Here is a 49,777-nt window from a genome sequence, read left to right as displayed (position 1 = left end):
CTTCCTGGATGAACCTGGTCGAGGTCTGGTTCGGCATCATCGAACGCCAAGCCATCCACCGCGGCACCTTCCGCAACGTCCGCGAGCTGACCACCAAGATCCGCGAGTTCATCAACGGCTGGAACCCGAGAGCGAAGCCCTTCGTCTGGACCAAGACCGCAGAGCAGATCCTGGCCAAGGCCGACCGCCGAAGAACTTCAAATACGGCCCACTAGGTATCCCGCTACTCACCACTGTCGGAATCATCGTGCTGGTTCTCGGCGCGATATTGATGATCGCGGGCCGGGCCGGGCACGCCGTCGGCGGTCGCCGCCACTACTACTGAGGATCACCCGATGCGACGCCTGCTGCCGGCGTTGCTGCTCGTGTGGCTGATCATCGGTGTGATCGCCGCCGGTCAACGCGGCTACCTCACCGATCGTGAACAGAACTGTGCCAGCGCAGGAACCATCTTCGTGCCTGCGATTGCGGGGCCGTTGAACTACGTCGGCGCAAATTCGAAGGTGAACAGCTGCCATGTACCCCAACCCAGCTCGTAACAGGACCTTTGGGCATTCCAGAGCACCACCGAGGAGGATTGAGGATCGCCTTCGTCGCCTTGTTCGCCGGAATCGTCGGTGGCTCGAGGCATATCCGCACCAACCCGAGCTGGCGGGACCGGCTCGAGTAACTGCCGCTGAAAACCGCACCGGCAGTGCACTATTCGATTCGACGGAGACAGGAAATGAGACCATACGCGGACGGATACCAGTACGAAGACGAAGACGGCTACGTACGAGTCCGTGGCGGCAGACGATCGAGAACGACCAGCGTCTTCACGCTGCTGATGTTCGCTTGGCTACTCGTCGGCGCCGTCGCCGGCGGACAACGGCACTATTACCAAAACCTGCCGGACAGCTGCGCGAGCACCGGAACGATCGCGGTGACCATCGCCGCCGGTCCGCTGAACTACCTCGGCGTGAACCCGGCGATCGAAAACTGCAATGTCACTGTCCCGCAACCCAGTCCGTGAACCGCGATGCCATATAGCTGGAGCGGTGCGGGCAGATGTGCCCCGGCGCTACACGGCTTGCGAATCCACTTCACCGAGGCTCTGCGCATGGGCTGGATGACCAGATCTACCCAGGACCTGGTGGTCGGGCTCGGCCGCATCGGCTATATCGCACGCGGTGCGGTCCTCGCGGGGATCGGAATCGCCGCTCTCGCGGCGTCATACGCCTATGACGCCGCCAACGCCAAAGGCGTCGACGGAGTCCTACGTGATTTCGCCCAAACAGCCTTCGGCCCATGGCTTCTGATCCTGGTCGCGCTGGGGTTGATCGCCTTCGGCGTCTTCTCCTTCATCGAGGCCAAGGGCGTCGCACCTTCGGCGGCATCCCGGTGTAGCTCGCGCACCCCTCAGTCGACCACGACTACTTCGAGAACGGCCGCGAGCATCCGCTGGCGGCCCGGTGGGCCCGAATTTCGACCACGTGCGCTGGCCGACCGCACATCAGTCTTGTAGCCAACGGGGTCGGTCGATCGTCCAGGCTGGAACGCCCCAGGGAATTCCGCGACGAAACGGTCCCAATCCAATCGGTCGGCGAGCTCATCAAGGTAGAGCTTCGCGACGACTTGCACCGCCGCGCCGTGCCGGTATCGCTCCGGCTCTTCCCTCAGGTCGGCGTCGACCACGTGACCGAGGTCGACGACGAACAGATGAGTGCGCCCATCAGCCTCGATCTGCCCGACCTCGAGCTACTGGCATGGTGCGCGCTCGCCGTCGCGAGCAGCGTTTCCTACCACCGGCTTTCGCTACCCGAGTCCGGAACGGCCACGCTGCTGGCCGAATTGATCACCGCGACGATCGACGCTCCCATCGTCCTGCCGCCCCGCGCCGAGGCGGTCCCGGACCGTCCCGCCCGGCTCACGCCCCAATCCCGCCGCCAGGCCCTGCTGAACGAGGCGATGCGCCTGTTCGCCCGGGACGGATTCGCCGGCGTGAGTATGGAGGACATCGGTGCGGGCATCGGCATCGCGGGCCCCAGCGTCTACAACCACTTCGCCGTCAAATCGGACCTGTTGACCCTGCTCAACGACCTCCCGATCATCCCGGTGCATGCGCGCCCCGGCGTGAACGCCGCAGTCCTCACCATTGGAGCCGAACTGCTCGGCATTGCGGAGTCGTCCGGACTGTAGGGCTTCGGCATAACACGCGAGCCGATCGTTGCACGCATTAGCAACCGATGGGCTAACGTCCCGGCTATGCGAGTCTCGAGGGTATTGAACCGATCAAGCTGGCTCCGCTCAGCGCGTGGCAGGAGAATCCGGGAACCAGCAATCCTGCCGCAATGGCGTCGTCCGGCAGTGAACCGGTCAAAGCGGTGGCGGAGATGGACGGCCGCACCCTCTTCGACAAGGTGTCGGCCCTGCTGACCGCCAATCCGGCCACGCCCGCCGACGATCCGGCCATGGCGCGCTTCGCGACCATCGGCATCAAGCCCTGGTTCAGAACGCCAAGCCCGGCCCGGAAACCGGTGCGGGAAACTGGCTTCCGATTCCGGCGAGCGGTGACTTCAGCCTCACCCTGCGCATGTACGCGCCGCACCCCTCGGTGATCGATTTCAGCTGGCAGCCGCCCGCCGTCACCCCGGTCAACTGACCCCATCGCAGTGAGCAAGGAGTAGCAGCATGACCGAAATACACAGCACGTGGACGCTTTCGCGACGATCGATGTTCGGGCTCGGCGCGGCGGCCGTAGCGGCAGTCGGCCTGGCCGCCTGTAGCTCCTCGGACGACAAGTCCTCGGGGAGTAAGACTTCCGCGGCGAACGACGTGAAATCCGTTGCCACCGACGCCTATGTCTTCGGCTACCCGCTGGTCCTGATGGACGCGACCAAAACAGCGGGCGCGCCCGTGAACAGCTTCGATCACGGTGTACCGCCGAACCCGAACGACCGCGACGTGGTCCGCCTGAACCTGGACACACTGTATTCGCAAGCGTGGCTGGATCTTTCGGCCGAACCGATGGTGCTGCAGGTGCCCGCCATGGACGCCGGCCGCTACTGGCTCATGCAGATCATGGACGCGTGGAGTAATACCGCCCACGACCCGAGCAGTGTCAAACCACAGGTCAAGGACGGGGTCACCGCACCGCCGTACACCTATGTGCTGACCGGGCCGGGCTGGTCCGGCACCCTGCCGCCGAACACCACCGAATTGAAGATGACCACGCCGACGGTGTGGATCATCGGTCGCATCCAGATCAACGGCGCGGCCGATCTGCCGAATGTGCAAGCGCTGCAACAGCAATTGAAGCTGGTGCCATTGAGTCGCTGGGCCGCCGGAGACGAGGGCGGCACCGTCAGCCGCCAGCACACCACCGATGCCGGCGCTGTCCCACCGGTCAAGGCGGTCGCGGCCATGGACGGAAAGACGTTCTACAACAAGATGTGTGCGCTCATGGCCGTCAACCCGCCCGCCCCGGCGGACGCGGCCGTCATGAAGCGGTTCGCCACCATCGGCATCAAGCCCGCCGCCCAATGTCGACACCCTCTCGACCGATGATCTGAACGCGGCGGCCACCGCGGCGGCCGAACAGATTCCCGCCTTCAAGAATCCCAAGGCCGAGGATTACAACGGCTGGCAGTTCGCCACCGATGTCGGCACCTACGGCACCGACTACAATCAGCGCGCATACATCGCGATGACCGGTCTGGGCGCCAACCTGCCGCAGGATGCGTTGTACCCCACCGTCTTCGGTATGGCCGACGAGAACGGCACCCCGCGCCGGTTCACCATCACCTTCCCCGCCGGGCAGTTGCCGCCGGTGGACGCGTTCTGGTCGATCACCGCCTACGACGGTGACAGCTTCTTCGTTCCGAATCCGGCCAATATCTACGCGGTCGGTCACGGCATCCCGCCGGTGCCGGGCCCCGACGGATCGGTGGTCTTCGCCATCCAGAGTGCCGACCCGGGACCGGCTGTGCCGCAGGGTAATTGGCTGCCCATCCCGGCTTCGGGCAAGTTCTCCCTCACGCTGCGGTTGTACGCGCCCAAGCCGCCCGCCATCGACGGCACCTGGCAGCCGCCGGCTCTGACACCCGTGGGCTGAGGACAGGCGTAATGGTCGGAGATGTATTGCCGCTGGCGGTCGGTGTAGCGCTCTCACCGATCCCGATAGTGGTCGCGATCCTGATGCTGTTGTCGGCGCATGCGGGCGGCACCAGCATCGGCTTCGGAATCGGCTGGGTGGCAGGGATTTTCGCCGCCGTCGGCATTGTCACCCTGCTGTCCGGGTCGATCGGCGGCACCGATGATTCGGAGCCGTCGGCCGCCCGTACCTGGATAAAGATCGGTCTGGGAGTGGTGCTGCTGGTCCTGGCCTTCGGACAGTGGCGGAACCGAGCCGACCCCTCGGTTCCGAAGTGGATGCAGGCCATCGACCAGTTGACGGTCCCCAAGGCCGCCGGGCTGGGTTTCGCACTGGCCGCCGTCAATCCGAAGAACCTGCTGCTGTGCGTCTCCGCCGGAGTCCTGATCGGCGGCGCGGACACCTCCGTCGTCGCCGAGCTCACCGCCCTGATCGTCTTCACCCTGATCGCGGCGGCGTCCGTGCTGATCCCGGTGATCGGCTACGCGGTCGCCGCGGACCGTCTGCGCCCCGCCCTCGACAGCCTGAAGAACTGGCTGCAGGCCAACAACCACATGGTGATGGCCATTGTCCTGCTGGTCATGGGCGCGGCGGTGATCGGCAAGGGCATCAACGGGCTGTGAGCCCCCGATCGATCTGAAGTTTCGCGAATGGAGCCGAGCATGCCCAACCCCTCCCTGCCGGGCCGCCTGGCCCGCATCACCATGAATGGCGAGCTGCCCGGCAGGGCCGATCTGCCGCTCATCTTCGATGAACTCGACTATCAGATGGCGTGCCAGGCATACCTGTGGGCGCTGCCGCTGGTGTCGTACGCGCAGTGGCAGAACCAGCATCGAGAAGTGTTCGGGGCCAACGAGGTAGACCTCGTGCACTATGTGAGCTATCGGGATCGACTCGGGCTCATCACCGCCAATGCCAATACCCCGTACATCGTCGGATTCTTCGATCTCGGCGTGACCGGGCCGCTGGTCATCGAGGTGCCGGAGGGACATACCGCCGGTGGCTTCTCCGATTTCTGGCAGCGGGAATTCGGCATCCCCGGTGAGATGGGCCCGATCAGGGTAGGGGCGGTGCGCACTTGATCGTCCCGCCCGATCAGGAAGCGCCGGCCGGGGAGTACTTCGTGCATCAGGCCACCGGACTCGATGTCATGTTCGGCTTCCGCACCCTGGTTCCCGACCCGGAGAAAGCACAGCGCCTCGTCGATCAGGTGCGTATCCGGCCACTGCACGGTGACGCGCCGGCCAACCGGCTCATCTCACCGGACAATCGCCCGTGGACCGGGGATCAGCCACGCGGACTGGACTATTGGGCTCGACTGCACGAGATCTATCAGCGCGCGATCGTCGACGAGCGCGATCGTTTCTACCTGCCATGCTGCGACAGCTCGGTATCGAGCAGGGTAAGCCGTTCGCGCCCGATGCCCGCACGACGGCGATCCTGACCGATGCCGCGGCCGCGGGTGAGCTTATGGCACAGGCGAATACGTTCGCCAAGCGCTTCCCCGACGCTCGCTACTGGCCGGACCGGAACTGGGACTCGCTTTTCATGATGGACCATTCGGACCAGCGCGGCACCGGCTATGACGAGCTACTCGAGCGCGCGGCGTATTTCTATGAGGGAGTTGCGTTCTCGGAGGCGATGAAGAGCAAGACCCCCGGCGTCGGTCAGGCGTAATGCGGTTCTACGGCCCCCTCGAACCGTACTTCGACCGCAGTTGGAAGCTCGGCGATATCGTCTCCGCCTGAAAGCCCGTGCGACGGCACCCCGGATCCGCCGGACTTTCCTTGCTCCTCCGCGCGGCTGCGGGCCGTTTCTACACTCCCTCAGCCGGCGGTTTCGGCTCGGAGCCCGCAGCGAGGCCGGGGACACCCCAGCCGTAGGCGAGCTTGTGTACCTCGAGGACGAACAGTGATTCGGTCGACAGCACGCTTTCGTGTGCGCCGATGTGCTGCTCGACGACCTCGACGAAATGTGCGATATCGCGGCAGATGACCTCGGCCATCACGTCGAACCGGCCGCTGGTCATCACGACGTAGCTGGTCTCCGGCAGCGCGGCGAGGGCTTCGCAGACCTCACGCGCTCGGCCCGCGCGTACCCGCACGCCGATCATCGCGAGGCGATCGAAACCGATGGCCAGCGGGTTGGCGATCCCGACAATCTGGAGGATTCCCGCGTCCTCGAGGCGTTTGGTCCGGTAGCGGATCGACGACGCCGGGATGCCCAGCTCATCGGCGAGATTGGCGAAAGAGCGGCGACCGTCAAGCTGGAGCGCGGCGACGATACGCCGGTCCAGATCGTCCATTTCATCGGCGCTGTCCACGATGTGCGAGCGTACCGGTCCGCCAGTCGCTCGCAGTCGACGGTTATCGCCCCGCGGGTAGCACCCCGACGACGGTCCTCCGTGCGTGAGATAACGGATTATCTTGCAGATAGCCGCGTGATACGCAACACTCAGCGATAGTCTTTGTTGAAATAACAAAAGTAGAGCCGAAAAGTCGTCTAATCGTGAAAGTTGTGGCTATGCAGAGAACTGTCTTCGAGCGGTGTCCTCCGAACGAGTCGGTGGTGCGGCACGCACTCCACGGCACCGAGCCCGGCGTGGTCTGGTTCGACGGGCTCACCCCGTCCGAGCACCCGGAGCTGACCGGCCAGATCGCCGCCGATCTGGTGATCGTCGGCGGCGGGTACACCGGGCTCTGGACAGCGGTGCGCGCCAAGGAACGTGATCCCGAGGCCCGGGTCGTGCTGTTGGAGGGCAAGCGAATCGGCTGGGCCGCGTCCGGCCGCAACGGTGGTTTCTGCAAGGTCAGCCTGACTCATGGCCGGGACAACGGCCTGCGTCGCTGGCCTGACGAGCTGGACGCCATCGACACGCTGGCCGAACGCAACCTCGCCGACCTCGCCGACACGATCGACCGCTATGGCATCGAAGCCGATGTGGAACGCACCGGGGTCATCAAGGTGGCCGTCGAACCGCACGAGGTCGAGTGGCTGCGAGCGCGCGACCGCGACGATCGCCAGGTCTACCTCGACTCGCAGGCGATGCGCGCGGCGGTGAACTCGCCGACCTACTTGGCCGGCCACTGGGACAAGAACGATCTGATGGTGCATCCGGCGAAGCTGGCACTGGAGTTGGCGCGCGTCGCGGTCGAACTCGGTGTACAGGTATTCGAGGAATCGTCCGTTATCGGGCTCGAGGAGCAGGGCTCGCACATGATGGTGCGGACCGCCGCGGGCTCGGTCCGAGCCGGGCGAGTTGCGTTGGGCACCAACGTGTTCCCATCGCTGCTGAAGCGGAACCGGTTCATGACGGTGCCGGTCTACGACTACGTGCTGGCGACCGAACCGCTTACCGCCACCCAATTGCGCGAGATCGGGTGGCAGGGGCGTCAGGGCATCAGTGATCTTGCCAACCAGTTCCACTACTACCGGCTCACCGGCGACAACCGGATCGTATTCGGCGGCTACGACGCCATCTACCACTTCGGGCGGCGTATTCGCCCCGAGTACAACGAGCGACCGGAGTCATTCCACACCCTCGCGCGGCACTTCTTCACCACGTTCCCGGCTTTGGAGGGAGTCCGCTTCACGCACCGCTGGGCCGGGGTGATCGACACCTGTTCGCAATTCTGTGCCTTCTTCGGAACCGCACACCGCGGCAAGGTCGCCTACGCCACCGGATTCACCGGCCTCGGCGTCGCCTCCACCCGGTTCGCCGGCGATGTGATGCTCGATCTGCTCGAGGGTGCCGACACCGAGCGCACCAGCCTGCGGATGGTGCGCAAACGACCGCTGCCGTTCCCGCCCGAACCCTTCACTTCGATCGGCATCAATGCCACGCGCTGGTCGCTGGCGCGTGCCGACCGTAATCAAGGCCGCCGCAATCTCCTTCTCCGTACGCTCGACGCCGCCGGCCTCGGGTTCGAATCGTGATCAGCCCCAACCTGATCGACGGCACCACGGCGACTACGAGCAGCGCCTCCACGCCCGCCAGGGGACCGCGGCCCGCGTCCGGGCGGCGCTACTGAGCCGCGGTGTCGGCGCCGATCAAAACGAGATCGCCGCCGACGTCCGCGTGAGTGCGCACCCGGCGCCGCCGCGCTACGGCCACGCCGCCCGCCGACCATCGGGAGGGGCGACTCGCGGAAAAGGGCCTGCGGACAGCACCTTCCGCGGAGTACTCAGCCGGCGGCTTCGAGGATGACGGTTGTGACGGCGTCGGGATTGGAGACCATCACGGCGTGGCTGGCGCCGGCGACCGTGGTGGTCTTGGCACCCATACGCTCGGCGAGCCACTGTTCCAGTGGGGCGCCGATGATTTGGTCATTGCCCGCGACGACGAACCAGCTGGGGAACTCGCGCCAAGCCGGTGGACCGGAGACGAATTGGAAGCGGGCCGCGTCACTGGGGCCTTGTACGGCGGCCATGACGCGGGCCCGCACCGGGTCGACATCGTCGGCGAAGTAGCGCACGAAGTCATCCTGCGGCAGGGTGAGCCTGCCCTGCGCATCGACGAGGAAGTGCTTCGTGGACTCCAGCGGCGGGAACTGCGGGGCGTGCTCGACCACCGTCTCACCCTCGTCGGGCGCGAAAGCCGCCACGTACACAAGCGACTTCACATTGGGTGCGCCGTGCGCGGCATTGGTGATCACGCATCCGCCGAACGAGTGACCGACCACGACGGTCGGTCCTCTGAGCTGGTCCAGGGCCTGGCGGACCTTGGTGACATCGTCGGGAATGGAAGACAGTGGCTGCTGGATGGCGACGACGTAGTGTCCGGCGTCCTGCAGTTGGGGAATGACTCGCTCCCATGAGGAGCCGTCGGCGATCGCGCCGTGGACGAGCAGAATGTTGACCATGCGGGCCTCCGATGTCGGTATCTACCGTGGATATGCCAACTGCTGATCACGCATTGCGTTCGTGCCCGAATCGGGCGATGGCTACTCTACCGTCGCGATGGTGAATCCGGTCAGCCGATCGGCTGCAGGTCACCGGGTTTCCAGGTCTGGTCGAAGAATGCTTGACCCGGTCCGTAGAGGCGCACGATGACGAAGTAGCCCTTGCCCGGCAGGGTGCGCAGCCAGTTGGTGTCGTCGGCCTTGCCGGGCGTGTCCGGGCCGAAGTAGATGTCATGCGACCCGTCGGCCTCGGCGGTGGGCTTGTCCATGGTGTTGATCGACGGAAAGCGTTGCCCGTTGGCCTCCCGGGCATCCTCCTGCCCCCGGCCGACGCCCTCATAGTTGCGCCGATGACCTGCAACTCAGCCGCGAAATGGGCGGCGGGTGACTCGGACACGCTGCCGCTCGGGATCCTGGTTGAAGCTGCCGGGAGCCGGAAACCCGTAGTGGCAGTGCCTTATTCGAATGACGCTCAGCTGTCATTTCCCCGATCCAGGATGCCCTCGAGAACACGACCGGTCACTGCAGCCGCTGACTCGCCTGGTCGGTAGTCCACAGCAGCTGAATTGAGAACGTGCACAATCATTTCCACCTCATCGCGGCTAGGCGGCGGGTCGAGTGTTGCGCTGGCGAGGGCTGGCTCGGGCCAACTTCCTGGCGAAACTGACGCATTATTTTGCCGAGGTCAATGCGATCCACCGATTCCGTGAGGGCAACGAGCGTGCGCAGCGGGCATTCTTCCGCCAGTTGGGAGCAGAGGCCGGCTGGTTGATCGACTGGTCGGGTTTGGATCCCGAGGAAAACACCCGAGCCTCGATGGCGTCACTGCGTGGAGACAATAAGCCCCTGCGGGAACTGTTCGATCGGTTGGTGTCGCAACTGTAGTTGGACCGGACCGCTACTGATCGAGTCGAGACTGGGTTCCATGCCCACCGGGGTCCGGATGGAGCGGTGCAGCAGCCGGGCGTCGAATAGCAGTACCTTGCCCGCTGTCGTTGGGACCGTGGTGAATTCGCAATCTGTCAGGCGCGGATTGTGTCATATGTAGGTTTCCTTCGGGATATGGGTTGGCCGTCGGCCACCTCGGCCACAAGGTCGGTCCATCGGCCGGCCATCACCGCCAAGGAGAGTGCGGCGGCGACCTCCTGCGGGATGCCTGACGGCTTCCGGACCGGAATTTCGTTGTGTACGAGCTGATCTGCGCATCGTGGGCTGAATCGGGTGGGCGGGCAATGCTCTGGAGGGCCGGCACAACCACGATGATTTCCATGTCAATTCTTTCGGACACTCGGAAGGCTGAAGCCTTGCGGGGCGCGTTCAACATGGTGATTCGATTGATCGGGGTCGCGGTCGCGGGTATGGCCGCGATGCTCATTCTCGGCGGGTGCGATTACATAGGCGGGACCTCGGCGCATGCCGATGCTTCGAGTGGAGCCGTTATGGCCGATTCCATGGGTGTCGCGGCGAATGTGCGGTCGGTGCCCAACGGAGCGACGCTCAACGTGTTGTGCAAGGTGCCCAGCCAGAACGTTTACAAGGTCAGGTACGACTGGCACATCGGGTACATGGACACCTCCGATGTGGCTCTCGATCACGGCACCGCCGCCGATCTCGATGTGTGCGGCTGACGCCGCTGTCGTCTCGAATCCCGTTCTCATGTTTGCTCGTTGGTTACTGCGGGGTTCTGGAGCCGCCGGCAACCCGCCTGAAATGGGAAATCCCGGCTACGCCCTGCTGGGCGGTATGCCGGGATTTTGTTGTGCGCGAGGCGGTACTTGAACCTCTGGATCCGCCAGCTGGTGACGCATATTGGTATGTGGTGACGCATATTGGTATGTGAGGAGAATCTGAGGGTGACGGTTGGTCGAGTCAACTCCTTTCTCGGTTGAGGTGTCGTGCGATGGTTCGTGTTCGGCGAGGGGGTGTGGTTCGCCGGTGAGAAGGGCAAGTGCGGCAGCGACTTCCGAGAGTGATACGCGGACGTAGGTGAGGGTGGGGCCGTCGGATCGGGTGGGTTCGGTGTGGCCTGCGAAGGCACGGGCAGTGGCGTTCGACCCAGGTGAGTGTGGTGTGGCGGAGCCAGTGGGCGGTGATCTGCAGTGTGGCGACCCAGGGGAGGTGTTTGCCGATACGTTCCCAGAGGTGGTCGTATCGGCGGTGCGTGAAGGGTCGGACATCGCGGTGGCGCAGTAGTCGCTCCTGTGGTGCGCCGCCGCGTTTGCTGTGGCGCACGAGTGCGCACATGAGGGTAGGGGAGACGGGCTGCCATCGGTCGGATTGGTCTTTTCGCGGAGCCAGATGAGGCGGTGGTCCGGGTGAAGGTCGATGGGGCGTAGGGCGAGTGCGCCGCTGCGGCGGCAGGCGGTTTCGAGGTGGAGCCGCAGGATGAGGGTGTCGAGGTCGGGGTCGTTGCCGGTGGTTTCGACGGTGTGGGCGATCTGCCGGAGTTGATTCGGGGCGAGCGAGGTGCGTGGGCTGGGTGCGCGGCGGGGGCTGTCGATGGTGGTGGCGCTGTGGTGGCTCGGGTACCCGCGTGGTTGCGCCCCCTGTGTCGTGGCGCGCGCGACGATAGGGTGCGGACCGACGACCAGGAAGCAGGCCATGAACTCAGAGTCGCCAGTTGCTATGCCAACTCCCGTCGCGGGCGGTGCCCGTCCGGTACGGGCCGCGATCGTGGTCGGTGCGCTCGGGGTGGTGTTCGGTGATATCGGTACCAGCCCGATCTACACGATCCAGACCGTGTTCAATCCGGGCGACCCCCATCCGGTGCCGATCGGTACGAACAATGTGTACGGCATTGTGTCGCTGATCTTCTGGTCGGTGATGCTCATCGTCACCCTGACCTATGTGACGCTCATGATGCGCGCCGACAATGACGGCGAGGGCGGGATCATGGCCTTGATTACGCTGCTCCGCCGGATGGGTGGAGCCCGGGGTAAGGCTGCCAATGGGTCATTTCGGCCGAAAGGCGATCACACGCGGCTGGCTGGGACTGGTGTTGCCGGCGTGCACGCTGAGCTATCTGGGCCAGGGCGCGCTGCTGCTCGGTGACGAGAATGCGGTGAGCAGCCCGTTCTTCCTGCTGGCACCCGGTTGGGCGCGGCTGCCGATGGTGTTGCTCGCGACCGCCGCCACGGTGATCGCATCGCAAGCGGTGATCACCGGCGCCTATTCGGTCGCGTCGCAGGCCGCGCAGCTCGGGTATCTGCCGCGTTTGCGGGTGGCGCACACCTCGGAGTCCACCATCGGCCAGATCTACGTGCCCTGGATCAACTGGGTTCTCATGGTTTCGGTGATCACGCTGGTGTTCGCGTTCCGCAGTTCGGCGGCGCTGGCGTACGCGTTCGGCATGGCGGTGACCGCGACCATCACGATCACGACGCTGCTGTTCTTCTATATCGCTCGGGTGAAATGGGGTGCCCCGCTGTGGCTGGTGCTGCTCGGTGCTGTTCCGCTGTTGGCGGTGGATCTGCTGTTCCTGGCGGCGAATATGACGAAACTGGTGCACGGCGCGTGGTTGCCGCTGCTGATCGGCATCACCGCATTCACCGTGATGACCACGTGGGCGCGGGGACGCGAGGTCGTCACCCGCGCCCGTGAGGCCAAGGAAGGGCCGCTGGGCGCGTTCATCGCGGGGCTGCCCGGCCACCGGCCGTCGCTGGTGCGTATTCCCGGTACCGCGGTGTTCCTGAACCGCGGCGACCAGACCACACCGCTGGCGATGCGTGCCAATGTCGAGCACAATCGCGTGCTGCACGAGCATGTGGTGATCTTGTCGATCGATACCGTGCCGGTACCTCGGGTCCTCGATTCCGAACGTACCGAGATCGATGCGCTCGGCTACACCGACGACGGAATCATCCACGTCACAGCACATTTCGGATATATGGAGACCCCGAACGTCCCGCATACGCTGCGGCTGCTCGACCCGGCCAGGACCGAAGGGCCGATCTTGGTCGACGGAGCGTCCTACTACCTGTCGAAAATAGAGCTCAAGAAGGGCACGGCGCCGACGATGGCGGCCTGGCGTAAACATCTGTTCATCGCCACCTCCTACATCACCGCCGACGCCGCCGAATACTTCGGCCTACCCGGCGAACGCACCGTGATAATGGGTTCACGGATCGACGTGTGACATCATTGGTCCTTGCCGATTTCCTTGCTGACGGCTTCCTGATAGATATCGGCATAGGTTCGTTGGTCTTTGATCAGATCGTCGCAGAAGGCCGCGACGTCATTGCCGACGAGTTCCAAGACGCCCTTGTCTGCGGCGATGCCTTCCTCGAAGAAGTCGAGAATTCCGGAGAGCAAGCCACCCTCGACCAGATCGACCGGCCCGACTTTGAAGAAGTACTTTTGAATCTCCTTGTAGGCAATCTGGTAATCGGACGGGAGCGCTTTGACGCGCGCCATGTGTGCCCGCCACTCTCGCTTGCCTTCGATGATGTCGCGGATGCCCACTTTATCCTCCCAACTTCTTTGCGATGTTCTTGTTCAGCTGATCGCGCCACTTGTCTCGATAACTCTTGGCTCCTTGCCCGCCGGCGATCGCCGCGCAGAAGCCTTTGATGTCGGTGCCCAGTGCGTCGTCGATACTCTGGCCGTCCGACGCTGTTTCCTCGAGCAGTCCCAGGGCCCCGTCGAGGATGGGCATCAAGTTGCGACCGGTGATGTCCGAGTACGGCGAGAGTTGGATCTTGATCTCTTCCCACGCCGCTCGATACTCGGCCGGGAGAACCTCGGCTCGAGCTTCGAAGGCTTGGTATTCCCTGGTGAGATCGCTGCCCGTGACCTTCTCCCAGAAATTCATGCTTGGCTTCCTTTGAGCTCATTGATGCGTGCTGAGACGTATTCCCATTTCACCCAGAATGTCGCGAGCTCTTTGCGTCCCGCGTCGTTGAGTGCGTAGAACTTGCGCGGCGGACCGACTCCGGAAGGTCGTTTCGAAACATCGACCAGGCCATTCTTCTCCAACCGCAGCAGGATGGCGTATACCGTCCCTTCGATGACATCGGCGAATCCGAGTTCATTCAGTCGGCGCGTGATGGCGTAACCGTATGTCTCCTCGGTGCCGATGATTTCGAGGACGCAGCCCTCGAGTGTGCCTTTCAACATCTCCGTCAAGTTGTCCGTGGCGTCCTCCTTTGCTCGAGCCACCGCTATTCAGTGGTACTGACTACCACTAGACTGCATCGCAGAGTAGATGTCAAGGCGCCACCCGTTGTCGCTTGCGCGGCCGCTACTCAGTGCTACTGTATACCGGTAGCTAGTAGCACCGAGTAGTGCGAGGAGGCAGAGCATGGGCACGCAGATGACGACAACACAAGCCTTGACGATCCAGGTGCACGATGCCGGGGGCGGGTTCGCGATCGATCGGGCGGCGGCATTCGCCGGCATCACGATTGCGACGGTGTGTGACTATCACCAGCATGGCTTGGTCGATGAACCCGAGCTCGACGGCTCCGGTTGTCGCCGCTACCGATCCGCGGAACTACTGCGGTTGGTGCAGGTCCGAACGCTGGCGGCGGCGGGCATACCGCTGGCCGAAATCGGTGATCTGCTCGACTATTTCCGTCATATCGAGCGTGTTCTCGACGGCTCCCGCGTGAGGGAATCGGAAGATTTGTTCGCGTGACGGTGTCGGATTTGTCAGGGGCTGAAGAACATTCGAGCCCGGGTTCCAGGATGGAGATCCGCAGCTGGGATCAGTGGGACTGCTTATCCGTGTCGGACCGCGGGTCGATGCGTCCAACCGGTGCGAGAGCGATGCCGAAGTCGCGGTGACCGAGGCGGTATGACTCCATGGTCGCCGCGATCCCGGTTCGGTGCTCGAACGAGTCGTGGCGTGGCTGGGGCTGACGGGTTTGGGGTACTACGACACGTTCGTGCGTCACGACCCCGCGCTCGTGGACGGTATCGGGCGCGTGGGGCGGCGGATCGATCACTCGACGACCCGGCGTGCCGGGTGGCGCTGAAAACACGCCGATTGCGCGGCGGGGCCGGCGCGATGACCGTCAAAGATCCGTCAAACCGGGTTCGGGGATCTTGCCGGGGGTTGCTCGATGGGGTGATATGCCAGTTGTGACTACAAACGTCGGCCCGCGGCGCACCGTGCGCGCCTTTGCCGACGTAGCCCGGCACCGAATCGAGCGAATGCCGTCCGCGTTGGAGCTCTTCGGCTTCCAAAGTGAGGACGAGCCGCCGAGTCCGGTGTAGCCCGAGCCGTCATATTCCTTGCCGCGCAACATATCCGCGCGGCGTTGTCGCCGCTGTCCGTGCGACGTTCCATCCCCTCCCGCGACGGTAATCGCGAACTTCTCGTGTGCTTCGCGCCTCGGCGCGGCACACCCTTCCCCATTGGAGAGCTATGTCCGCACCTGTGTCCGGCGCCCGTACCGTCCTCGTGACCGGCGCCGATACGCGCCTCGGTTTCGCGACGGCGCAGCGGGTGATCGCGGATGGCGACACCGTCATCGCGCACATCCTGGACAAGAACCACGCCGACGAGACGATGCGGCGCCTTCAGGCCGAGGCCGAGCCCGGCCGGGTACGCATGGTGCAGGCCGATTTCGCCCGGCTGGCCGAGGTCGAGGAACTCGGCCGCACGCTGGCCGCGGAATTGACCCGTCTGGACGCCCTGATCAATGTCGCGGCGATCGCGGCTCCCGACGCGCGTTCGCACACCGAGGACGGGCACGAATTGACCCTCCAGGTCAACTATCTCGCGCCGCACCGCCTGACGATGGCATTGCTGCCCGCGCTCGCGGCGGCCCGGGGCCGCGTCGTGGCCGTCACGTCGAAACTGCATGCCGCCGGAAATATCGACTACACGGATCTGGACCGTAAGCGCGGCAGCTACACCCCGTTGGCCATCTACGCGCAGTCCAAGCTGGCCCTGACCATGTTCAGCCGTTCCCTGGCCGAGACCGGACCGGACGGACTGCTCTCGGTCAGCGTGCATCCGACCGATTTCGAGATCGACCTGCCGCGACTGCGCAGCGATCGCACCGCACCACTGGACGGGGCCGCGTCCGTCCTGGTCCAGCTGTCCGTGCCCAGCACCCAGGTAGTGAACGGCGGATATTACGAGGGCGAGAAGCCTGCGAACGCCGCAGCGCTGGTGCGTAATTCTCGTGCCCGCACCCGGCTCGCCGCATGGAGCAACCAGCTCGCGCACACCGCCTGACCACTTCAGCGATCCCACGGAGGAATCCCATGTCCAAACGAGCCAGAAAGAAGCGCGCCCGCCGCAAGAAGAAGGCCGACCACGGCCACCGGCCCTGCCAGCGCTGACCGACCTCCGGCGCAGCCTTCACCGGCATGTCAGGGGTGCGCCGAGGACAGGAGCCGCCGCGAGTCCGAAAGGGCCGCGGCGGCTTCACCGTATAGATCTTGCAAAGAAGCAGGTCACCATCGCCAAGGGTGCGTCAAAGCAGCTATTGACACTGCTCGAACACGCCTAGCGTGCAATTGCAGGCCGGAGCTTTTCCGGGCAGTGAGGAGATGGTTCGAATGGCCGGCGATGTCGACTCGGTGATGTTGGATGAGCTGGCAACCCATTGCCACGTCGTCGAGATTCTCGACCTGCTCTCCGAATCCGGTTGCAATCCAGCGCTTCTCGCGAGATTCGTACCAGCACCGAGCGCGGACCTCACCTCAGCCCTCCGCCTGATCGCAGCGCATGGACTCCTGGCCACCGGCGACCGCGGCGACGATGCCCACACTGGTCGCGGGCCGCTGCGACTGACCGACCGGGGCGAGGCAGTCGCCCGGGCGCTGGCGAACCGCACGGTGAACACGACCGCTCACACCGGTGACCGGGCCGCAAGGCATGGTTCGGTCCTGGGAAGAACCACCGGCCGAGTACTGCACTTGCGCCGCACCACAGCGGCAGCGATTCCCACAACGTCTCGAGCATGACAATGCCCAGCGCCGGAGTCCGGCCGATGCTGTGGAATGGATGATTCCGGACAGCATGTTCGATAGATTGCCGAATATTGCTGCGGGAAAGCTCATTCCAGTTCGATCAGTCGCAACAGGCGCACTCGTCGCTGGTGCCGGTGGGAGTGCCTGCGGTCAGGGTGTTCGGGGCGGGACAGCAGGTGTCGCCGCGCCAGGCGTTGACGCCTTCCTTGACCGCGATCACCGCGATTACCAGTCCGGCGATCGGGTCGGCCCAGGACCAGCCGAACAGGCTGTTGAGCAGCAGTCCGACCAGCAGTACCGCAGACAGGTAGGTGCACAGCAGGGTCTGCTTGGAATCGGCGACCGCCGAAGCGGATCCGAGCTCGCGGCCCGCACGGCGCTGTGCCCACGACAGCAGCGGCATGATCGCCAAACTCACCGCCGCCAGGGAAATGCCGACCGGTGAGTGCCGCGCCTCCCCGACACCGAGCAGCGCGCGGATCGAATCGATGGTCACGTACGTGGCAAGGGCGAAGAACGAGAACGCGATGATCCGCAGCGCGACCCTTTCCCGCTTCTCGGGATCCTTGCCGGCGAACTGCCAGGCCACTGCTGCGGCGGAGGACACCTCGATCACCGAGTCCAGGCCGAACCCGATCAACGCGGTCGAGGACACCCGAGTGCCCTCGGTCAGGGCAATGATCGCCTCGATCACGTTGTAGGTGATCGTCGCGGCCACGAACCAGCGAATGCGCCTCGCCAACAACGCCCGCCGCTGCGGCGATGGCCCCAACCGCACCGCCGAGGGTACCGGCGGCAAGCCCAACGACTGCGACATCAGCAGCACTCCTCGTTCTCCGAAGCGGGGCAACAGGCCGGATCGACCGCCAGCACCAGCCCGGTCAGATCGTCGAGTGCGCGCGCGATCCGCGGGTCGGCCAGCTCGTAGCGGGAGCGCCTTCCCTCCGGCACCGCGACGACCAGGCCGCAACCACGTAGGCAGGCAAGGTGATTGGACAGAATCTGTCGCGACACCCCGATCCGGTCGGCGAGATCCGATGGGTAGCTCGGGGCAGTGCGCAGGCTCAGCAGGATCTGGGTACGCGTTGAATCGGACAAGGCGTGCCCGAACCGGGCCAGCGCATCACGCTGCAGCAAAACTTCCACACCGCAACAGTACATAGAAAACTGTATTCATAAAAGACTGAATCAACAGACCTTCGTCGGGGTAGGTCGGGGCTTGTGTGGGGTGACCGGATCGGGTTGACCGTCGACGGTCGTCAGGCAGCAGGCCTCCGATCCGGTTGTCTCGTACAGGGCGACTTGCGCACGTACCCGAGCGTTTGGTCCGGGCACATACCCGGCGGTCATACGATTCCCGTAATGGAAGTCGCGGTCGGCGAGTGATTCTCGGTCGCCGGATGGAGCCACGTCGCGATATTGCGGATGTAGTCCTTGTACACCGCCAGGCGGGACGGGTCGGCCTTCATCTGTGTGCCCGGCGGCTCACTGACGAAGGACGGCGCGCCACGATCGAGATCCCAGTTGTAGTCGGCGAAGTGGTGGAAGGTCGACTCGGCGAGTGCTCGGCCCATCGTCCGTCCTTCCGCCGTGATCTCCCCGTCCAGCACGACAGCAAGATTGAATCGGCGGCCGGACACCGTACTTCGGCCCTGCGCGAGCACAGCGGCGCCCGGCACACACGCCGACACCGCGCCCTCGTGCGGGTGAGCCGGGAACCATTCGATTCGGCCGCTGGCCGTCGCGGTGGTGCGCAAGAGCGCGTGTACCGGTTCGCCGACAATGACAGGCTGATAGTCGCCGTTGGCACCGGAGTGGTAGTTCGGCCAGGAGATGGTCGGCGTGTCCTGGTCGTCGCGCATCCTGCTGGGGTCGGGGTTCAGCTGGTGAAAGTGGTTCACCTCGCCCAGGGATCCGAGTCCGAGCAGGCTGCTCCCCAGGTCCTGGTGGTCGCGCGCGGTGAGCACCCCGCGGCCGTTTTCGCGGAACCGCACGATGGCTTGCGACTCGGCAGCGGTGAGGCCGTCGCCGATGTCGACTGCCAGCAGCCACAGCTGGTCGAAGTCCAGGTCGTCGAGATGGCTCAGGATCGGGTCGTTGTCGCCGCGGCTGACGCGGCTGCGTGCGGTGACATCGTGGCCCGCGGCGATCAACTCGTCGGCCAACAGGGTGAACCGGGTGATGTCCCAGTCGTCGGGGTGCTCGGTGATCGTTGTCTGCAGCAGGATCTTCGACATCGAAATGTCCTTCCTTACTTACACTTTCGGCTCGGCGGAGACGCGACGGTTTGTGCGGGCGAGTAGTTCTTCGTCCTCGACGAGAACGAGCATGGGCTGGCTCGGATCGCAGACCATGGTGACGACGAAGCGGAGTCCGACATCGTCGCGGTTGTTGCCGTCCGAATAGTGGATGGCGTCGCCGCCGGGCTCCCAGAAGGCTTCACCGGCCCTGATGACGCGAGGGGGTTCGCCCTCGAGTTCGAACAGCATTTCGCCTTCGATCACATAGCCGAACGCGGGGCCGCCCAGGTGCCGGTGTGGTGGCGCGCCCGGGTCGCCCGGGGGATAGGCGATGACGACGGTCATCGCGTGTGCGCCTTGGGGAATGAAGGGTGGCGTGGCGTCTTGAACGACGGTCAGTGCCGTCTCCCACACGCTGCTACGCGCCTTCGATGCGGTCGTTTCACTGGTCATGGCGGTTCCTTCGCTCGCTGTCCTGGGCAGGTTCACAGCTAGGACCGGATAGGCCCCGGTGTTGTGACAGCGGGCCGAAAGGTCTTGTCACAGTTCGGGGTTATGTCCGGTCCAAGTTGCTGACTCAACCTGACGACTTGCCGAGAAGAGGTTCGATTATGGGCATCAGTGGCGCTCATTCCATCGAGACAGTGGAGGATCTGCGTCGCCATTTGCAGTGGGCCATCGAGCTCGAGCATGCGACCATCCCGCCGTATATGTGTGCGCTGTATTCCCTGGAGCCGGGCAGCAATGTCGAAGCGGCACAGGTCATCAGCAGCGTGTTCGTGGAGGAGATGCTGCATCTGGCGCTGGCCGCCAACCTGCTGAACGCGGTGGGAGGCGAGCCCCGGCTCGACGCGCCCGAGTTGCTGCCCGCGTATCCGCATCCCCTGCCGCACGGGGACCGGTCCGTCAACCTGCAGCTCGCGCCCTTCGGATCCGAAGCGCTCGAGCTGTTTCTGAGCATCGAGCGGCCCGCCTCGGCGCAGGCGTTACCCGAATCCGATGGGTACCGCACGATCGGGCAGTTCTACGCCGCCCTCGAGCTCGGCATTCGCACCCTCGTCGACACTCTCGGCGAGGATGCCGTCTTCTGCGGCGATCCGAACCGGCAGCTCAATGAAATGCACTTCAACAGTGGTGGGGGACAGGTGATCCCGGTCCACGATCTCAAGTCGGCGCTGGCCGCACTGGCGGAAATCGTCGAGCAAGGCGAAGGGGCGGCCCGGACCGAGGTGTGGGACGGCGAGAAGGACGTCTTCCATCCCGAGCGAGACCAGGTCGCCCACTACTATCGCTTCCTCGAACTGAAGGAAGGCCGACGTTTCCAGCCCGGTGACACCCCCCAATCCGGGCCGACGGGCGAGCCAATCGTGTTCGACCCCACCAAGATTCTGCCGATGCGGCCCAACCCGCGCACGACCGACTATCTGGAGGGCAGTGAGGTCCGCCGCGCACAGGAGGAATTCAACAACACCTACTGCCTGCTGCTCTATCTCTTGGAAGACACCTTCAACGGCAGCCCCTCGCAGATGAGGGACGCGTTGGGGGCGATGTACGCCTTGAAGTCCCAGGCCCGGGCGCTCATGGCCATGCCCAGTGGTGACGGCCGGACCACCGCGGGCCCGACCTTCGAGTACGTAGCACCCGAAGACCGGGCATAGGCGGACAGGTGACTCGCGATGCTTCGCGGACCGGACCCGGGACGAATACCGCGCTCGGTCCGATCAAGCAGATAGAGGCCGGTGTGCTCAACGTCGGCTACGCCGAATTCGGTGACGTCACAGGGCAACCCGTCATTCTGTTGCACGGGTGGCCCTACGATCCGCACAGTTACGCCGAGGTCGGCCCACCGCTGGCTGCGGCCGGGTACCGGGTGCTCGTTCCTTTCCTGCGCGGCTACGGCCCGACCACGTTCCTGTCGGCGCGAACTGTGCGCAACGGCCAGCAGTCGGCGATCGCGCGCGACATCGTCGACTTCATGGACGCCCTGCACATCGATCAAGCCATTCTCGGCGGATTCGATTGGGGCGCAAGAGCAGTCGATATCATCGCGGCGCTGTGGCCGCAGCGTTGCAAGGCAATCGTCCCGGTGAGCGGGTACATCATCACCCAGCGCGAAGCCCAGCAGCAGCCGTTGTCACCGGAGGCCGAACTCGGCTGGTGGTACCTCTACTACTTCGCTACCGAGCGTGGCCGACTCGGCTACGGCCGCAACCGCCACGAATTCAACAAGCTGATCTGGCGGCGCGCCTCCCCGCGGTGGAACTTCGACGATGCCACCTACGATCGCAGCGCCGCCGCGTTCGACAATCCCGACCACGTCGACGTCGTCATCTCCAATTACCGCTGGCGGCTGAGCCTGGCGCCGGGTGAACCGCAATACGAAGGCTACGAACAGCAGCTCGCCACCCTGCCGACGATCTCCGTGCCCACCATCACCATCGGCAGTGATTTCGACGGTATGGCCAAAGACGGAAAGTCCTACTGCGGCAGGTTCACCGGCAAGTACGAACACCGGGTCCTGGACGGTATCGGGCACAACGTTCCGCGGGAGGCGCCGCGCTCGTTCACCCAGGCGATCATCGATGCCGACCAGTTGTGAACGCATCCGAGCGCGGGCGCTGTCACAAGATCCTCGCCCGCTCTGTCCTTGATACAGCGGAGTCTCGCCGGCCCCGCAGCAACGTTCGAACGGAAGGACTTCAGCATGAAGATCGTCGTCATAGGCGGTACCGGGCTGATCGGCTCGAAGGTCGTCACACGTCTGGGTGAGCATGACCACCAAGCGGTCCCCGCCGCACCGAACACGGGCGTGAACACCATCACCGGTGAGGGCGTCAAAGAGGTAATGCAGGACGCGAACGTCGTGATCGACGTCTCCAATTCGCCGTCCTTTGCCGACGACGACGTCATGGAGTTCTTCAGGACCTCTACGACGAACCTGCTCGAGGCGGCCGCCGCGGCCGGTGTCGGACACTATGTCGCCCTGTCGGTGGTGGGGGCGGACCGGTTGCCGGAGTCCGGGTACCTGCGAGCGAAGGTCGCTCAAGAGGAACTGATCAAAGGGTCGGGACTGCCGTACTCGATCGTGCACGCGACGCAGTTCTTCGAATTCGCCGGTGGCATAGCCGATTCCGCGACCGTGGATGGCACTGTGCGGCTTTCGAGCGCCAGTATGCAGCCGATTGCCGCGGAAGAGGTGGCGGCGGCTGTCGGGCGCACGGCCGCGGGCGCGCCGATCAACGGCACCATCGAGGTTGCAGGCCCCGAGGTATTCGCACTCGATCAGTGGATCGGCACCGTGCTGACCGCGCGTTCGGATCCGCGCACGGTGATCACCGATCCCCAGGCACGCTATTTCGGGGCGCTGCCGAAGTCCGAGTTGCTGCCCGGCCGTGACGCGCAGCTGGCGCAGACCCGACTGTCGGAATGGCTGTCCCACAATTGATCTGATCGCGCGGGCGGCCCATCGGCCGCCCGCGCGATGTGTCTCCATTCCGAAGGGAACGAATCGATGCTCAATTCGTCCGAACGTCAGATCGCGACGTCGGTACTCGTCATCGGCACCGGCGGTTCCGGCCTTCGCGCGGCGATCGAACTGGCCGAGCGCGGGATCGACGTATTGGTGGTCGGCAAGCGACCCAAGGCGGACGCGCACACCACCCTCGCCGCCGGTGGCATCAATGCCGCGCTGTCGACGATGGATGTCGAGGACAGCTGGCAACAGCACGCGGCGGACACGATCACCGAGAGCTATCTGCTGGCCCGGCCCGATACCGTCCGGGTGGTCGCCGAGAACGCCGCGCGCGGAATCGAAGACCTCGAGCGTTGGGGAATGCCGTTCGCCCGCGAGTCGGACGGACGGATCTCGCTGCGATTCTTCGGCGCGCACACCTACCGGCGCACGGCGTTCGCCGGTGACTACACCGGTCTCGAGATCCAGCGGACCCTGGTGAATCGGGCCGCGCAGCTCGGCATCCGGATTATCGACACCTGCTACGTGACTCGAATCCTGGTGCGCGACAACGTGGTATTCGGCGCGTACGGGTTCGATCTCGACAGTGGTGAGCGTTACGTGTTCCGATCCGATGCGGTGATCCTCGCCGCGGGCGGGCATACCCGGATCTGGCGTCGCACGTCTTCCCGGCGTGATGAGAACACCGGGGATTCGTTCCGGCTCGCCGTGCTCGCGGGCGGCCGGATTCGAGATCCTGAGCTCGTGCAGTTCCACCCGTCCGGGCTCATCGAACCCGAGAATGCCGCTGGCACACTGGTTTCGGAAGCCGCACGTGGAGAAGGCGGAATCCTGCGCAACGCCGAGGGCGAGCGGTTCATACAGCGGTATGACCCCGAACGCATGGAGCTCTCGACCCGCGACCGGGTCGCACTGGCCGCCTATACGGAGATCAAACAAGGCCGGGGAACCCCCAACGGCGGTGTCTGGCTGGATATCTCGCACCTGCCCCGCGAGACGATCATGCGGAGACTGCCGCGGGTCTATCAGACGATGCTGGAACTGCAAATGCTCGACATCACGCGCGATCCGATCGAAATCGCCCCCACCGCACACTATTCCATGGGCGGCGTATGGGTCCGGTCCGAGGATCACGGCACCGGCGTCGAGGGCCTCTACGCGATCGGCGAAGCATCCAGTGGTCTGCACGGCGCGAACCGGCTCGGCGGCAACTCGCTGATCGAACTACTCGTCTACGGCCGGATCGTCGGCGAGGCAGCGGCACGATACTCGGTCGAACTGTCCGCGCAGCGCCGGTCCGAGGGTGCGCTCGGCGAGGCCCGCACCGAGATCGATGCACTGCTGGCGGCCGACGGGCGCGAGAATGTGCGGGCGCTACAGCGTGCGCTGCGCAACACCATGACCGAGTACGCCGGTGTGGTGCGCGACGAGTCCGGGTTGCAACAGGGGCTGACCGAACTCGACGAGGTCGAGGATCGAATCACGAATATCGGTGTACATCCCGATGCCGCCGGATTCCAGGATCTGGCGCACGCGTTCGATCTGAAATCCTCGGTGCTCGCGGCCCGTGCCACTTTGGAAGCCGCGCTGGCACGCCGCGAAACCCGTGGCTGCCACAACCGTTCCGACTACCCCGAGCTGGACCCGGCACTGCGGGTGAACCTCGTGTGGGCCGGTCCCGGACGGCTCGAACGGGAGGAGATCCCGGAGGTCCCGGACGATATAGCCCCGCTCATGCGCGACGTGTCCACGGCTGGGAAGCTGGTCGAATGATCGCGTCATGAGCACACCTTCGGACTCGGAGCTGGGTAAGGCGATCGGCGAGTTCTCCCGGCTCCGAGGCCGGGTGTTCGGCATCGCCTACCGGATGCTGGGCACCGTTGCCGACGCCGAGGACATCGTGCAGGACGTATGGGTGAAGTGGCAGTCGTACGAGGACAGGGGTTCGGTGCGGGATTCCACCGCATTCCTCGTCACGATGACCACCCGGCTGTCGATCAACGCGACCCAGACCGCGCGGGTGCGCCGGGAAACCTATGTCGGTCCTTGGCTGCCCGAACCAGTCGACACCAGCGCCGATCCCTCGCTGGGTGCGGAGCGGGCCGCGGCGTTGGAGACCGCGGTGCTCGTCGTACTGGAGAAGATGACGCCGACCGAACGGGCGGCGTTCGTCCTGCGCGAGGCGTTCGATTACCCGTACGACGCGATCGCCGAGATCCTCCAAATGAAGGAACCTGCTGCCCGAAAGCTGGTGAGCCGGGCCCGGCCGGCGATCGAGTCCGATCGGCAGACACCGGTTGATACGGCGGATCAGCGGCGTTTGCTCTCCGCGTTTCTCGTTGCCGCGCGCGCTGGTGATTTCGACGCCCTCGAGACGCTGTTCGCCACCGATGTGGCCAGCTACGCCGACGGCGGCGGTAAGGTGCGAAACGTATCGCGCATTCCGGTACTCGGGCGAGATCGGGTGGCGAAGTACGTGGCCGCCTTCGCTTCACACTTCTGGATCGGCGTCACCCTCGACTGGGTCGACGCCAATGGTCGCCCGTCGGTCCTGATCCGCCGCGATGGAGCACCGATCGCCTGGCTTGCCGTCGGCCTGGCCGACGACGAGAACATCAACCGGATTTACTGGGTGTTCAACCCCGCCAAGCTCGTTCGAGTCGCGCAGGTCGTTGCGGCCCAAGGGGATTCCACCACCCAGTGAGATCGCCAGGGCCGTCGCCGAGACGACCGCGATCACCGCGACGGTCGCGTTCGGGATCGCAATGGTGGCAATCGGTGCGACGAGAATCGCTGCCGCCGTTGTGAACAGCACGCCCGGGCGAATCTGTGGCGTTGACGACATCCCGGCATGAGCCGCCCACAAAAACACCATGAACAGGGCTGCCGGAATCGCGACCGCGTAACCGACGACCAGAGGTGAGCCACCATGGTCCTGGCCGTTGCGCACCGCGACTTCCAATCCGGCACCGAGTGCTGCGAGCGACGCGAAGATCGCGTAATGGCTGTAGCCCCAACGGAAAGACCATGTTCGTCGCCCGGCCAGCCCGTCACCGGCGGGCTGCAGCTCATACAGCCACCACAGTGTGAACAGCAGGACCAGCCCCGACAGGGCGATCACGATCAGTGCCGGGCGCCAGTTGTTCTCGAGCGCGTCGGCCACGCCGGTCGATACCGCGAGCACGCTCTCACCGAGCAGGATGATCGTGAAAAGCGTGTAGCGCTCGGCGATGTGGTGCGGATGCCATGGGGTGCCATTCGCGCGCTCGGCCCATACGGGAACGGCGAGTTCTGCGACAACCAGTGCGAGGAATGTCCACCATGCGGTGGCTTCTGGCAGCTCCCCGACCTCGGTCAGCACCAGTCGAGTCAGCCACAGCACTTGCAACACCGCGATGCCTGCCGCATACCGCATAGCGGTCCGGCAGCCCAGTGCGTCGCCTCGAGCCGCTCGGAGCCATTGCACTACAAGACAACTGCGCATCACCACGTAGCCGACGGTGATCGCAGTGTAATTGTTGTGCTCGAACGCGGCGGGGACCCCGGCGGCCAGCACCAGTACTCCGACCATCTGAATCAACGTCAACAGGCGATACGGAATGTCATCGGTGTCGTAGGACGAGGCGAACCAGGTGAAGTTCATCCATGCCCACCAGATGGCGAAGAAGACCTGTAGGAACGGCACCAGCGCGGATGCCGGATGCCCCGCGCTGATTGCGTGCCCGAGTTGCGCCACGATACTGGCGACAGCGACCACGAAGGTGAGGTCGAACAGCAGCTCCAGTTGCGTCGCCGCACGATGCGGTTCGTCGATGGACCGCCTGCGCATCCGAACACGCAGAGGACCGATGTGTTTCTTGTCGGCCGGGACCGGTGACGAGGTCGTGCTCATCTGCGGCAACTCCTGTGATTTGTCGGGCATTGCAACCAGGACAGCGGAACAACGCCATTTGTGACGATCGCTGGTTGCTGGAAGTCGCGGGCACCGGCGGGCCCGAACGCGCAGTCATCCTGGTACGGTCGAATTGCGTTGGGGCCCACCGGCAACCGCGTATTACTGCGACGAAACGGTCGCGTGCACCGCGTCGAGGATCGATGCGGTCACCGCATCCGGTTGTGAGACGCTCAGGGCGTGGGATGCGCCCGGCACCTCGCGGGTCGCTTTGGCGCCCGCCCGGTCGGCCATGAAGCGGTGCAGGGCAACCGGGATATTGAGGTCCGCGTCGCTGAAGACGAACCAGGACGGGATCGACTTCCATGCCGGGATGTCGGTGGGCAGTCCTGTGGTCAGGGCGATTTCGGTAACGGGTCGTTGGGTTGCGCTCATCACGACCGCCTCACCATGAGACACGTCCGCGGCGAACTGGTGATGGAAGGCATCCGGCCGGATGGTGAATTCGTTGCCGCCGCTGGTGACCGGGTAGGCGCTGAGTGCCTCGCCGAGCGTGCTGCCGGGGAACTTGGTCGACAGCTCGAGCGCGGACTCGTTCTGCTCGGGCGCGAACGCGCAGACGTAGACGAGGGCGGCCACCTTATTGTCGCTACCGGTAGCGGCCTCGGTGATCACCATGCCGCCGTATGAGTGGCCCACCAGTACCACGGGGCCGCTGATCCCGGCGAGCACGTCTCGCAGGTAGGCGGCATCGCCCGCCAGACTGCGGAGCGGGTTGGCGACCGCGACGACATCGAGGGGATGCACGCGCAGTCTTTCCACGACGCCGGACCAGCTCGCGGATTCCGCGAAGGCGCCGTGTACGAGGACGACGGTCGGTCTCTGCAAGGTCATGTTGTTCTCTTTCGTGAGTCAGTGGAGTGCAATGCGCAGAACATGGATGGCCTGCTCGATCGCGGCGCTCGAGGCCGCGGTCGGGCGTACGGGATTGAGCATCATGAAGTCGTGCAGGGTGCCGTTGTAGCGGGCACTGGTGGTGCGCACTCCGGCCGCGATGAGCTTGCGGCCGTAGGCTTCTCCCTCATCGCGCAGGACGTCGTTCTCATCGACGATCAGGAAGGTGTCGGGCAGCCCGGCGAGTTCCTCGGTGCTGGCGCGCAGCGGGGAGGCGGTGATTTCGTCGCGCTTATCCTTCTCGGGCAGGTAGGCGTCCCAGAACCACGCCATGGCCTTGGCGGTGAGGTATGGCCCGTCGGCGAACTCGCGGTAGCTTTCGGTGTCTTGACCGGCGTCGGTGACCGGGTAATACAGCGACTGGTGCACGAACCGCACATCGCCGCGCTGTTTGGCCAGGATCGTCAGGGCCGCAGCCATATTGCCGCCGACCGAATCTCCGGCGACGGCCAGTCGCGAGGCATCGAGACCTTCACCGGCACCGTGTTCTGTGATCCACCGAGCGGTGGCGTAGGCCTGTTCGATCGCGACCGGATAGCGGGCCTCGGGCGAGCGGTCGTACTCGACGAACACCACCGCGGCGTCCGCCCCCACCGCGAGTTCGCGGACGAGCCGGTCATGGGTACCGGCATTACCGAGGACCCAGCCGCCGCCGTGGATATACAGCACGGTCGGCAACTTCCCTTGCGCGCCTACCGGTTTGACGATGCGGACCCGTACATCACCGACCGCGGCGGGGACGGTTACCCACTTGTCCTGCACCGGGAGCTTGTCGATCGGCTCGGCCTGAATGTCATCGAGGACTTTACGAGCGCCCTCGGGCCCGAGCTCGTACAGGAACGGGGGGTGAGCGGTGGCGTCGGCGAGCTTCCGCGCCGACGGTTCGAGAATCTGCTTGTGCATCTGACTGCCTTTCTGTGCTGTCACACCAAGGACCGCGCAGCTCTCGGATTTCGTGACGGGCGGCACGAAATGCCCGGCCCGGTCTACTTTTCCGAGGCACCACCTGTCTTCGGGTGCTGTCGGACCAGCTTTCGTCCCGATACGGAATCGGCGAGGACGTCATCGGCGAGCAGACGTTCCAGGTGTGCGACGGCACCGTCCTGCGCGGCATCGAGGAAGGCCCTCAGCAACCGGTCGCGGGACTCCCGATGCACAGGCTCATACCGTGATTCGGTGAGGTGCGCTCGAGCTCGCCGCCCGAGCTGGCGCGCGTTGGCCTCACTGATGCCGAGCCGCTGGGCAATGTCGCGGAACGGATAGTCGAATGCCTCGCGGAGTACGAAGACGGCGCGTTCGGTGGGGGACAACCGTTGCAGCAGAAGCAGAACGGCGTGCTCGAGATCCGCTGACCGTTCGATCCTCAGCGCGGGGTCCTCGGAAGTGTGGACCTGCCCCGGTAGCCAGTGATCGACCGGAATCTCACGGCGAGCGCGGGCCGAACCGGCGACATTGAGCGTGAGCCGGGTCGTGATCGTCGCCAGGAATGCGATCCGATCACGCACCAGAGCTCGGTCCGTGCGCTGCCAGCGCAGCCAGACATCCTGAACGACATCCTCCGCGTCGGCAGCTCGGCCCAGTATTCGATACGCGATGCCGAACAGGCGCGGCCGAACGCCCTGAAAGTCCAACAAGTATCCGGCTGCTTCCGGCGACGAGTCAGGCTCGGGCATGACGATCGCGGTGCTGGTCAAGGTCATAGGTGTCGTCCTCTCCTGGTGGCCTCGACCGCCACCTGCTTCGTCGGCGATCGAATCGGCGGCCCGGACGAGCCGCACAACCACCGTCGTCCCGCACGGATGTCGCTCGCGCCCTTGGCAATCCCCGGTGGATCACTGGTGAATCGCAGCCAGGGACACGTGCACCCCGGTGTTCCTGGCCGGGCGCTGCCGGTGCGCCTGATTCCTCCGGGACGCCATTCGACGGCCTCACCTCGGCAATGGCCGTGGTGATTCGGTGCGATCACACCTGCCGTGGCAAACACCACCGGGTGAGTCTCCGGACCGCGTTCACACGGGTGACATCATGAGTGGGCCGGGCGCTGGATGGGGTCGGGCATTTCCGATTCGGCGGTGGTGGTGATGTCGGGCAGCGACCCGCTGCGCAAATTGCGTGGCAGGCGTAGCGAGGGCGAGCGGCTGGATCGGTTGCTGGCGGAGGCCAGGTTCGGTCGGAGCCAGGTGCTGGTGCTGCGGGGTGAAGCAGGGATCGGCAAATCCGCGTTGCTGGAGCATCTGGTGCAGAGCGCGGCAGGATTCCGGATCGCACGGGCGGTCGGTGTCGAATCCCAGATGGAGTTGGCGTTCGCCGGGCTACACCAGCTGTGTGCGCCGATGATGGAGCATCTCGAGCGCCTTCCCGCTCCGCAGCGTGATGCGCTGGCCGTCGCGTTCGGTCTGAGCACAGGAAATGCGCCGGACCGTTTCCTGGTCGGGTTGGCGGTACTGAGTTTGCTGGCCGAGGTGGCGGAGGAGCAGCCGCTGGTCTGCGTGGTGGACGACGCGCAGTGGCTCGACCAGGTATCCGCGCAAAGCCTGGCCTTCGTCGCCCGCCGCCTGCTCGCGGAGCGGGTAGCTTTGGTGTTCGCTGTGCGCACCCCGACGTCGGATCCGAGTGAAGGCCCGCTCGCAGGTCTGCCGGAGCACATCCTTCGCAGCCTGCGCGACGGCGATGCGCGCGCACTGCTGGAATCCGCGATCCCCGCGCGGCTCGACGAGCGCGTCGCAGACCGGATCATCGCCGAGGCATGCGGAAACCCTTTGGCGCTGTTGGAATTACCGCACGGATTGACAGCGACGGAGCTGGCCGGGGGTTTCGGTCGTCCTGATGCTCGGCCGGTGGCAAGTCAGATCGAGCAGAGTTTTCTGCGGCGTATCGCCGCGCTTCCAGGTCAGGCGCAACGGCTGCTGCTGGTGGCGGCAGCCGAGCCGGTGGGCGACGCGTTGCTGTTGAGGCGGGTAGCCGAGCGGCTCGATATCGGGGCCGAGGCCGCAGCAGCGGTCGAGGCGGCGGGGCTGATCGAGTTCGGCACGTGGGTGCGATTCCGCCATCCGCTGGTGCGCTCGGCGGCCTATCGCGCCGCGGACCCCAGGGATCGCCGGGATGTACATCGTGCGCTGGCCGAGGCGACCGATCCGGTGTCGGACCCGGATCGCCGAGCTTGGCATCGCGCCAACGCGGCGGTCGAACCGGACGAAGCGGTAGCGGGGGAGTTGGAGCGTTCGGCAGACCGGGCCCAAGCCCGTGGTGGTATCGCGGCGGCGGCCGCGTTCCTGCGACGTGCGACCGGGCTCACCCCTGATCTGGCCCGACGTGGCGCACGGGCAGTGGCGGCGGCACAAGCCGCATTCGACGCGGGGGCTCCCGATACGGCGCTCGAACTTCTCTCCGCAGCGGAGATGGGCCCGCTGGATGAGCTTCAGCGGGTGCGACTCGCCCGGCTGCGAGCTCGAATCATGTTCGCGCGCAAGCGCGGTGGTGATGCGCTGCCCTTGCTGCTGGACGCTGCCAACCGCCTCGAACTCCTCGACGAGGAACAGGCGCGTGAGACATATCTGGAAGCAATCGGATCAGCGGTGTTCGCCAGCCGCCTGAACGGGGCCGACGGCATGCGCAGGGTGGCCGAGGCGGCTCGCGCCGCACCGCGCGGACCGCAACCACCACGGTTGGCCGACGCGTTCCTCGATGGCCTCGCGGCGCGATTCGCCGACGGCTATGCGGCAGGTGCCACACCGCTGAAGCGCACACTGCGGGCACTTCGCGAGGAGAACGGCGGCACGGGGGACGACATCATGCGCTGGATGTGGCTGGCATGGCCGACCGCCGGCGAGATGTGGGATGACGAGAACTGGCACGAACTGGGTACCCGCGGAGTACGGACGGCGCGCGAGACCGGCGCGCTCAACTTCCTTCCGCTGGCACTGACCTTTCTTGCGGCCGTGCACATACACGCGGGAGAATTCGATGTGGCCTCGGCGTTGATCGAGGAAGCTGATGCGATCACCAAGGCGACCGGCAACTCGCCTCTCGGGTACGCCGCACTGCTGCTCGTTGCCTGGCGTGGCCAGGATACCCAGGCTGTCGCGCTGATCGAGGCCAAGGCGCAATGGGCGGCCACGTGGGGTGAGGGGCGAGCGATCGGTCAGGGCCACTATGTGCTCTCGGTGCTGTACAACGGTCTCGGTCAGTACCAGGCTGCCCTGGCCAGCGCGGAGAAGGCTTGCGAGTACGACGATCTGGGGGTCTTCGGGTTGTCGCTCTTCGAACTTGTGGAAGCGGCCAGTCGTGCTGACGCCCGCGAAACCGCCGCAGCTGCCTTGCGGGAACTCGAGATACGGGCCGATGCCAGCGGTACGGACTGGGCATTGGGCGTGCTGGCCCGGTCGAGGGCGCTGCTGCGCGACGGCGAGGCCGCTGACCTGTTGTACCGCGAGGCCATCGAGCGCTTCGAACGCACCCGGATCGCTGTCCACCTCGCGCGTACCCATCTGGTCTACGGCGAATGGCTGCGTCGCGAGAACCGGCGTATCGAAGCCCGCGAGCAACTGCGCATCGCGTACGAGATGCTGAACCGGTTCGGCGCAGCGGCTTTCGCCGAGCGCGCTCGGCGCGAACTCCTGGCCACCGGTGAGTCGGTACGCCAGCGCACGATCGAGGCACGAGAGGTTCTCACCGCTCAGGAAGCCCAAATCGCCGCGCTCGCCCGCGACGGGCTGACGAACTCCGAGATCGGAGCCGAACTGTTCATCAGTGCCCGTACGGTCGAATGGCATCTGCGCAAGGTGTTCACCAAGCTCGATGTCACCTCACGTAAGGAGCTCCGCGCCACACCGGATCGGTGATCGATTGTGCGACTGGTCGTTTCCCCGCGGAGAAAGGCGTCCGGCGGCGGGTGGGACCAGTCACGCTCTGCTTGACGCATACTCGAATGAGCCGTCTGAAACCCGGTGTTCCGTGCTCTTACCTCGTGACTCGGCCGGACGCCCTTCACGAACAAGGACCGCCCGGCCCGCCGAGACGTGACATCCGGCAACCACACCGCGAGCGTGAAAAACGTTCACCCGGAACCATTTCCGCTACCAGGTTTGCCCGCCGGCCCGGACCGAGATCTCGCTGATGGCCACTCGGCGTTCGCGTGTCACGATGTAGGCGACCGTGTCCGCGATATCGTGCGGCCGCAGTGCTTCCATCCGTTCCCTCGGCTGGTGAGCCAGGTCGCAAACGGCTTCGTCAACGACCCCCGGCGCTATCACACTGACCCGTACATCCTCGGACAGCAATTCCTGGCGCAGCGATTCACTGAATCCATGGAGACCGAACTTGGTCAGGTTGTAAACGCTGCCTGCCGGACGCACGACTCGTCCGGCGAGCGACCCCACGTTCACCAGATCCGCCACTCTCCGGGTCGAGGTCGCGGCCGCGTCGATCAGGTAGGGGACCGCGGCGTGCGTGATGTGCAGGAGCGCGGACACATTGAGCGAGATCATCCGGTCCCAGTCCTCGATCGTGCTGTGCAGTGCGGTGTCAAGCACCATGATGCTGGCACTGTTGACCAGGATGTCCAGGCGTCCGAGCCGATCGTGGGTGTCCTCCACCGCCTGGTACGCGAGCCCCGGCTCGGTGAGGTCGGCAGCCACCGCGATCGCGTGCCCGCCCAGGGTCGTGAGGTCGCCCGCGATTCGATCCAGGTGGTCACCGCGGCGTGCGACCAGGGCCACCGACGCGCCCGCACGCACGAGACGGCGAGCGGTCGCTTCGCCGATGCCACTGCTTGCGCCGGTGACGAGCGCTACGGCTCCGTCCAACGGCTGATCTGACATGACTGCCTCATTTCCCTGATCCCCGACGCGTTCGGCATGCAGAGCCGACGCGATCAGCCTCGCGGGTCCGGCTGCGCGCTCGCCCCAGGGAGAAACCCTGGTTCGGCAGACCAGGGTTCGCGCGGACAGGTGGGTCCGTGCGGGTTCTCGGCGTCATTCGTTGTGCGGCAAGGCACCTCGCAGCTGCCGACGGGAAGTGATCGACAGTTTCGTGAAGATTTTGCGCAGATGCCACTCGACCGTGCGCGGGCTGAGGAAGAGGCGGGCGCCCACCTCCGGATTGGAGAGGCCTTCGCTGACCAGCACCGCGATCTGCCGTTCCTGCGGCGTCAGCTCGTCGCTGGTCGCTTCGTCGGTGCGCTTGCGGACCTTCTCGCCACTGGCGAGCAGTTCGCGGCGGGCGCGTTCGGCGAAGGCCGCCATGCCGATCGAAACGAACATCTCGTATGCGGTGCGCAATTGCTCCCGGGCATCGACGCGCCGGGAGCGCCGACGCAACCATTCGCCGTATAGCAAATGCGCACGCGCCAGCTCTGGGCGCAACAGCGTCCGGCCCAACCGCTCGATCGCCTCGCGGTAGAGCTCGTCCGCACCGGTTTCCTCGGTCAGCAGCGCCCGGCAGCGGGCCAGAATCCCCAGCGCCCAGTCCGTATCGGCGCCCGCTGCCGCGTCGAGGAGTCGGTCGAGTGCCCCGTACGCGACCTTGTCTTCGCCCGCCCGCACCGCCGCCTCGATGAGTTCGGGCAGTACCCACACCGAGACGACCAGCTGGGCGATCCGGGTGCTGGCCTGGGCCGCCGACAGCGCTTCCTCGTAGCGGGCGAGGCCGTTGTAGAGGATCGAGGCTGCCCAGTGCGCGGTGGTGACGCCGGTCAATTGGCCATCGGCACCGGTCTGTTCGATGGTTGCGGCGATCAGCGCCGCGGCTTCGGCTTCCTTGCCCTGCATCGCGGTGAGAATGACCGCGGTATACGGCGCGAGTGGGATTCCTGTTGCGGCAGCGATGCTTTCGGATTCGGCGACGATCCCGCCCGCGGTGGCGAAGTCCCCGATCAGCGAGGTCGCGGCACCCAGCGAGGCGAGATAGATGGGGAGCTCGGTCAGAATGCCGGCGGTACGCACCACCTCGGCCGCTCGGGCGTAGGTGGCGATCATGACCTGTTCGTCCCAGACCGCCGGGCTCAGACCACAGGCCGCCCAGCCCCACTTCAGGAGGTCGGGGACGGGCAGGTCCACCAGTGCGGTCATCGCCCGTCGCAACGCGGTGATCGCGGTACCTCGGCCTTCGGTGACGAGCAGTGCGCAGCCCGCGAGCACCAGATCGATGGGGCGCGGATTGCCTTGTGGCGGAGGCAGTTCCCGTATCGCCGCGGAGATCGCCATGAGACTCTCGGCATCGGCGGCACCCCACGCCGCGGCACCCCAGGCGAGCAGATAGGTCTCCCGCGCGAGATCCATGTCGAAGGGCTCCAGCTGCCGTGCCGCCGCCAGCAATATCGGCGGCGCCTCGTCGTTGAAGCCCGCCGCGTGCGCGATGCGACCGCGCGCCAGATGGGCTCGCGCGCAGAGCAATTCGCTCGGCCTCTCGAGCTCTGCGATATCGAGGAGCCGTCGTGCGGCATCCAGGTCACCCGCCCGGACGCTGGCGTCCGCGGCCGCCACGGCACGCTCGGCGCGCCGCGCGGGGTCGATGGTCAGTGCCACGGACCGCTGGAGGAAGGCGGCGGCGGCAGCCAGCCCGCCACGAGCTTGCGCACGGTCGGCGGACCGCTCGAGCGTCGCGGCGACGTTCTCATCTGGTTCGGCGGTGGCGGACGCCAGATGCCAAGCGCGGCGGTCCGGGTCCACCCGAGGGTCGGTGACCTCCGCCAACGCCAGGTGCACGGCGCGACGATCCTCGTCCTTGGCGGCTCGGTACACGGCCGACCGCACCAGCGGGTGCCGGAATGTCACGCGCACGTCGAACGACAGCAGCCCATCTGTCTCATCGTCCAGGGCAGTCGCCGGAGTGACACCGAGACGCTCGGCGGCACGCCACACAAGGGCGGGGTCACCGACCGGCTCAGCGGCGGCGATCAGTAGAAGCAGTCGGCTCTGCTCGGGTAACCCTTCGATCCGTGTCAGGAAGCTCTGTTCGATGCGATTGGGCAGCGTGTCGGTGTGCAGCAGACCGAATCCGCCCGCCAACTGGGTGACGGTGCGCTCATGCGGGAGTTCCAGCAAGGCAAGCGGATTGCCCCTGGCCTCGGCCACGATCCGATCCCGGATGTGGTGATCGAGCCGGGTGGGCGTCGCCGAGTCGAGCAGTGTATGCGAGTCGGCCTCACCGAGCCCGACGACCTCGAGCTCCGGTAGCCCGAGCAGATCCTGCGTGCGTCGGCGGGCGGCGAAGACGAGTGCGACCGATTCCGCGAGCAGTCGCCGGGCCACGAAGCCGAGAACCTGTGCCGAGGCCCGGTCCATCCATTGCGCGTCGTCGACCACACACAGCACCGGGCCGCTCTCCGAAGCATCCGATAACAGACTCAGCACGGCCAGCCCGACCAGGAAAGGTTCCGGCGGGTTGCCCGCTCGCATCCCGAATACCGTCTCGAGCGCGTCGCGCTGCGGTGCGGGAAGTTCTTTCAGCCGATCCAGCAGCGGTACACAAAGCTGGTGCAAAGTGGCGAACACCAGCTCCAACTCGGACTCCACCCCGACCGCGGTCAGCACCCGCATGTCCGTCGCCGAACTTTTCAGGTACTCGAGCAGCGCGGATTTTCCGACTCCCGGTGCGCCGTGCACGACGAGCACACGGCTTTCACCCGTGCGGACGGCCGACAACAACCGCTCGAGAGCAGTGCGCTCGGCTCCCCGCCCCACTAGTCCGACATGCCCCAGAAACGCCACCGTCGCCTGCCTTCACTGCGGTAAATCCGAGCTGGTCAATCTCAGCAATCACGGAGTAATTTACCCAGACTCAGTATTCCGTGTGCGGATCCAGGTGCGGCCGAGGGGGATTCCCGAGCCCGCGATGGCAGCGACCACGAGATCCGGGTCGAGCAACGGCGATCCGGGCTTTTTCAGCGCGAGGTCGATGTTGTTGCGGCGTAGCGGATTACGGATGTTCCCACATAGGTATGTGAGAGCATGACCAGGTATTACCAGGCTTCGCCAGCGTTCCGGGGAATTCCTCCCACGGTACGACGACGGCGGAGCTGGCGGCGTCCGACAGCGGATCGGCGGCCCAAATCGGTGCCGCCACAAGGGTCACGATCATTATCGCGGAAAGGGCAATGGCGTACCGGGGGTCCCTGAACATCATGTATCTCCATTCCGACCTCGGTACGCGCGGTTCTCGATTGTGGCTCGTAGTGACTATTTGCGGATTGGCCGACAGCGAGCTTGCGCAGTTCCCACCAGCAAGTAGCGATGACTGTCAGATACCCGGCCACCACCGCGGCGATCGGCAGGAGAACACCGATCGCCAGCATCGTCATCAAGGCCACGGCATGTTCCACTGATTGCGTTGAAGCTCAACGAAACCGGGTGACCGCGTCCCGCGCGGCCTGCTCAATGACGTCGGCGACCACGTAGGGGTGTGAGACGGCGACCGAATGCGATGCGTCGACTTCGGTGATACGTGAATGAGCTCGCTCGGCCATGAACCGTTGTGCCGCGACCGGGATGTTGAGGTCCTGGGTGGTGATCACATCCCAGCTCGGCTTGTCGGCCCAGGCGGCGAGAGTGACCTTCTCCTCGAGGGCGGCCTGAGCAATCGGGCGCTGGGCGGCACCGGCCAGCGCGGCACGGTCGGCGGGTACGTCGGCCGCGAACTGGTGGTGGAACTTGTCCTGCTGGATGTACAGGTCCGTGCTGCTGGTGCCGTCGGAGGCGGTGAACGGTACCGGTTCGAGTGCGCCGGGCAAGGTAGTGCCGGGGAACTTGTTGGTCAGCTCGAGCGTGGACTCACCGGGTGCGAGCAAGTAGGAGGCCACGTACACCAGCGCCTTCACCTGATCGCTCCCCGCCGCGGCGGTGCTGATGACCGGGCCGCCGTAGGAGTGCCCGACCAGAATGACGGGACCATTGATATGGCTGATCAACCCTCGCAGCGAGGCGGCGTCGGCGGCGGGGCCACGTAATGGATTCGCTGCCGCGACAACGGGATACCGATCCTTGCGGAGCTTGTCGATGACATCGTTCCAGCTCGATCCGTCCGCGAATGCGCCATGGACCAACACGATGGTGGGTTTCGGTGCGTCATCGGTCGGTTCGTCGGTGGTGCTCGCAGTACACGCGACCGCGAGGCTGCCGGTAGCCACCACAGCCGTGATCGCCCTGGTAGCGCGCCACGTACGCGGGCGTCGAAAATCGGGCATTGTGGTGTCCTTTCGAAGAAACGGAATCATGAAATCAAGGACCACGTGGCTCGCGCATTTCGTGACGAAGGCGCGGAATTGCTTGCCCGACTGAGCTTTCCGTCGGACATAGGCGTTCTCGCTCTAGTCGGGTTGTCGCCCCTGGATGGCGGAAGTCGCATCGCGTGGGTTGGACCCGCGATCCACGAAAAGGGGCAACCATGACCAACACCGAGCAACCGGCGAAGCTGACTGTCTGTCTCTCGTTCGACTTCGACGCACTCAGCGGGTGGGTGGCCGATTCCCGGAATCCGGCTGACGTCTCTCGAGGAGAGTTCGCGGTCGTCGCGGTGCCGCGGGTTCTGGATCTGCTGGACCGGCACGGGATCAAAGCGACGTTCTTCATCCCCGGCCACACCGCGCTCGCCTATCCGCGCCAGGTGATCGACATCCAGCGCCGGGGGCACGAGATCGGCCACCATGGATGGGCGCACGAAGCGGCCGGAGAGTCCGACGTGGACACTCAGCGTGAGATTCTCGCCAAGGGTTTCGATGCTCTCCAGAAGGTCACGGGCGAGCGTCCCGTGGGATACCGAGCGTCGCGAGGCAGCTACGGCGTGGAGACGATCGACCTCCTCCTCGAGAGCGGTATCCGGTACAACTCGCACTTCAGCGCGTCCGACCTGTTCTTCGCTGGGCGATCCGGGTCGGTGGTGAACGCGAACATAGTCCAGCCGGGGGCGTTGGTCAGGCTGGCTACCTTGTTTGCATAGGGTTCTGAGCTGGGGTGTTAGCTGACAGCAACCCCCGATGAAACGAACCTGCGACCTGCGACCGGGGGTTTCTCTGATCCGATAGTGGGGTACTTAATGCGGGTACCTCGCCTGAACTGGGGAAACGGTCAGGGTGGAGGCGCCCCCGGCGGGATCATATACAGATGGGAACAGGGCTGACCGGTATCTTCTTCGTGGAGAGCTGACGATCGAAGCCGCGTTTCCATTGTGACGCCGTGGGTTACGCGGGTTCGGGGAACCCGACGGGTGCGAGCTGATCGATCGGTCCGGGAGCACGCATTTCGGCGATCGAGGGCGGCAGTGCCCGCGCATGTTGTCTTCAAGACCCAGCGGTCCGCGTCGCGTCGTCAGTTACGTCATCTGACGGTCGCAGCGAAACCTGCGGGTTTCCATCGCCGAGAAATCTATGCGCCTGAGCATGTCCCCATCGTCCCGGCCGTGCTTGCGCTTGCCGATGCGCTCACCGAGGAACCGGGAGCTGCTGGCCGAATCGGAGCAGGTCGAAGGCCGAATTACGTTGCCTGGAGCGTCAGGTGACTGATGTGCCGGTGTTGGTGCGCTGGCCACAGTGAGGGGGTAGTTCCAACCGAGGAGAGATCTTGAAACGACAACTTCTGACACTCGCGACCGCTGGCATCACGGTCGCCGGTGCCGTCGCCATTTACGCATTGGTGGACAGGTCGGACGATTCGGCGGCCACCCCGGTGAGCGCAAATGCGTTCAACTGCTCTACATTTCAGATACCGGCACCAGCCGGTACCGCCGTGGAGTCCCTGACGGCGACCAACGTCCCCGCAGCAACGTTTCAGGTCCCCGGGAGCCCGCCGCTGGGCGGCTATCCCGTGCCAGAGGTCCCCGCGCACTGCGAAGTGACAGTCACAGTGGCCCATCCCGGTGCGAACGACCATGCCAAGGTGCAGGTTTGGCTGCCGGAATCCGGCTGGAACGGCCGATTCCAGGCGGTCGGTGGCGCCGCCTACGCCGCCGGGAACATCGGCGGTGTGGCCACGGCCGTCAAGCAGGGCTACGCGGCCGCGACCACTGACGCCGGCGTGGATACCAGTGGCCTGGACACCAGTTGGGCGCTGAACTCGAGTGGTCAGATCAACGCCGCGCTGCTGGAAAACTTCGCCTCCCGCTCGGTGCACGAGCTGGCCGTCGTGGGCAAGCAGGTCGTGACAGAGGTCTATGGCCAAGCCGCGTCCTACGCCTACTGGAACGGCTGTTCCACCGGTGGACGCCAGGGCTACATGGAGGCCCAGAAGTACCCGACCGACTTCAACGGCATCAATGCCGACGCCCCGGCGATCAACTGGAACCAGTTCGAGGTCGCCACACTATGGCCGCAGGTGGTGATGAACGAAGCACACACCTACCCGACCACTTGCGAGTTCAACGCGTTCAATCAGGCCGCGGTCAAGGACTGCGACACGCTGGACGGTGTCGTCGACGGTCTGATCAGTGACCCGAGCCGGTGCAACTTCGATCCGCGCAGCCTGATCGGCACCAAGGTTCAGTGCGACGGCAAGGAGTACACGATCAGCGAGGCTGTCGCCGACGTGGTCCGCAAGATTTGGGACGGTCCGCGGGACGCGAACGGCAAACAACTGTGGTTCGGCCTGCCGACCGGCGCCGACTTCAGCTCCCTGACCGCCAGCACCACCGGCGCGAATGGCGTCACGACGGGCGTGCCGTTCACCGTCCCCGCCCAGTGGGTCGCCACGTTCGTGCAGAAGCAGCCCGGGTTCAACAGCGCGAACCTCACCTATGCGCAGTTCGACCAAATCTTCCAGCGCGCCCGCTCCGAGTACGACTCGATCATCGGCACCTCCGATCCGGACCTGTCGGCATTCCGCGCCGCGGGCGGCAAGCTGATCACCTGGCATGGCGACGCCGACCAGCTGATCCCCACCGCGGGCACCGTCGACTACCGCAACCGCGTGAATGCCCTGATGGGTGGCACCACCAAGGTCGACGACTTCTATCGCGTCTTCCTGGCACCCGGCGTCTCGCACTGCGCACTTACCGGCAGCACCGTCAACGACCTGACCGCCCTGACGGCCTGGGTCGAGCACGGTCAGGCACCGGATGTCCTACAGGCCACTTTGACCACCGCCACCGGCCAGACGGTCTCGCGCGATATCTGCCGCCTTCCGTTGGTCTCCCACTACAACGGCGACGGCGACCCGGCGTCCGCGGCCAGCTTCCGCTGCGTCGCACCCTCGCCGTAACACCGACCATCCGAATCCGGGTTAGGGCCCGTCCTCGCAACGGGGGCGGGCCCGAACCCGGATTCCAGCCGACGAAAGGAGCGGAAAGATGTCGGAGAACGAATCCGAGAACATGCCGGGCGGCGCCCCCGTGGCCCGGAGAACACTGTTGGGGATGCTCGGCGCCGGCGCGGCAGGGCTGATTGCGGCGCCGTACCTACAGGCCGGTTGGGAAGGCTTGCTGGCCAAGGCATCTCAGGTGGATCCTACCGGTCTCGCCGGCCTGCTCCCGGACCCGGGCGGGTTCCGCTACTACAGCGTTGTCCGTTCTGTCCCACGTAAAAGCGAGGCCGACTATGAGCTGAAAATCGACGGCTTGGTGGACCGGGCGCGGACGTACACGCTTGCGGACCTACACGCGTTGCCGCAGACCCGGGTCGTCCACGATGTGCGATGCACCGACGGCTGGCGCGTCGAGAAGGTGCCGTTCGAGGGTGTGAAGTTGTCCGATCTGCTGGACGACGCGGGGGTCGCCGCGGGTGGAAAGGCCCTGAGTTTCGACTGTTTCGACGGTACGTACACCGAGAGCCTCACGCTCGAGCAGGCCCGGCGTTCCGATGTGCTTGTGGCCCTGCGGATGCAGGACGCGCCGATCACGCACGAGCACGGCGGCCCGGTCAGGCTCTACGTGGCGCCGATGTACTTCTACAAATCCGCCAAATGGTTGTCCGGCATATCGGTCACCAGCCGGGTTATCCCGGGCTACTGGGAAGAACGCGGATACGACGTCGACGGCTGGCTCGATGGCAAGCACTGAACGGCGCGGTGTGCGGCGGTTCACCGCCGCCGAGCGGCTGGTTCACCGCATCACCGGAACACTGATGCTGCTGTGCGCGACGACCGCGGCCTTCCTGTACTTCGGGCCGCTGGCTCAACTGGTGGGTCGACGAGACGTCGTGGCCACCGTCCACGAATGGTCGGGTGTCCTACTGCCCGTGCCGGTCCTGCTGGGGCTGTTCGCACCGGCCTTCCGCGCCGATCTGCGCCGACTGAACCGCTTCGCGCCCTATGACCGGCAATGGCTGCGCGCGGTCCGTCGGCGCCCGACCGAACCGTCGGAGCGACCCGCGGGAAAGTTCAATGCGGGGCAGAAGCTCTACGCGGGCTGGATCGCCGGCGCCGTGCTGGTGATGATGTTCACGGGCCTGCTGATGTGGATCATGCACCTACTGCCGGGCATCTCCCGGACCAGCGCGATCTTCGTGCACGACGTCCTGGCCTGGAGTATCGCGGCTGTGCTGGTGGGTCACATCCGAAAGGCGTACCAGGATCCGGAGGCGCGGCGCGGCATGCGGACCGGGTACGTCGATCGGGCCTGGGCGGAACTGGAGCATCCCCGGTGGCTGGTCAGGGACCAGCCGACTACGGAGCGGAGTCCCGGATTGCGTTGACCTCGAACCCAATCAGCCCACCGGCAGCACATTCGAAATCGGGGATGACGATGCACTGCCTGCGGGCTGATTGATCAGTCTCGTGGGCCGCGTAGTTCCGCGATCAGGGTCGGCAGGTGCCGGTGTATCGCGGGCCCGTGTCCGGGGACCAGGATGTTCGCCTGTTCGATGGAGAGTGCGTCCACGTTGGTGTTGGTGCGGGTCTGGTTGTGGTTGAACACTTTTGGTAGAAGTTGGGGGCCGGTTGCAGGTAGGAGTGGATGGCCGGTGACGAGTTCGTCTCCGGAGAACAGCACTCCTTCGGAGGGCATGAAGTAGGCCGTGTGGCCGTCGGTGTGCCCCGGTGTGGAAATTGCGACGAACCCGCCCGGCAGCGCGGCCGGCACGGCCGGATCGGCAGCTTGCGCGGTCGGCACCCGCATATCGATGTGCCCGATAACCGCACGCGTCGTCTGCAGCACCCATCGAGCCCCTTGCCGCGTTGTCAGCTGCTGCACCATCTGCCGTGGCGTGATCTGTTGCAGGTGTTCACGTTTGGCGTGTGGGACTTCCAAAGCTCCGGTGTAGACCGGCGCATTGGCCTGTTCGACGAGCGTGGGTATGGCACCGATATGGTCCAGATGAGCGTGGGTCAGCAGCACCGCGGTGATATCGCCGACCTTGTGACCGATCTGCCGCACCGAATCAAGCACCGCGGTCGTATCGGCCGGGTAGCCGGCGTCGATGACCGTGACGCCGGACCCGTTGCTGATCAACGCCCAGTTGACGTTGGTTCCCGACACCATGAAGACCGAGTCGGAAACCTGTTCGATCCTCAAATCGCGTCCTTGATGACCGCGACGCCGGTACGGCCGCCGTCGACGTCGATGACGGTGCCATGTACGAAGGCAGCATCATCGGAGGCGAGGTAGACGGCCGCTGCGGCGATGGCATCGGGATGTCCGGTCCGCCCTGCGGGCGTACCGTGCATCAGCACTCCCACAGGGTCGGTGTCGCTGTCCTCGTCAGGGGTCAGGATGACCCCTGGTGAGATGGCGTTGACCCGGATGCCTTGGCTGCCGAACTCGGATGACCAAGCGCGGGTGAGGGTTTCGATCGCGCCTTTGGTCGAGGCATAGAGAGCTCCGACGGGCAGGCCCAGTCGCGCGGCCCACGAGCCGAGGTTGATCACCACGCCGCCACCGCTGCCGATCATGGTGGGAACGATCGCCTGGGTGAGGAAGAAGGCGGCTTTGACATTGACGGCGTAGACGCGGTCGAAGGCTTCCTCGTCGGTGGTCAGGGTCGTCGCACCGGGAAAGATGCCGGCGTTGTTGACCAGGATGTCGATGTGTCCGCCCAGTTGTTCGGTCGCTGCCGCGGCGAGGGTGTGACTGGCGGTGCGGCTGCCGTCGAGATCGACGGCGATGAAATCGGCCTGCCCGCCTGCTTGGCGGATCTGGGTGACGACGCCCTCGCCTCGGGTTCGGTCCCGTCCGGAGACGATGACATGCGCGCCTTCGGCGGCGAAGGCCAGCGCGGTCGCGCGTCCGATATTGCTGGTGGAGCCGGTGATCAGAGCTGTCTTGCCGTGCAGTCGCTGTGACATGAAGTCCTTCTTCGTCGGGTTGTCGAATGAGGGGCGATCGGTGGCGTGCGTAATCGCTTCGATCACGCACGCCACCTCATCGAGCTGGTGGTCTATGCCGCCGGGTTGTTGTCCCGGAAATCGGCGGGCGTCATTCCCGGCGGGCCGAGGATGACATCACCGACTTCGGTGGTGATCTTGTTGAAGAGTTCGAGATCCCACTCGGTGTCGGGCGTCGCCTCGGCTTCGGGTGTACCGGCCCGCCGGATGAGATCCACGAAATGCGCGGGAGAACTGATGTTCAGAACCCGGGCTCCCTCGGGGCCCGCCTCGAGCGCATGCGGGGTGTTCATGGTGATGGTGTAGAAGTCGCCGGGTCCCAGCGTGTGGGTATCCGGGCCTGCCCACACGGAAAGCGCGCCCTCGATCACCCAGATCCGCTCCTCGTATCGGGTGTGTTTGTGCAAGGGGGTGTCCGAACCCGGGGGAAGTACGACAAGGGCGACATCGTGGCGTCCGTCGGTGTCCTCCGGCGCGGTCAGGACGGTCATCTTCAGATGCTGACCCAGCACGAAGCGGCGGTTCTGCGCGACGGCGGGCGGGCGAGGGAATTCGGTCATGACAGGTGTCCATTGTTCGAAAGGAATTGCAGCAGTGCGGGATTGACGACTTCGGGGTGGGTCCAGGCGATGTTGTGCGGACCTCCCTCGACGGTGACCACGGTCAAGTCCTCGATCAGGCCCGGCAGTCGTCCCGCGGTCGCGGAGTAGGGCAGGATGCGGTCGTCGTCGCCGTGTATCAGCAGTACCGGCACATCGATCGCGGGCAGATCGTCGCGGAAGTCGGTCAGCCAGGTGTCGACGCAGGCGTAGGCGGCATGGGTCGAGGCGGTTACCGCGACATTGAAACTGTTCTGCCAGGCCTGTTCGCTGATGCGAGTGCCGCCGAGCACGTCGACGTTGTAGAAGTTGTCGAGGAAGTCTTTGAAATAGGCGGGCCGGTCGGCGAGGATGGCGGCCTTGATGCCGTCGAACACCGCCTGATCCACTCCTTCCGGGTTGTCCTGCGCTTTGCGCAGATACGGCGGAATCGCGCCCATCAGAACGGCTTTCGCAATGCGTGCCGAGCCGTACTGGCCCAGATATCGGGTGACTTCACCGGTCCCCATGGAGAAGCCGACCAGTACGGCGTCGGTCAGGTCCAGGTGCTCGATGAGGGCGTACAGATCGGCGGTGAAGGTGTCGTAGTCGTAGCCGACTGTGGGGTGGCTGGAGTTGCCGAAGCCGCGGCGATCGTAGGTGATCACCCGATAACCGGCTTCGAGCAGTACTCGCTGCTGTTTCTCCCACGACGCACCGTTGAGCGGGTACCCGTGAACGAGCACGACCGGTCGGCCACTGCCGTGGTCTTCGTAGTAGATGTCGATGGTGTCGCTGTTCTCGCGACCTACGGTCAGCTTGGCCATGATCTGGTTCCTGTTCGGTGGCGAAGTCTGTACTGGGACAGTGGAATCGGCCCGCCAGGGCTCGCTGATTCCACTGGTTGAAGTCTGAATCCGTGCAGGTGCCGGCAGCATCGGTCAACTGACGCTGGTGTCGACGTAATGCGCTTTACGCGCTTTCCAGGTCGCGGCGATACCGAGGGCGATGGCGAGAGCCCAAGCGATCGCCAGGACGCCGCGACTCAGCTGGAGGCGGATCAGAGAAGACCGCTCGGCTGTCGAATCATTCAGCGTCGCAGTGTTGTTCATGAGGAATCATCCATTCGATCGGGGTGGCTGAAAGCCACTCTCGCCCGGCGCGGCCACCCCGCACATCCGTCGGTTGACGCTGATGCCGACGTAGGTCGACAGGGCCCGTAGCCGACGTACGTCGACGCCAGCGTCAGGTGACGGATGTGCCATCACCGCCGGTGGACAACAGTGGGATCACACACCCCTTACCCACTTGTCTGAAGGGCGAAATCCTATGTTCGACAACGGATATGGCCGCATGCGACGCCGCGCGACCCGGGCTGCCACGGCGCTCGCGGCCGGTATCGCGGGCGGCGGCCTCGTCGCTGCCTGCACTGCGAATACCGTCACCCACGCCGGTCCCCCCGACGATGCGCCGCGACCGACCATCATCCTGGAACACGGCGCCTTCGCAGACGGATCCAGCTGGAACGATGTGATCGAGAAGCTGCGCAAGGACCGGTATCCCGTAGTGGCTGCGGCCAACCCGCTGCGCGGACCCACCGGCGACGCCTCCTCCCTGCGCGGTCTGATCAGCCACATCGACGGACCGGTCATCCTGGTCGGGCATTCCTACGGCGGGTCCGTCATCAGCGCGGCCGGAGCCGGGAACGACAAGGTCAAGGCCCTCGTCTACGTGGCGGCTTTTCTGCCCGCGGTCGGCGAGACCGCCCTGGAACTGACCAACAAGTACCCCGGCTCCACACTGCCCGGCACCTTGAATCCGGTGCCGTTCACCAATATCGACGGCAGCGCCGGGACCGATATCTACATCCAGGAGGACAAGTTCCGTGCCCAGTTCGCCGCGGATGTCCCCGAAGATCGCGCCGCCCTGATGGCGGCCACGCAGCGGCCGATCGCGCAGGCCGCGCTGGAGGAGAAGGCCACGGTCGCGGCGTGGACCGAGAAGCCCAGCTGGGACATCGTCACCACCCAGGATCTGAACATTCCGGTCGCGGCGCAGCGATTCATGGCCGATCGCGCCCATGCGCAGGTCACCGAGGTCGACGCCTCGCATTCGGTCGCCGTCTCGCATCCGGATCTGGTCGCCAATGTGATCGAACAGGCTGCCAACGCACCCGCGCACTGACCCGAAAACCCAACCATCACAGGAGAACACGATCGTGGATATGAAACTCGAAGTAATCGTGCTGCCCGTCGCGGACGTCGACCGCGCCAAGGCGTTCTACGCCGAGCGGCTCGGATTCCGGCTCGACGCCGACTTCACCGTGGACGAGGGCTACCGCGTCGTTCAGGTGACCCCGCCGGGCTCCGAATGTTCGATCATCTTCGGGACCGGTGTCACCGCCGCCACTCCCGGGACGCTGCACGGCTTGCACCTGATCGTCACCGATATCGAGAAGGCCGTAACCGAACTCACCGAACGCGGAGTTACCGTGGACGGCCCGTTCCAGGATGCGACCGGTGTCTTTCATCACGCCGGGACCGCCGATCGCGTTGCGGGAGCACACCCGGAGCGCCGTAGTTACGGCTCCTTCGCCGCCTTCCACGATCCGGATGGCAATGGCTGGTTCCTGCAAGAAGTCACCCAGCGCGCACCCGGACGCTGACAACACGGCCCCGAAAGCACATCATGTCTGACAACAACATCCAGACCTACGACGTCATCGTCATCGGGGCCGGGCCGGTCGGCGAGAATGTCGCCGACCGCACCAGCGCCGCCGGGCTCAGCACCGTCATCGTCGAATCCGAACTGGTCGGCGGCGAATGTTCCTACTGGGCTTGCGAACCCAGCAAGGCGCTGCTGCGACCCGCACTGCTGTACGCCGAGGCCGCACGATTTCCCGGGGTCGCCACCGCGGTCACCGGGCCGCTCGATGCCCGCGCGGTCCTGAAGCACCGCGACCGCATGGTGGCCGACTGGAACGACCGAGGACAGGTCGAATGGCTCGAATCCGCCGGCATCGCACTCATTCATGGCCACGGGAGTCTCGACGGGGTCCGCCGGGTGACCGTCCGGACACCTGATGGCGGCACCGTGCGATTGCGCGCCCGGCACGCGGTCGCGGTCTGTACCGGCACCCGGGCGGCGATGCCGCCGCTGCCGGGGCTGGATACGGTGCGGCCGTGGACAAGTCGCGAGGCCACCAGCGCCCGGGAGGTGCCGCCGCGGCTCGCCATCCTCGGTGCCGGGGTCGTCGCCGTCGAAATGGCCACGGCCTGGCGGGCTCTCGGCGCCGCGGTCACCCTCATCGCCCGGGAGTCGCGGCTGCTCGGCCGAGTCGAATCCTTCGCCGCGGACCTGGTGGCCGACCGGCTCCGGGCGGCGGGTGTCGATCTGCGATTCGGCTCGGGCATCGTGACCGCCGAGCGGGCGGGCGGACCCGATGACTGCCTCTATCTGAGCCTGTACGACGGCACCCGGATTGTCGCCGACGAACTGCTGCTCGCGACCGGGCGCACGCCCCGCACCGATGACATCGGTTTGGAGACAGTGGGTTTGGTGTCGGGGGAGTGGCTCACCACCGATGACTCCTGCACGGTGACCGCGGTCGAGGGTGAATGGCTCTATGCCGTAGGCGATGTCAATCGCCGAGCATTGCTCACCCATCAGGGCAAGTATCAGGCGCGCATCGCGGGCACGGTCATCGCCGATCGGGCATCCGGCCGGGAGCTCGACCAATCGCCATGGGGAAGGCACACGGGCACAGCCGATCTCGTGGCCGTCCCACAGGTCGTCTTCACCGATCCGGAGATCGCCGCCGTCGGCCTCACCACCGAGGACGCGGCCCGAGCAGGCCGGACCGTCGATGTCGTCGACTATGACCTCGGCCGGGTCGCGGGTGCGCTCCAGCACGACCCCGACTATCGCGGCCGGGCGCGCATCCTCATCGACCCCGAGCGTCAAGTGATCGTCGGGGCCACCTTCGTGGGGGCGGGCGTTGCCGAGCTCCTGCATTCGGCGACCATCGCCATTACCGGCGAGATTCCGCTCGCCCGGCTCTGGCATGCGGTGCCGTCGTTCCCCACGATCGGTGAGGTGTGGCTGCGACTGCTCGAGACCTATCGGGATCAGAGCGCAAAGTTATAGCAGCACAACAGAATCCGCCGACCACGCAACTTCGTGGTCGGCGGATTTCGTTCGTGCGGGAGTGCGCGGTCGATCTCGCCGTCGACGCCCTGCCGCACGGAATCTGTGCGGCAGGGCTCGGCGGCGTCAGCCCATCAGCTCTCGTGCCGAGGGTCCGCGACCGTGCAGCACGGCGGTCTCCGACCAGATCAGCATCGCTATCGGGCCGCATACGAAAAGCTCTGCGATGGGCGGTCTTTCGGGCAGTCTCTCGTTCATCTCACGAGCCTTTCCGGTTTGCTGCCGCTCGCTGACGGCATGGAACGTGTTGAGAGGGCGAAGTCCCGAACCGCGTCGGCGAAACGCTCCGGTTCCTCCAGATGCCCCAGGTGTCCGCTGTGTTCCAGGATCACCAGTCGCGAACCGGGGATGAGGTCGTGCAGTTCCCGACCCCAGCGCGGTCCGCAGATGACATCGAAGAGGCCGACGATGACCAGCGTCGGGACGGTCACCTTCGGCAGGTCGGCGCGGTCGTCGATGAGATCGGGGGAACCGATCGCATCCAGTCCCGAGATGTAGCTGGCACGCAATGCCTCTCGTACCGGAGCCCAGCGCTGTTCGTCGCCCCAATAGTCGGCGATGTACGAGGGCAGGACGCCACGGGCGACGGCAAGGGCCTGCGCATCGCTCGAAATGTCCTGCATCGCGGCGAAGGTCGCGAGTACATCGTTCAAGCCGGGTCGATCGGCGTGCGCGGCAGCGAATTCCTGAAGCCGTCGCGCTGCCTCCGCGCCGTGCTCGGGTCCGGTCACCGGTGCGCCCTCGTACAGGATGATTCCGGCGAGCCCGGCGGGGCGGTGGATCGCATGGTGGGCGGCGACGAACGCGCCGTGTGAGTGGCCCAGCAGATATACCTGCGGAACCTCGAGATGGTCGATGATACGTTGCAGCGCAAGGCTGTAGCGCTCCCTGGTGTAGCCGTTCGGATGTGTCGGCAGCCGACCGGATTTGCCGGTGCCGAGCGCCTCGACGTACACCATGGTGAGGTGCTTCTCCAGCTCGGGCATGCGCAGGTACTCCCAGTGGATGCCCGGCCCGCCCGGGTGGGCCAGACAGACCGGTCCACTGCCGAATACGTGGTACCGCTGGCTGACACCGTTGGAGTCGAAGACGTGCACGCCGGGCGCGAGCGCGTCGAAGGTGTTGTGCGACATGGACATCACGCGGCCTGTAGCGGTGCGGCGAAGGACTTGCGCAGCGAGGACGGTCCGACCAGGGGCAGTAGCGCCGCCAGGATCTTGCCCTTGAGCGCCCGC

At 65.4% G+C, this 49,777-nt stretch carries 55 protein-coding genes and 5 pseudogenes (1 of these 60 running past the window's edge); 35 read left to right on the top strand and 25 right to left on the bottom strand.

Annotation, left to right across the window (positions count from 1 at the left end; all coding sequences use genetic code 11):
* The 13 genes and pseudogenes from GFY24_RS41325 to GFY24_RS42425 all read left to right on the top strand — a co-directional run.
* Positions 1 to 215 (top strand): annotated as a pseudogene (locus GFY24_RS41325) (IS630 family transposase); the annotation flags it as partial.
* Positions 212 to 325: pseudogene (locus GFY24_RS42450) on the top strand (DUF6131 family protein); the annotation flags it as partial. The pseudogenes GFY24_RS41325 and GFY24_RS42450, both read left to right, overlap by 4 nt.
* Before the next feature lie 10 nt (positions 326 to 335).
* Positions 336 to 539, top strand: a complete 204-nt coding sequence (locus tag GFY24_RS33010; protein WP_153809028.1) for a hypothetical protein — start codon at positions 336 to 338, stop codon at positions 537 to 539.
* Positions 540 to 724: 185 nt separating this feature from the next.
* Complete coding sequence (locus tag GFY24_RS43880; RefSeq protein WP_375336134.1) at positions 725 to 1,012, top strand: hypothetical protein; 288 nt, start codon at positions 725 to 727, stop codon at positions 1,010 to 1,012.
* A gap of 96 nt (positions 1,013 to 1,108) precedes the next feature.
* Complete coding sequence (locus GFY24_RS33000) at positions 1,109 to 1,504, top strand: DUF1206 domain-containing protein (RefSeq protein WP_228566874.1); 396 nt, start codon at positions 1,109 to 1,111, stop codon at positions 1,502 to 1,504.
* Positions 1,505 to 1,629: 125 nt separating this feature from the next.
* Complete coding sequence (locus tag GFY24_RS32990) at positions 1,630 to 2,178, top strand: helix-turn-helix domain-containing protein (protein WP_309231625.1); 549 nt, start codon at positions 1,630 to 1,632, stop codon at positions 2,176 to 2,178.
* A 304-nt stretch (positions 2,179 to 2,482) separates the two neighbouring features.
* Positions 2,483 to 2,641, top strand: a complete 159-nt coding sequence (locus tag GFY24_RS32985) for a DUF1214 domain-containing protein (protein ID WP_153809042.1) — start codon at positions 2,483 to 2,485, stop codon at positions 2,639 to 2,641.
* Between the two features lie 29 nt (positions 2,642 to 2,670).
* Entirely contained in the window at positions 2,671 to 3,546 is an 876-nt protein-coding gene (locus tag GFY24_RS42445; RefSeq protein WP_228566873.1) for a DUF1254 domain-containing protein, read from the top strand.
* 139 nt (positions 3,547 to 3,685) lie between these two features.
* Complete coding sequence (locus tag GFY24_RS42440; protein WP_228566872.1) at positions 3,686 to 4,093, top strand: DUF1214 domain-containing protein; 408 nt, start codon at positions 3,686 to 3,688, stop codon at positions 4,091 to 4,093.
* Between the two features lie 11 nt (positions 4,094 to 4,104).
* On the top strand, positions 4,105 to 4,755 hold the full coding sequence (locus GFY24_RS32975; RefSeq protein WP_153809025.1) for a GAP family protein: 651 nt from the start codon (positions 4,105 to 4,107) through the stop codon (positions 4,753 to 4,755).
* 39 nt (positions 4,756 to 4,794) lie between these two features.
* Complete coding sequence (locus GFY24_RS42435; protein ID WP_228566871.1) at positions 4,795 to 5,214, top strand: DUF1254 domain-containing protein; 420 nt, start codon at positions 4,795 to 4,797, stop codon at positions 5,212 to 5,214.
* The gene (locus tag GFY24_RS42430) at positions 5,211 to 5,576 is read left to right on the top strand and encodes a hypothetical protein (RefSeq protein ID WP_228566870.1); all 366 of its coding nucleotides are present in this window, start codon (positions 5,211 to 5,213) and stop codon (positions 5,574 to 5,576) included. The genes GFY24_RS42435 and GFY24_RS42430 overlap by 4 nt, the downstream gene beginning before the upstream one ends.
* Positions 5,507 to 5,809, top strand: a complete 303-nt coding sequence (locus tag GFY24_RS42425; RefSeq protein WP_228566869.1) for a hypothetical protein — start codon at positions 5,507 to 5,509, stop codon at positions 5,807 to 5,809. Before GFY24_RS42430 ends, GFY24_RS42425 begins: the two co-directional genes overlap by 70 nt.
* A 139-nt stretch (positions 5,810 to 5,948) precedes the next feature.
* Here GFY24_RS42425 and GFY24_RS32965 read toward each other — a convergent pair whose 3' ends face one another.
* The gene (locus tag GFY24_RS32965; protein WP_309231624.1) at positions 5,949 to 6,455 is read right to left on the bottom strand and encodes an Lrp/AsnC family transcriptional regulator; all 507 of its coding nucleotides are present in this window, start codon (positions 6,453 to 6,455) and stop codon (positions 5,949 to 5,951) included.
* 200 nt (positions 6,456 to 6,655) lie between these two features.
* On the opposite strand from GFY24_RS32965, the gene GFY24_RS32960 reads away from it, so the two are divergent.
* Positions 6,656 to 8,068, top strand: coding sequence for an FAD-binding oxidoreductase (locus GFY24_RS32960; protein WP_153809024.1), 1,413 nt, complete (start codon positions 6,656 to 6,658; stop codon positions 8,066 to 8,068).
* Between the two features lie 248 nt (positions 8,069 to 8,316).
* On the opposite strand, the gene GFY24_RS32955 is transcribed toward GFY24_RS32960, so the two are convergent.
* Both GFY24_RS32955 and GFY24_RS32950 read right to left on the bottom strand, forming a co-directional pair.
* On the bottom strand, positions 8,317 to 8,994 hold the full coding sequence (locus tag GFY24_RS32955; protein ID WP_153809023.1) for an alpha/beta fold hydrolase: 678 nt from the start codon (positions 8,992 to 8,994) through the stop codon (positions 8,317 to 8,319).
* Between the two features lie 110 nt (positions 8,995 to 9,104).
* Positions 9,105 to 9,323 (bottom strand): annotated as a pseudogene (locus GFY24_RS32950) (DUF1214 domain-containing protein); the annotation flags it as partial.
* Here GFY24_RS32950 and GFY24_RS32945 point away from each other — a divergent pair.
* The 4 genes and pseudogenes from GFY24_RS32945 to GFY24_RS32930 all read left to right on the top strand — a co-directional run bounded on the left by GFY24_RS32945 (position 9,267) and on the right by GFY24_RS32930 (position 13,168).
* A complete protein-coding gene (locus GFY24_RS32945) occupies positions 9,267 to 9,584 on the top strand; it encodes a flavoprotein (RefSeq protein WP_153809022.1) in 318 nt (105 codons plus the stop codon). The pseudogene GFY24_RS32950 and the gene GFY24_RS32945 sit on opposite strands and share 57 nt — an antisense overlap.
* Before the next feature lie 67 nt (positions 9,585 to 9,651).
* Positions 9,652 to 9,918 (top strand): Fic family protein, encoded by a 267-nt coding sequence (locus tag GFY24_RS32940; protein ID WP_153809021.1) that lies wholly within the window; start codon positions 9,652 to 9,654, stop codon positions 9,916 to 9,918.
* A 383-nt stretch (positions 9,919 to 10,301) separates the two neighbouring features.
* Entirely contained in the window at positions 10,302 to 10,661 is a 360-nt protein-coding gene (locus tag GFY24_RS32935; RefSeq protein ID WP_153809020.1) for a hypothetical protein, read from the top strand.
* A gap of 973 nt (positions 10,662 to 11,634) precedes the next feature.
* Positions 11,635 to 13,168: pseudogene (locus GFY24_RS32930) on the top strand (KUP/HAK/KT family potassium transporter).
* A gap of 2 nt (positions 13,169 to 13,170) precedes the next feature.
* Here GFY24_RS32930 and GFY24_RS32925 read toward each other — a convergent pair.
* The 3 genes from GFY24_RS32925 to GFY24_RS32915 are packed head-to-tail and all read right to left on the bottom strand — an operon-like array spanning position 13,171 to position 14,148.
* Complete coding sequence (locus GFY24_RS32925; RefSeq protein ID WP_309231623.1) at positions 13,171 to 13,494, bottom strand: DUF1048 domain-containing protein; 324 nt, start codon at positions 13,492 to 13,494, stop codon at positions 13,171 to 13,173.
* 1 nt (position 13,495) lies between these two features.
* On the bottom strand, positions 13,496 to 13,843 hold the full coding sequence (locus GFY24_RS32920) for a DUF1048 domain-containing protein (RefSeq protein ID WP_153809019.1): 348 nt from the start codon (positions 13,841 to 13,843) through the stop codon (positions 13,496 to 13,498).
* A complete protein-coding gene (locus GFY24_RS32915) occupies positions 13,840 to 14,148 on the bottom strand; it encodes a PadR family transcriptional regulator (protein ID WP_153809018.1) in 309 nt (102 codons plus the stop codon). Before GFY24_RS32915 ends, GFY24_RS32920 begins: the two co-directional genes overlap by 4 nt.
* Before the next feature lie 184 nt (positions 14,149 to 14,332).
* Here GFY24_RS32915 and GFY24_RS32910 point away from each other — a divergent pair, with 184 nt between their 5' ends.
* The 4 genes from GFY24_RS32910 (at position 14,333) to GFY24_RS43875 (ending at position 16,326) form a co-directional block, all read left to right on the top strand.
* A complete protein-coding gene (locus GFY24_RS32910) occupies positions 14,333 to 14,668 on the top strand; it encodes a MerR family transcriptional regulator (protein WP_228566867.1) in 336 nt (111 codons plus the stop codon).
* A 190-nt stretch (positions 14,669 to 14,858) separates the two neighbouring features.
* Positions 14,859 to 15,008, top strand: a complete 150-nt coding sequence (locus GFY24_RS32905) for a hypothetical protein (protein WP_153809017.1) — start codon at positions 14,859 to 14,861, stop codon at positions 15,006 to 15,008.
* A gap of 392 nt (positions 15,009 to 15,400) precedes the next feature.
* Positions 15,401 to 16,219 carry an SDR family NAD(P)-dependent oxidoreductase gene (locus GFY24_RS32900; RefSeq protein ID WP_153809016.1) on the top strand — a complete coding sequence of 273 codons (819 nt, stop codon included), beginning with the start codon at positions 15,401 to 15,403 and terminating at the stop codon, positions 16,217 to 16,219.
* A complete protein-coding gene (locus tag GFY24_RS43875) occupies positions 16,189 to 16,326 on the top strand; it encodes a 50S ribosomal protein bL37 (RefSeq protein ID WP_375336133.1) in 138 nt (45 codons plus the stop codon). The genes GFY24_RS32900 and GFY24_RS43875 overlap by 31 nt, the downstream gene beginning before the upstream one ends.
* A gap of 363 nt (positions 16,327 to 16,689) precedes the next feature.
* On the opposite strand, the gene GFY24_RS32895 is transcribed toward GFY24_RS43875, so the two are convergent.
* From GFY24_RS32895 to GFY24_RS32875, 5 genes are all read right to left on the bottom strand, one after another.
* Positions 16,690 to 16,842 carry a hypothetical protein gene (locus GFY24_RS32895; protein ID WP_153809015.1) on the bottom strand — a complete coding sequence of 51 codons (153 nt, stop codon included), beginning with the start codon at positions 16,840 to 16,842 and terminating at the stop codon, positions 16,690 to 16,692.
* 217 nt (positions 16,843 to 17,059) lie between these two features.
* The gene (locus GFY24_RS32890; protein WP_153809014.1) at positions 17,060 to 17,776 is read right to left on the bottom strand and encodes a cation transporter; all 717 of its coding nucleotides are present in this window, start codon (positions 17,774 to 17,776) and stop codon (positions 17,060 to 17,062) included.
* Positions 17,776 to 18,120: a metalloregulator ArsR/SmtB family transcription factor gene (locus GFY24_RS32885; protein WP_153809013.1), complete on the bottom strand. Its 345-nt coding sequence runs from the start codon at positions 18,118 to 18,120 to the stop codon at positions 17,776 to 17,778. The genes GFY24_RS32890 and GFY24_RS32885 overlap by 1 nt, the downstream gene beginning before the upstream one ends.
* Positions 18,121 to 18,305: 185 nt before the next feature.
* The gene (locus GFY24_RS32880; protein ID WP_153809012.1) at positions 18,306 to 19,196 is read right to left on the bottom strand and encodes a hypothetical protein; all 891 of its coding nucleotides are present in this window, start codon (positions 19,194 to 19,196) and stop codon (positions 18,306 to 18,308) included.
* 18 nt (positions 19,197 to 19,214) lie between these two features.
* Positions 19,215 to 19,652, bottom strand: coding sequence for a cupin domain-containing protein (locus GFY24_RS32875; protein ID WP_153809011.1), 438 nt, complete (start codon positions 19,650 to 19,652; stop codon positions 19,215 to 19,217).
* Between the two features lie 158 nt (positions 19,653 to 19,810).
* Here GFY24_RS32875 and GFY24_RS32870 point away from each other — a divergent pair, with 158 nt between their 5' ends.
* The 5 genes from GFY24_RS32870 (at position 19,811) to GFY24_RS32850 (ending at position 25,375) form a co-directional block, all read left to right on the top strand.
* Positions 19,811 to 20,857 (top strand): ferritin-like protein, encoded by a 1,047-nt coding sequence (locus tag GFY24_RS32870; RefSeq protein ID WP_153809010.1) that lies wholly within the window; start codon positions 19,811 to 19,813, stop codon positions 20,855 to 20,857.
* A gap of 8 nt (positions 20,858 to 20,865) precedes the next feature.
* Entirely contained in the window at positions 20,866 to 21,798 is a 933-nt protein-coding gene (locus tag GFY24_RS32865) for an alpha/beta hydrolase (RefSeq protein WP_309231621.1), read from the top strand.
* Between the two features lie 105 nt (positions 21,799 to 21,903).
* A complete protein-coding gene (locus GFY24_RS32860; protein ID WP_153809009.1) occupies positions 21,904 to 22,644 on the top strand; it encodes an SDR family oxidoreductase in 741 nt (246 codons plus the stop codon).
* A gap of 66 nt (positions 22,645 to 22,710) precedes the next feature.
* Positions 22,711 to 24,444 (top strand): L-aspartate oxidase, encoded by a 1,734-nt coding sequence (locus GFY24_RS32855; protein WP_153809008.1) that lies wholly within the window; start codon positions 22,711 to 22,713, stop codon positions 24,442 to 24,444.
* Positions 24,445 to 24,451: 7 nt separating this feature from the next.
* Positions 24,452 to 25,375, top strand: a complete 924-nt coding sequence (locus GFY24_RS32850; protein ID WP_153809007.1) for an RNA polymerase sigma-70 factor — start codon at positions 24,452 to 24,454, stop codon at positions 25,373 to 25,375.
* A gap of 30 nt (positions 25,376 to 25,405) precedes the next feature.
* Here GFY24_RS32850 and GFY24_RS32845 read toward each other — a convergent pair.
* The 4 genes and pseudogenes from GFY24_RS32845 to GFY24_RS32830 all read right to left on the bottom strand — a co-directional run.
* Positions 25,406 to 26,500: pseudogene (locus GFY24_RS32845) on the bottom strand (low temperature requirement protein A); the annotation flags it as partial.
* Positions 26,501 to 26,725: 225 nt separating this feature from the next.
* Entirely contained in the window at positions 26,726 to 27,457 is a 732-nt protein-coding gene (locus GFY24_RS32840) for an alpha/beta fold hydrolase (RefSeq protein ID WP_153809006.1), read from the bottom strand.
* Between the two features lie 18 nt (positions 27,458 to 27,475).
* Positions 27,476 to 28,444, bottom strand: coding sequence for an alpha/beta hydrolase (locus tag GFY24_RS32835; protein ID WP_309231620.1), 969 nt, complete (start codon positions 28,442 to 28,444; stop codon positions 27,476 to 27,478).
* Between the two features lie 59 nt (positions 28,445 to 28,503).
* Positions 28,504 to 29,217 carry a sigma-70 family RNA polymerase sigma factor gene (locus tag GFY24_RS32830; RefSeq protein WP_228566866.1) on the bottom strand — a complete coding sequence of 238 codons (714 nt, stop codon included), beginning with the start codon at positions 29,215 to 29,217 and terminating at the stop codon, positions 28,504 to 28,506.
* Between the two features lie 381 nt (positions 29,218 to 29,598).
* Here GFY24_RS32830 and GFY24_RS32825 point away from each other — a divergent pair, with 381 nt between their 5' ends.
* The gene (locus GFY24_RS32825) at positions 29,599 to 32,358 is read left to right on the top strand and encodes a LuxR family transcriptional regulator (protein WP_153809005.1); all 2,760 of its coding nucleotides are present in this window, start codon (positions 29,599 to 29,601) and stop codon (positions 32,356 to 32,358) included.
* A gap of 234 nt (positions 32,359 to 32,592) precedes the next feature.
* On the opposite strand, the gene GFY24_RS32820 is transcribed toward GFY24_RS32825, so the two are convergent.
* The 3 genes from GFY24_RS32820 to GFY24_RS32810 all read right to left on the bottom strand — a co-directional run bounded on the left by GFY24_RS32820 (position 32,593) and on the right by GFY24_RS32810 (position 37,697).
* The gene (locus GFY24_RS32820; protein ID WP_153809004.1) at positions 32,593 to 33,336 is read right to left on the bottom strand and encodes an SDR family oxidoreductase; all 744 of its coding nucleotides are present in this window, start codon (positions 33,334 to 33,336) and stop codon (positions 32,593 to 32,595) included.
* Between the two features lie 153 nt (positions 33,337 to 33,489).
* Positions 33,490 to 36,225 carry an AAA family ATPase gene (locus GFY24_RS32815; RefSeq protein WP_309231619.1) on the bottom strand — a complete coding sequence of 912 codons (2,736 nt, stop codon included), beginning with the start codon at positions 36,223 to 36,225 and terminating at the stop codon, positions 33,490 to 33,492.
* Between the two features lie 626 nt (positions 36,226 to 36,851).
* Positions 36,852 to 37,697 (bottom strand): alpha/beta fold hydrolase, encoded by an 846-nt coding sequence (locus GFY24_RS32810; RefSeq protein ID WP_153809003.1) that lies wholly within the window; start codon positions 37,695 to 37,697, stop codon positions 36,852 to 36,854.
* 200 nt (positions 37,698 to 37,897) lie between these two features.
* Here GFY24_RS32810 and GFY24_RS32805 point away from each other — a divergent pair, with 200 nt between their 5' ends.
* The 4 genes from GFY24_RS32805 (at position 37,898) to GFY24_RS32790 (ending at position 42,131) form a co-directional block, all read left to right on the top strand.
* A complete protein-coding gene (locus GFY24_RS32805) occupies positions 37,898 to 38,449 on the top strand; it encodes a polysaccharide deacetylase family protein (RefSeq protein WP_153809002.1) in 552 nt (183 codons plus the stop codon).
* 620 nt (positions 38,450 to 39,069) lie between these two features.
* A complete protein-coding gene (locus GFY24_RS32800; RefSeq protein ID WP_153809001.1) occupies positions 39,070 to 40,701 on the top strand; it encodes a tannase/feruloyl esterase family alpha/beta hydrolase in 1,632 nt (543 codons plus the stop codon).
* Positions 40,702 to 40,789: 88 nt separating this feature from the next.
* A complete protein-coding gene (locus GFY24_RS32795; protein ID WP_194853105.1) occupies positions 40,790 to 41,497 on the top strand; it encodes a molybdopterin-dependent oxidoreductase in 708 nt (235 codons plus the stop codon).
* Positions 41,484 to 42,131: a cytochrome b/b6 domain-containing protein gene (locus GFY24_RS32790; protein WP_153809000.1), complete on the top strand. Its 648-nt coding sequence runs from the start codon at positions 41,484 to 41,486 to the stop codon at positions 42,129 to 42,131. The genes GFY24_RS32795 and GFY24_RS32790 overlap by 14 nt, the downstream gene beginning before the upstream one ends.
* Before the next feature lie 74 nt (positions 42,132 to 42,205).
* Here the strand turns inward: GFY24_RS32790 and GFY24_RS32785 are convergent, their stop codons facing one another.
* The 5 genes from GFY24_RS32785 to GFY24_RS42420 all read right to left on the bottom strand — a co-directional run bounded on the left by GFY24_RS32785 (position 42,206) and on the right by GFY24_RS42420 (position 45,448).
* Complete coding sequence (locus GFY24_RS32785; RefSeq protein ID WP_153808999.1) at positions 42,206 to 42,949, bottom strand: MBL fold metallo-hydrolase; 744 nt, start codon at positions 42,947 to 42,949, stop codon at positions 42,206 to 42,208.
* Positions 42,946 to 43,785, bottom strand: coding sequence for an SDR family oxidoreductase (locus GFY24_RS32780; RefSeq protein ID WP_309231618.1), 840 nt, complete (start codon positions 43,783 to 43,785; stop codon positions 42,946 to 42,948). Before GFY24_RS32780 ends, GFY24_RS32785 begins: the two co-directional genes overlap by 4 nt.
* Before the next feature lie 26 nt (positions 43,786 to 43,811).
* Positions 43,812 to 44,318, bottom strand: a complete 507-nt coding sequence (locus tag GFY24_RS32775; RefSeq protein WP_153808998.1) for a cupin domain-containing protein — start codon at positions 44,316 to 44,318, stop codon at positions 43,812 to 43,814.
* Positions 44,315 to 45,163: an alpha/beta fold hydrolase gene (locus GFY24_RS32770; protein ID WP_153808997.1), complete on the bottom strand. Its 849-nt coding sequence runs from the start codon at positions 45,161 to 45,163 to the stop codon at positions 44,315 to 44,317. Before GFY24_RS32770 ends, GFY24_RS32775 begins: the two co-directional genes overlap by 4 nt.
* 114 nt (positions 45,164 to 45,277) lie before the next feature.
* Positions 45,278 to 45,448: a hypothetical protein gene (locus GFY24_RS42420; protein WP_228566865.1), complete on the bottom strand. Its 171-nt coding sequence runs from the start codon at positions 45,446 to 45,448 to the stop codon at positions 45,278 to 45,280.
* A 217-nt stretch (positions 45,449 to 45,665) separates the two neighbouring features.
* On the opposite strand from GFY24_RS42420, the gene GFY24_RS32760 reads away from it, so the two are divergent.
* The 3 genes from GFY24_RS32760 to GFY24_RS32750 are packed head-to-tail and all read left to right on the top strand — an operon-like array spanning position 45,666 to position 48,482.
* Positions 45,666 to 46,520 (top strand): alpha/beta fold hydrolase, encoded by an 855-nt coding sequence (locus tag GFY24_RS32760; RefSeq protein WP_228566864.1) that lies wholly within the window; start codon positions 45,666 to 45,668, stop codon positions 46,518 to 46,520.
* 40 nt (positions 46,521 to 46,560) lie between these two features.
* Complete coding sequence (locus GFY24_RS32755; RefSeq protein WP_153808996.1) at positions 46,561 to 47,001, top strand: VOC family protein; 441 nt, start codon at positions 46,561 to 46,563, stop codon at positions 46,999 to 47,001.
* Between the two features lie 23 nt (positions 47,002 to 47,024).
* Positions 47,025 to 48,482, top strand: a complete 1,458-nt coding sequence (locus GFY24_RS32750) for an NAD(P)/FAD-dependent oxidoreductase (RefSeq protein WP_153808995.1) — start codon at positions 47,025 to 47,027, stop codon at positions 48,480 to 48,482.
* A 254-nt stretch (positions 48,483 to 48,736) separates the two neighbouring features.
* Here the strand turns inward: GFY24_RS32750 and GFY24_RS32745 are convergent, their stop codons facing one another.
* Together GFY24_RS32745 and GFY24_RS32740 are read right to left on the bottom strand one after the other, a co-directional pair.
* On the bottom strand, positions 48,737 to 49,681 hold the full coding sequence (locus GFY24_RS32745; protein ID WP_153808994.1) for an alpha/beta fold hydrolase: 945 nt from the start codon (positions 49,679 to 49,681) through the stop codon (positions 48,737 to 48,739).
* Positions 49,681 to 49,777, bottom strand: the 3' portion of a protein-coding gene (locus GFY24_RS32740; protein WP_153808993.1) for a hypothetical protein. 332 nt of this gene lie beyond the right edge of the window; the window shows 97 of its 429 coding nt (coding positions 333-429); its start codon lies beyond the right edge, outside the window; its stop codon occupies positions 49,681 to 49,683. The genes GFY24_RS32745 and GFY24_RS32740 overlap by 1 nt, the downstream gene beginning before the upstream one ends.

Origin of the sequence: Nocardia sp. SYP-A9097 (assembly GCF_009649815.1) — a bacterium.
Lineage (GTDB): Bacteria > Actinomycetota > Actinomycetes > Mycobacteriales > Mycobacteriaceae > Nocardia.
Note: the sequence above shows the minus strand (reverse complement) of the source record. Positions and strands in the feature narration are given on the sequence as shown.

Coding starts and splice junctions, on each gene's coding strand:
- GFY24_RS32955 (WP_153809023.1), bottom strand. CDS start 8,994: ATGGTCAACATTCTGCTCGTCCACGGCGCGATCGCCGACGGCTCCTCA.
- GFY24_RS32880 (WP_153809012.1), bottom strand. CDS start 19,196: ATGTCGAAGATCCTGCTGCAGACAACGATCACCGAGCACCCCGACGAC.
- GFY24_RS32755 (WP_153808996.1), top strand. CDS start 46,561: ATGAAACTCGAAGTAATCGTGCTGCCCGTCGCGGACGTCGACCGCGCC.
- GFY24_RS32960 (WP_153809024.1), top strand. CDS start 6,656: ATGCAGAGAACTGTCTTCGAGCGGTGTCCTCCGAACGAGTCGGTGGTG.
- GFY24_RS32885 (WP_153809013.1), bottom strand. CDS start 18,120: ATGTACTGTTGCGGTGTGGAAGTTTTGCTGCAGCGTGATGCGCTGGCC.
- GFY24_RS32875 (WP_153809011.1), bottom strand. CDS start 19,652: ATGACCAGTGAAACGACCGCATCGAAGGCGCGTAGCAGCGTGTGGGAG.
- GFY24_RS32795 (WP_194853105.1), top strand. CDS start 40,790: ATGTCGGAGAACGAATCCGAGAACATGCCGGGCGGCGCCCCCGTGGCC.
- GFY24_RS32770 (WP_153808997.1), bottom strand. CDS start 45,163: ATGGCCAAGCTGACCGTAGGTCGCGAGAACAGCGACACCATCGACATC.
- GFY24_RS32830 (WP_228566866.1), bottom strand. CDS start 29,217: ATGACCTTGACCAGCACCGCGATCGTCATGCCCGAGCCTGACTCGTCG.
- GFY24_RS32810 (WP_153809003.1), bottom strand. CDS start 37,697: ATGCCCGATTTTCGACGCCCGCGTACGTGGCGCGCTACCAGGGCGATC.
- GFY24_RS32805 (WP_153809002.1), top strand. CDS start 37,898: ATGACCAACACCGAGCAACCGGCGAAGCTGACTGTCTGTCTCTCGTTC.
- GFY24_RS42445 (WP_228566873.1), top strand. CDS start 2,671: ATGACCGAAATACACAGCACGTGGACGCTTTCGCGACGATCGATGTTC.
- GFY24_RS32790 (WP_153809000.1), top strand. CDS start 41,484: ATGGCAAGCACTGAACGGCGCGGTGTGCGGCGGTTCACCGCCGCCGAG.
- GFY24_RS43875 (WP_375336133.1), top strand. CDS start 16,189: ATGGAGCAACCAGCTCGCGCACACCGCCTGACCACTTCAGCGATCCCA.
- GFY24_RS32910 (WP_228566867.1), top strand. CDS start 14,333: ATGGGCACGCAGATGACGACAACACAAGCCTTGACGATCCAGGTGCAC.
- GFY24_RS42440 (WP_228566872.1), top strand. CDS start 3,686: ATGACCGGTCTGGGCGCCAACCTGCCGCAGGATGCGTTGTACCCCACC.
- GFY24_RS32915 (WP_153809018.1), bottom strand. CDS start 14,148: ATGTTGAAAGGCACACTCGAGGGCTGCGTCCTCGAAATCATCGGCACC.
- GFY24_RS32850 (WP_153809007.1), top strand. CDS start 24,452: ATGAGCACACCTTCGGACTCGGAGCTGGGTAAGGCGATCGGCGAGTTC.
- GFY24_RS32840 (WP_153809006.1), bottom strand. CDS start 27,457: ATGACCTTGCAGAGACCGACCGTCGTCCTCGTACACGGCGCCTTCGCG.
- GFY24_RS32945 (WP_153809022.1), top strand. CDS start 9,267: ATGCGACCCGTCGGCCTCGGCGGTGGGCTTGTCCATGGTGTTGATCGA.
- GFY24_RS42435 (WP_228566871.1), top strand. CDS start 4,795: ATGCCCAACCCCTCCCTGCCGGGCCGCCTGGCCCGCATCACCATGAAT.
- GFY24_RS32745 (WP_153808994.1), bottom strand. CDS start 49,681: ATGTCCATGTCGCACAACACCTTCGACGCGCTCGCGCCCGGCGTGCAC.
- GFY24_RS32750 (WP_153808995.1), top strand. CDS start 47,025: ATGTCTGACAACAACATCCAGACCTACGACGTCATCGTCATCGGGGCC.
- GFY24_RS32900 (WP_153809016.1), top strand. CDS start 15,401: ATGTCCGCACCTGTGTCCGGCGCCCGTACCGTCCTCGTGACCGGCGCC.
- GFY24_RS32855 (WP_153809008.1), top strand. CDS start 22,711: ATGCTCAATTCGTCCGAACGTCAGATCGCGACGTCGGTACTCGTCATC.
- GFY24_RS42420 (WP_228566865.1), bottom strand. CDS start 45,448: ATGAACAACACTGCGACGCTGAATGATTCGACAGCCGAGCGGTCTTCT.
- GFY24_RS32825 (WP_153809005.1), top strand. CDS start 29,599: ATGTCGGGCAGCGACCCGCTGCGCAAATTGCGTGGCAGGCGTAGCGAG.
- GFY24_RS32775 (WP_153808998.1), bottom strand. CDS start 44,318: ATGACCGAATTCCCTCGCCCGCCCGCCGTCGCGCAGAACCGCCGCTTC.
- GFY24_RS43880 (WP_375336134.1), top strand. CDS start 725: ATGAGACCATACGCGGACGGATACCAGTACGAAGACGAAGACGGCTAC.
- GFY24_RS32920 (WP_153809019.1), bottom strand. CDS start 13,843: ATGAATTTCTGGGAGAAGGTCACGGGCAGCGATCTCACCAGGGAATAC.
- GFY24_RS32860 (WP_153809009.1), top strand. CDS start 21,904: ATGAAGATCGTCGTCATAGGCGGTACCGGGCTGATCGGCTCGAAGGTC.
- GFY24_RS32935 (WP_153809020.1), top strand. CDS start 10,302: ATGTCAATTCTTTCGGACACTCGGAAGGCTGAAGCCTTGCGGGGCGCG.
- GFY24_RS32975 (WP_153809025.1), top strand. CDS start 4,105: ATGGTCGGAGATGTATTGCCGCTGGCGGTCGGTGTAGCGCTCTCACCG.
- GFY24_RS33010 (WP_153809028.1), top strand. CDS start 336: ATGCGACGCCTGCTGCCGGCGTTGCTGCTCGTGTGGCTGATCATCGGT.
- GFY24_RS42425 (WP_228566869.1), top strand. CDS start 5,507: ATGCTGCGACAGCTCGGTATCGAGCAGGGTAAGCCGTTCGCGCCCGAT.
- GFY24_RS32870 (WP_153809010.1), top strand. CDS start 19,811: ATGGGCATCAGTGGCGCTCATTCCATCGAGACAGTGGAGGATCTGCGT.
- GFY24_RS32820 (WP_153809004.1), bottom strand. CDS start 33,336: ATGTCAGATCAGCCGTTGGACGGAGCCGTAGCGCTCGTCACCGGCGCA.
- GFY24_RS32760 (WP_228566864.1), top strand. CDS start 45,666: ATGTTCGACAACGGATATGGCCGCATGCGACGCCGCGCGACCCGGGCT.
- GFY24_RS33000 (WP_228566874.1), top strand. CDS start 1,109: ATGACCAGATCTACCCAGGACCTGGTGGTCGGGCTCGGCCGCATCGGC.
- GFY24_RS32890 (WP_153809014.1), bottom strand. CDS start 17,776: ATGTCGCAGTCGTTGGGCTTGCCGCCGGTACCCTCGGCGGTGCGGTTG.